Origin of the sequence: Pseudomonas sp. EpS/L25, from assembly GCF_001512295.1 — a bacterium.
In the GTDB taxonomy this organism is placed as follows: Bacteria; Pseudomonadota; Gammaproteobacteria; order Pseudomonadales; family Pseudomonadaceae; genus Chryseomonas.
Map to the genome: position 1 here is coordinate 1 of NZ_LNUP01000001.1, position 53550 is coordinate 53550.

At 65.7% G+C, this 53550-nt stretch carries 52 protein-coding genes, 1 tRNA gene and 6 pseudogenes; 11 read left to right on the forward strand and 48 right to left on the reverse strand.

Annotated features, from left to right (window positions below):
- A pseudogene (locus AR540_RS26240) lies at nt 1–120 on the forward strand (IS30 family transposase); the annotation flags it as partial.
- Nucleotides 121–179: 59 nt separating this feature from the next.
- Here the strand turns inward: AR540_RS26240 and AR540_RS00005 are convergent.
- The 4 genes from AR540_RS00005 to AR540_RS00020 form a co-directional block, all read right to left on the reverse strand.
- Nucleotides 180–1538 carry a DUF4041 domain-containing protein gene (locus tag AR540_RS00005; RefSeq protein ID WP_059225815.1) on the reverse strand — a complete coding sequence of 453 codons (1359 nt, stop codon included), beginning with the start codon at nt 1536–1538 and terminating at the stop codon, nt 180–182.
- Nucleotides 1539–1778: 240 nt separating this feature from the next.
- Nucleotides 1779–3725, reverse strand: a complete 1947-nt coding sequence (locus AR540_RS00010; protein ID WP_059225816.1) for a putative bifunctional diguanylate cyclase/phosphodiesterase — start codon at nt 3723–3725, stop codon at nt 1779–1781.
- 885 nt (nt 3726–4610) lie between these two features.
- Nucleotides 4611–4814 (reverse strand): nuclear transport factor 2 family protein, encoded by a 204-nt coding sequence (locus AR540_RS25830; RefSeq protein WP_059225817.1) that lies wholly within the window; start codon nt 4812–4814, stop codon nt 4611–4613.
- A gap of 85 nt (nt 4815–4899) precedes the next feature.
- Complete coding sequence (locus AR540_RS00020; protein ID WP_059225818.1) at nt 4900–5532, reverse strand: DsbA family protein; 633 nt, start codon at nt 5530–5532, stop codon at nt 4900–4902.
- 111 nt (nt 5533–5643) lie between these two features.
- On the opposite strand from AR540_RS00020, the gene AR540_RS00025 reads away from it, so the two are divergent.
- Nucleotides 5644–6543, forward strand: a complete 900-nt coding sequence (locus AR540_RS00025; protein WP_059225819.1) for a LysR family transcriptional regulator — start codon at nt 5644–5646, stop codon at nt 6541–6543.
- Nucleotides 6544–6588: 45 nt separating this feature from the next.
- On the opposite strand, the gene AR540_RS00030 is transcribed toward AR540_RS00025, so the two are convergent.
- From AR540_RS00030 to AR540_RS00060, 7 genes are all read right to left on the reverse strand, one after another.
- Nucleotides 6589–7266, reverse strand: coding sequence for a type 1 glutamine amidotransferase domain-containing protein (locus tag AR540_RS00030; RefSeq protein ID WP_059225820.1), 678 nt, complete (start codon nt 7264–7266; stop codon nt 6589–6591).
- Between the two features lie 162 nt (nt 7267–7428).
- Complete coding sequence (locus AR540_RS00035; RefSeq protein WP_059225821.1) at nt 7429–8697, reverse strand: hypothetical protein; 1269 nt, start codon at nt 8695–8697, stop codon at nt 7429–7431.
- A gap of 173 nt (nt 8698–8870) precedes the next feature.
- Entirely contained in the window at nt 8871–10070 is a 1200-nt protein-coding gene (chrA, locus tag AR540_RS00040) for a chromate efflux transporter (protein WP_059225822.1), read from the reverse strand.
- Between the two features lie 11 nt (nt 10071–10081).
- Entirely contained in the window at nt 10082–10507 is a 426-nt protein-coding gene (arsC, locus tag AR540_RS00045; RefSeq protein ID WP_059225823.1) for an arsenate reductase (glutaredoxin), read from the reverse strand.
- Nucleotides 10504–11589, reverse strand: a complete 1086-nt coding sequence (gene arsB / locus AR540_RS00050) for an ACR3 family arsenite efflux transporter (protein ID WP_177339172.1) — start codon at nt 11587–11589, stop codon at nt 10504–10506. The genes arsC and arsB overlap by 4 nt, the downstream gene beginning before the upstream one ends.
- Before the next feature lie 43 nt (nt 11590–11632).
- Complete coding sequence (locus tag AR540_RS00055) at nt 11633–11962, reverse strand: ArsR/SmtB family transcription factor (protein ID WP_059225824.1); 330 nt, start codon at nt 11960–11962, stop codon at nt 11633–11635.
- Between the two features lie 69 nt (nt 11963–12031).
- The gene (locus AR540_RS00060) at nt 12032–12919 is read right to left on the reverse strand and encodes a LysR family transcriptional regulator (RefSeq protein ID WP_059225825.1); all 888 of its coding nucleotides are present in this window, start codon (nt 12917–12919) and stop codon (nt 12032–12034) included.
- Between the two features lie 102 nt (nt 12920–13021).
- On the opposite strand from AR540_RS00060, the gene AR540_RS00065 reads away from it, so the two are divergent.
- Together AR540_RS00065 and AR540_RS00070 are read left to right on the forward strand one after the other, a co-directional pair.
- Nucleotides 13022–13555, forward strand: a complete 534-nt coding sequence (locus AR540_RS00065; protein ID WP_059225826.1) for a GNAT family N-acetyltransferase — start codon at nt 13022–13024, stop codon at nt 13553–13555.
- A complete protein-coding gene (locus AR540_RS00070; RefSeq protein ID WP_059225827.1) occupies nt 13555–14715 on the forward strand; it encodes an MFS transporter in 1161 nt (386 codons plus the stop codon). Before AR540_RS00065 ends, AR540_RS00070 begins: the two co-directional genes overlap by 1 nt.
- On the opposite strand, the gene AR540_RS00075 is transcribed toward AR540_RS00070, so the two are convergent.
- The 7 genes from AR540_RS00075 to mntR form a co-directional block, all read right to left on the reverse strand.
- Nucleotides 14712–15464 (reverse strand): class II aldolase/adducin family protein, encoded by a 753-nt coding sequence (locus tag AR540_RS00075; protein ID WP_059225828.1) that lies wholly within the window; start codon nt 15462–15464, stop codon nt 14712–14714. The two genes, AR540_RS00070 and AR540_RS00075, sit on opposite strands and share 4 nt — an antisense overlap.
- Nucleotides 15461–17011, reverse strand: coding sequence for an amino acid ABC transporter permease/ATP-binding protein (locus tag AR540_RS00080; protein ID WP_059225829.1), 1551 nt, complete (start codon nt 17009–17011; stop codon nt 15461–15463). Before AR540_RS00080 ends, AR540_RS00075 begins: the two co-directional genes overlap by 4 nt.
- A 55-nt stretch (nt 17012–17066) precedes the next feature.
- On the reverse strand, nt 17067–17861 hold the full coding sequence (locus AR540_RS00085) for an ABC transporter substrate-binding protein (RefSeq protein WP_059225830.1): 795 nt from the start codon (nt 17859–17861) through the stop codon (nt 17067–17069).
- Between the two features lie 27 nt (nt 17862–17888).
- On the reverse strand, nt 17889–18923 hold the full coding sequence (locus AR540_RS00090) for an isopenicillin N synthase family dioxygenase (RefSeq protein ID WP_059225831.1): 1035 nt from the start codon (nt 18921–18923) through the stop codon (nt 17889–17891).
- Nucleotides 18924–18933: 10 nt separating this feature from the next.
- Nucleotides 18934–19779: a sugar phosphate isomerase/epimerase family protein gene (locus AR540_RS00095; protein ID WP_059225832.1), complete on the reverse strand. Its 846-nt coding sequence runs from the start codon at nt 19777–19779 to the stop codon at nt 18934–18936.
- Nucleotides 19780–20030: 251 nt separating this feature from the next.
- Complete coding sequence (locus tag AR540_RS00100; RefSeq protein WP_059225833.1) at nt 20031–21344, reverse strand: methyl-accepting chemotaxis protein; 1314 nt, start codon at nt 21342–21344, stop codon at nt 20031–20033.
- Nucleotides 21345–21447: 103 nt separating this feature from the next.
- The gene (gene mntR / locus AR540_RS00105) at nt 21448–21897 is read right to left on the reverse strand and encodes a manganese-binding transcriptional regulator MntR (RefSeq protein ID WP_059225834.1); all 450 of its coding nucleotides are present in this window, start codon (nt 21895–21897) and stop codon (nt 21448–21450) included.
- A gap of 214 nt (nt 21898–22111) precedes the next feature.
- On the opposite strand from mntR, the gene AR540_RS00110 reads away from it, so the two are divergent.
- The 3 genes and pseudogenes from AR540_RS00110 to AR540_RS24425 form a co-directional block, all read left to right on the forward strand.
- On the forward strand, nt 22112–23461 hold the full coding sequence (locus tag AR540_RS00110) for an Nramp family divalent metal transporter (RefSeq protein ID WP_059225835.1): 1350 nt from the start codon (nt 22112–22114) through the stop codon (nt 23459–23461).
- Between the two features lie 229 nt (nt 23462–23690).
- Nucleotides 23691–24695, forward strand: a complete 1005-nt coding sequence (locus AR540_RS00115) for a YrzE family protein (protein ID WP_059225836.1) — start codon at nt 23691–23693, stop codon at nt 24693–24695.
- Between the two features lie 131 nt (nt 24696–24826).
- Nucleotides 24827–25081: pseudogene (locus AR540_RS24425) on the forward strand (transposase); the annotation flags it as partial.
- On the opposite strand, the pseudogene AR540_RS24430 reads toward AR540_RS24425, so the two are convergent.
- Nucleotides 25066–25320, reverse strand: a pseudogene (locus AR540_RS24430) (transposase); the annotation flags it as partial. The pseudogenes AR540_RS24425 and AR540_RS24430 sit on opposite strands and share 16 nt — an antisense overlap.
- Nucleotides 25321–25390: 70 nt before the next feature.
- Here AR540_RS24430 and AR540_RS00120 point away from each other — a divergent pair.
- Together AR540_RS00120 and AR540_RS00125 are read left to right on the forward strand one after the other, a co-directional pair.
- Nucleotides 25391–26143 (forward strand): hypothetical protein, encoded by a 753-nt coding sequence (locus AR540_RS00120; RefSeq protein WP_153014133.1) that lies wholly within the window; start codon nt 25391–25393, stop codon nt 26141–26143.
- Nucleotides 26143–27921 (forward strand): UvrD-helicase domain-containing protein, encoded by a 1779-nt coding sequence (locus AR540_RS00125; RefSeq protein ID WP_059225838.1) that lies wholly within the window; start codon nt 26143–26145, stop codon nt 27919–27921. Before AR540_RS00120 ends, AR540_RS00125 begins: the two co-directional genes overlap by 1 nt.
- A gap of 270 nt (nt 27922–28191) precedes the next feature.
- On the opposite strand, the gene AR540_RS00130 is transcribed toward AR540_RS00125, so the two are convergent.
- From AR540_RS00130 to AR540_RS00210, 18 genes and pseudogenes are all read right to left on the reverse strand, one after another.
- A tRNA-Ile gene (locus AR540_RS00130) sits at nt 28192–28268 on the reverse strand.
- A 111-nt stretch (nt 28269–28379) separates the two neighbouring features.
- Nucleotides 28380–28955: a PIN domain-containing protein gene (locus tag AR540_RS00135; protein WP_059225839.1), complete on the reverse strand. Its 576-nt coding sequence runs from the start codon at nt 28953–28955 to the stop codon at nt 28380–28382.
- Entirely contained in the window at nt 28952–29419 is a 468-nt protein-coding gene (locus tag AR540_RS00140; RefSeq protein WP_059225840.1) for a helix-turn-helix domain-containing protein, read from the reverse strand. The genes AR540_RS00135 and AR540_RS00140 overlap by 4 nt, the downstream gene beginning before the upstream one ends.
- A 96-nt stretch (nt 29420–29515) precedes the next feature.
- On the reverse strand, nt 29516–29734 hold the full coding sequence (locus AR540_RS00145) for a DUF2274 domain-containing protein (RefSeq protein WP_059225841.1): 219 nt from the start codon (nt 29732–29734) through the stop codon (nt 29516–29518).
- Nucleotides 29731–31005, reverse strand: coding sequence for a TrbI/VirB10 family protein (locus tag AR540_RS00150; protein ID WP_059225842.1), 1275 nt, complete (start codon nt 31003–31005; stop codon nt 29731–29733). The genes AR540_RS00145 and AR540_RS00150 overlap by 4 nt, the downstream gene beginning before the upstream one ends.
- A gap of 2 nt (nt 31006–31007) precedes the next feature.
- The gene (gene trbG, locus AR540_RS00155; RefSeq protein ID WP_059225843.1) at nt 31008–32000 is read right to left on the reverse strand and encodes a P-type conjugative transfer protein TrbG; all 993 of its coding nucleotides are present in this window, start codon (nt 31998–32000) and stop codon (nt 31008–31010) included.
- Nucleotides 31997–32698, reverse strand: a complete 702-nt coding sequence (gene trbF / locus AR540_RS00160) for a conjugal transfer protein TrbF (RefSeq protein WP_059225844.1) — start codon at nt 32696–32698, stop codon at nt 31997–31999. Before trbF ends, trbG begins: the two co-directional genes overlap by 4 nt.
- Nucleotides 32699–32722: 24 nt before the next feature.
- The gene (trbL, locus tag AR540_RS00165) at nt 32723–34084 is read right to left on the reverse strand and encodes a P-type conjugative transfer protein TrbL (RefSeq protein WP_059225845.1); all 1362 of its coding nucleotides are present in this window, start codon (nt 34082–34084) and stop codon (nt 32723–32725) included.
- Nucleotides 34081–34382, reverse strand: a pseudogene (locus AR540_RS25895) (hypothetical protein). The gene trbL and the pseudogene AR540_RS25895 overlap by 4 nt, the downstream one beginning before the upstream one ends.
- A 10-nt stretch (nt 34383–34392) precedes the next feature.
- A complete protein-coding gene (gene trbJ, locus AR540_RS00170) occupies nt 34393–35130 on the reverse strand; it encodes a P-type conjugative transfer protein TrbJ (RefSeq protein WP_059225846.1) in 738 nt (245 codons plus the stop codon).
- Nucleotides 35127–37577 (reverse strand): conjugal transfer protein TrbE, encoded by a 2451-nt coding sequence (trbE, locus tag AR540_RS00175; protein WP_059225847.1) that lies wholly within the window; start codon nt 37575–37577, stop codon nt 35127–35129. The genes trbJ and trbE overlap by 4 nt, the downstream gene beginning before the upstream one ends.
- A gap of 12 nt (nt 37578–37589) precedes the next feature.
- Nucleotides 37590–37874, reverse strand: a complete 285-nt coding sequence (locus AR540_RS00180; RefSeq protein WP_059225848.1) for a VirB3 family type IV secretion system protein — start codon at nt 37872–37874, stop codon at nt 37590–37592.
- Complete coding sequence (locus tag AR540_RS00185) at nt 37871–38254, reverse strand: TrbC/VirB2 family protein (RefSeq protein ID WP_059225849.1); 384 nt, start codon at nt 38252–38254, stop codon at nt 37871–37873. The genes AR540_RS00180 and AR540_RS00185 overlap by 4 nt, the downstream gene beginning before the upstream one ends.
- Entirely contained in the window at nt 38251–39321 is a 1071-nt protein-coding gene (trbB, locus tag AR540_RS00190; protein ID WP_059225850.1) for a P-type conjugative transfer ATPase TrbB, read from the reverse strand. The genes AR540_RS00185 and trbB overlap by 4 nt, the downstream gene beginning before the upstream one ends.
- The gene (locus AR540_RS00195) at nt 39318–39794 is read right to left on the reverse strand and encodes a ribbon-helix-helix protein, CopG family (protein WP_059225851.1); all 477 of its coding nucleotides are present in this window, start codon (nt 39792–39794) and stop codon (nt 39318–39320) included. Before AR540_RS00195 ends, trbB begins: the two co-directional genes overlap by 4 nt.
- Nucleotides 39791–41791 (reverse strand): conjugal transfer protein TraG, encoded by a 2001-nt coding sequence (locus AR540_RS00200; protein ID WP_059225852.1) that lies wholly within the window; start codon nt 41789–41791, stop codon nt 39791–39793. Before AR540_RS00200 ends, AR540_RS00195 begins: the two co-directional genes overlap by 4 nt.
- 227 nt (nt 41792–42018) lie before the next feature.
- Entirely contained in the window at nt 42019–42255 is a 237-nt protein-coding gene (locus AR540_RS00205) for an EexN family lipoprotein (protein ID WP_059225853.1), read from the reverse strand.
- The gene (locus AR540_RS00210; RefSeq protein ID WP_059225854.1) at nt 42252–43193 is read right to left on the reverse strand and encodes a LysR family transcriptional regulator; all 942 of its coding nucleotides are present in this window, start codon (nt 43191–43193) and stop codon (nt 42252–42254) included. Before AR540_RS00210 ends, AR540_RS00205 begins: the two co-directional genes overlap by 4 nt.
- A gap of 672 nt (nt 43194–43865) precedes the next feature.
- Here AR540_RS00210 and AR540_RS25100 point away from each other — a divergent pair.
- Complete coding sequence (locus tag AR540_RS25100) at nt 43866–44102, forward strand: hypothetical protein (RefSeq protein ID WP_153014134.1); 237 nt, start codon at nt 43866–43868, stop codon at nt 44100–44102.
- Nucleotides 44103–44122: 20 nt separating this feature from the next.
- Here AR540_RS25100 and AR540_RS00215 read toward each other — a convergent pair whose 3' ends face one another.
- The 9 genes and pseudogenes from AR540_RS00215 to AR540_RS00255 form a co-directional block, all read right to left on the reverse strand.
- A complete protein-coding gene (locus AR540_RS00215; protein WP_059225855.1) occupies nt 44123–46108 on the reverse strand; it encodes a relaxase/mobilization nuclease and DUF3363 domain-containing protein in 1986 nt (661 codons plus the stop codon).
- A gap of 448 nt (nt 46109–46556) precedes the next feature.
- A complete protein-coding gene (locus AR540_RS00220) occupies nt 46557–47150 on the reverse strand; it encodes a S26 family signal peptidase (RefSeq protein WP_059225856.1) in 594 nt (197 codons plus the stop codon).
- Complete coding sequence (locus AR540_RS00225; protein WP_059225857.1) at nt 47140–47691, reverse strand: DUF2840 domain-containing protein; 552 nt, start codon at nt 47689–47691, stop codon at nt 47140–47142. The genes AR540_RS00220 and AR540_RS00225 overlap by 11 nt, the downstream gene beginning before the upstream one ends.
- Nucleotides 47688–47975: a hypothetical protein gene (locus AR540_RS00230; RefSeq protein ID WP_059226046.1), complete on the reverse strand. Its 288-nt coding sequence runs from the start codon at nt 47973–47975 to the stop codon at nt 47688–47690. Before AR540_RS00230 ends, AR540_RS00225 begins: the two co-directional genes overlap by 4 nt.
- On the reverse strand, nt 47972–48610 hold the full coding sequence (parA, locus tag AR540_RS00235) for a ParA family partition ATPase (protein WP_059225858.1): 639 nt from the start codon (nt 48608–48610) through the stop codon (nt 47972–47974). The genes AR540_RS00230 and parA overlap by 4 nt, the downstream gene beginning before the upstream one ends.
- A 241-nt stretch (nt 48611–48851) precedes the next feature.
- On the reverse strand, nt 48852–49685 hold the full coding sequence (locus AR540_RS00240; RefSeq protein ID WP_059226047.1) for a replication initiator protein A: 834 nt from the start codon (nt 49683–49685) through the stop codon (nt 48852–48854).
- A 26-nt stretch (nt 49686–49711) separates the two neighbouring features.
- Nucleotides 49712–49999: pseudogene (locus AR540_RS00245) on the reverse strand (helix-turn-helix transcriptional regulator).
- A 51-nt stretch (nt 50000–50050) separates the two neighbouring features.
- Nucleotides 50051–50890, reverse strand: a complete 840-nt coding sequence (locus AR540_RS00250) for a DUF2285 domain-containing protein (RefSeq protein WP_059225859.1) — start codon at nt 50888–50890, stop codon at nt 50051–50053.
- A 293-nt stretch (nt 50891–51183) separates the two neighbouring features.
- On the reverse strand, nt 51184–51534 hold the full coding sequence (locus tag AR540_RS00255; protein ID WP_059225860.1) for a DUF2958 domain-containing protein: 351 nt from the start codon (nt 51532–51534) through the stop codon (nt 51184–51186).
- A 210-nt stretch (nt 51535–51744) separates the two neighbouring features.
- Between AR540_RS00255 and AR540_RS00260 the strand changes: the two genes are divergently transcribed.
- Nucleotides 51745–52101 carry a helix-turn-helix domain-containing protein gene (locus AR540_RS00260; protein ID WP_442963752.1) on the forward strand — a complete coding sequence of 119 codons (357 nt, stop codon included), beginning with the start codon at nt 51745–51747 and terminating at the stop codon, nt 52099–52101.
- 7 nt (nt 52102–52108) lie between these two features.
- Here the strand turns inward: AR540_RS00260 and AR540_RS00265 are convergent, their stop codons facing one another.
- Both AR540_RS00265 and AR540_RS25110 read right to left on the reverse strand, forming a co-directional pair.
- Nucleotides 52109–52423, reverse strand: a complete 315-nt coding sequence (locus AR540_RS00265) for a DUF736 domain-containing protein (protein WP_059225861.1) — start codon at nt 52421–52423, stop codon at nt 52109–52111.
- 994 nt (nt 52424–53417) lie between these two features.
- A pseudogene (locus AR540_RS25110) lies at nt 53418–53550 on the reverse strand (IS5/IS1182 family transposase); the annotation flags it as partial.

Here is a 53550-nt window from a genome sequence, read left to right on the forward strand (position 1 = left end):
CTCTATTCGCAGGACGAACTGGATGAAGTGGCTCGGCAGTTAAACGAGCGTCCCAGAAAGACCCTGGGGTACTCGACTCCCGCCGAGTGTTTTAACCACGCTGTTGCGTCGACCGGTTGAATCCACAGTCGGAGACTGCCGTTTGTGAAGTACCCCTACCGACCCATAGCGGGCGCACCTTATGCTCGTGCGGCTATTCGCTCTGCTTGCTGAATAGCCGGCTTAGGAAGAGCCATGCGAAGACTTTCACGGTACTGCTCTGCCGCCGCCTCGTGGGTGACTTCCACAACAGCATCATAATTTTCCCGAATGATTCTCTCGATCTCAGCAATGTCAGCCCGGAAAAATTCTTTACGCCCATTGACCTTGTTGAGCCGGCCTGATGCAAAGTGGTCGTGCAGCTTTGCTTCTAACGCGGGTGCATTATTCGAGAAAACCATGGCATGCACATCGAACCAGAATGGCACAGAGGCGTCACCTAGCTCGTCTACTCGGTCCATAGGTTCCAAACGGCGTGTCATGCCTATCTTGTAAACACCTTCACCGAATGCCCCAAGGTTAGAGATCACATACACATATCCGGCTTTGGCATTCTGCTCGCGATAATCAATGAGCTTTTCCTCGCTCTCTAGCTCGGCTCGACCAGCTTCAATTTCGGCTAGCTTCACTAGTAGCGCTGAACGCTCTTCATCCGATTGTGCTTGCTCAAGACGAGCCTGAAGGTCGCGCATAGCAACCGTAAAGTGCTTCTTCTCCTTAGCAATTTTCTCCCGCGCCGAGCGAATTTCTTGCTCCAGCTTCTGTTGCTCTCGAAGCTCTTCGCGGGCACGTTTTGCCTCTTCCTTTTCTTCTTGTTTCTTAATCTGAAACTCATGGGCAAGATAAAGCTCGTCGAGCTTGAGGTCGAGGTAAATACCAGATATCTCTACACTCATGATCTTGCCGAGCCGATTGCAGGCTTCGAACGATTTGAGGATTCGCTTCTCCCCAAGCTCAACGTTGTCGAATTTTACGTTGGCTACACAAGCATCCGCTTCGTTGTTGAAAGAGCGAATCACCAGCTTGATCATGTCGTTCACAAGTTTTCGGCCTTGCGCCTGGCTATTGTTCACGGTCCATTGCATGTTGCCGGTTGCGGCCTGTGCATTCTTGATCATAACCTTCTGTCGATCGCGGACGCTATCCAGGCGAGCCTTGTACTCTTGGCTAGTGGTTAGCTTAAACCTTGGCTCGTAGAGCGCAAAACTCTCTAGGAGGACTGTCTCCTCCCAGATAAGTATCTGCTCTTGCAGATCAGTGGAGCGCTGGGCAAGCGCTGCCAGCTCCCGTTCTGATCGCTGAGTTTGTTCGCGAACAGCCGCCAGCCTCACCTTCTCTTGCTCAACAAGGTTCTGGACATTTACCACGTCCATGGCACCTATTTGCGTAATGAGCGTCTGCAAGTGCGAATATTTGGCGTGTAGCTCCGCGAGCTGGGCTTCCAGAGCCTCCGCACGCTGCCGGTGTGCTGGGCCTTTCCAATAGTCAATAAAAGGCATGGTGTCCTTCCTCGCTGTTAGTCGGATCGCATATATCAGAAAGCACGAGAGGCGTGTTGTAACACTCTTTAAAGCATCTCGGTGCGAAGCTCAAAAAGAACAAGTTATCGCTCCTCCTCCTTGGTGCGAACAGGTGTAACCAGACTGAAAATATTGCGGGATTACAGCTGAACGGACGTGGCTGAGCCAGAGGTCGCTGCTTGGATATGACCTCGCGTCGCACCTGATACCCCCCACGAGTCAAACCGCCAGCACCTCGCCCAAATGCTCCCCCTCCAACCAACCCCTAATGTCACTCGCCCGCATCGGCTTGGCGAACAGATAACCCTGCGCCCTGGTACAGCCAAGGTTCTTCAGCGCACCCAGCTCTTCCGCGGTTTCCACCCCTTCCACGATGCATTCCAGCTCCATGTCCTGGCACAGGGCGATCAGGGATCTGACGATCTTCAGGCTGGCGGGGTCGAGGTGGAGGTTGGTGACGAAGGTGCGGTCCACCTTGAGTTTGGTCAGGGGTAGGGCGTGGATCTGGCTCAGGCTGGAGTAGCCGGTGCCGAAGTCGTCGAGGGAGATGCCGCAGCCCAGTTCGCGAAAGCGGCTGATGGCGCGCTGGGTCTGGGGCAGGTCCTGGATGGCGGCGGTTTCGGTGATTTCGAGATCCAGGCAGGCTGGGTCGAAGCCGCTGTGCTTGATCAGTTCGACGATCTGCTGGGCGGCGTCTTCCGAGCCACAGTCGTGGGCGGACAGGTTGAAGGCCAGGCGGATACCCGCAGGCCAGCGCGCGGCGGCGTGCAGGGCCTTGTTCAGCAAGGGTAGGGTGAGGCGATTGACCATGCCGACGCGCTCGGCGATGGGGATGAAATCACCGGGTGGCACGTGGCCCAGCTCGGGGCTTTCCCAGCGGGCCAGGGCTTCGAAGGCCACGGTCTGCCTGCTGTGAAGGTCCACGATGGGCTGGAACACCATGTAGAACTCTCGCTCCAGATCGGCACGGCGCAGAGCCTGTTCGGTCAGGCCTGCGCGGTGGAGCTGCTGGCGATGGGCGGCGCTGAACAGGCAGACGGTACCGCGGCGGTGGCGCTTGCTCTGGTAGAGGGCGTAGTCGGCGTATTCGTAGACGTCCGTGGCGGAGGCCGCCTGGTCTGGGAAGGTCGCGATGCCCAGGGAGCCACTGATCTGGATGGGGATGTCCACCAGCAGGAAGGGCTCGCGCAGGCTGGCGCAGAGGGTCTCGCCGAAGGCGCGCAGCTCGTCGTCGCTCAGGGCCTTGGTGATGATCAGGCTGAATTCGTCGCCGCCCAGGCGGGCCAGGTGCACCTCGTCGTCGAGCAGTCCGCTCAGGCGCTGGCCCACCTGATGGAGCAGCCGGTCACCCACGCTATGGCCATAGAGATCGTTGACCGGCTTGAAGCCATCCAGGTCGATCAGCCCCACGGCCAGGCGTGTCTCCTGCTTGCGGGCGCGGGACAGCAGGGTGTCGAGACGGGAAAAGAACTGCCGTCGATTGGCCAGGCCGGTCAGGCTGTCCTGGTTGGCCAGTTTGAGATTTTCCTCGCCGAGTTTGGCGGTGTGCGCCTGCATGTTCACCAGGCGGGTGAAGTCGGTGTATTGCGCCTTGAGAATGATCAGCATGGCGATGGACACCAGCAGGACGTCGATCGCCGTGGCCACGAAGGTGACGATGGTGGTGGAGGCGAAGAACACCACGAAGGCCGTGTTGACCACGGCGGTGGTGGCCAGGGCCGCGGGCAACAGGTGCATCATGCAGAAGATGCAGCCGATGACGGTGATCGCCATATAGAAGGCGACATGCGCCTGGGTGTAGCTGTCGCCATAGGGAAACAGCGCCAGTGACCAGGCAGTGAAGGCCGTGGCTACGATCGGCGCGAGTCCATTGGTGCGCTTCAAGGCCGTCAGCATCTGCGCCGGGCTGCGCGGCCGATGGCGCGTGCGTAGCCATTCCGTCGCACGGATCACGCCGAACACCGTCATGATCAACGGGCAGTAGACCACCAGCCAGCGTGGCGCGACGGCATAGTGGGTACCGGCCAGCATCAGGGTGTTGGTCAGCAGGATGAAGTACATCATGGGCAATTGGCGCGAGAGCGCGAGGTATTGCGCCCTGACCAGGCCAGGGTTGTCCTGGGGCACGGACAGCAGGGCTCGCACGCCGAGCAATAGTTTCTTCATCAGGCGACGCTCTGAAAAAACGACCAGGTAAACAACCGAACGAATCTTCCTTTCCGGCCTGGGCGGAGCAGGGCTAGGCGCTGCGCTTATGGGAGGGTGTCGGCCGATCCGCAGATTTCTGCAGTCTTTGCGACTGGTGGCACTTTGATTTCGTCAGGTCAGTCGGTCGTTGTGGCTACAAGCGGTCGAGCCGCCGCTCAGGCAAAGGCTGATGGGGGGAATCTGGGGCAGTTGGTACTGTGCCGCGGCAGATCCTTGAGTCCGATACCAGGTGCGGGTATGGACCTCCAGGGGCGATCAGCGGCAACTGGGCTCTGGGTGGACTGCTCTTCGGCTTCGTCCGCGTTGGCCGTCCTGGTCGCGATCCATCGCTGGACGCTAACCGACGAGTCGCTGGAGAAGGTCTCCGGCCGCGTCACCGACGACCACGCGGACGGCGAGGATTGGTAGGAGTGATCCTGGGGCTGGTAGAGACAGGCTCTGAAAAGTGCTTGCGTTGGAAATCGGCAGGATCGCCCGCCCGGCCGGGCGGCCAGCGGAATCTGACCCTTCCCAGGCTCTGTACGAAAAGTCGCCGAGCGACGGTCAGGCAAGACGGAAATCGGCGAGGAAGCGGAGTGTACGAGTGGTGAACGAGCGTTCCGACTGAGCTGGCATTCCAGCTGATGTTTGACGCCGCATCACCGAGCGCAGGCATTTTCGTCTAGAGCCTTCGTCCGCGAGCCCGCTGCGCTTCCTCGCTGATTCTCGCCCTGCCTGACCTTCTCCTTGCGACTTTTCAGACAAGCCCTGAGCAGGGACAAACTCGAGCGATGTTGGGCAAAGGCCCAGCAGGGACGTCAGCGCCGCCCCCGAGTGCTACCGCTCACCCTTACCGTGCCCGACTCAGTCGAGTGCCCGCTGCACCAGTGCGGAGTCGACGTACTGCTGCATGCGGATGATCCGCCCGTTGCGCAGCTGGTAGAGATGGGCGAAGTGGGCGGTCAGGGTCTTGCCGGTGGCCTTGATGGCGTCCGCCAAGGCCTGGCCGTCGGGGTAGGTGAAGCCGCCATCGATCAGCAGGGCCTCGCTCGGGCCGGTCAGCAGCACCGGGGCGCGGAAGAAACCGTTCTCCCCGGCGGGGAAGTGGGTCCAGGTCAGGCGGGTGGTCTGGGGGCAGTGGTCATGGGGCGTTTCAGTCGGCGCTCAGCTGGGCGGCCAGGGCTGCCGGTTCGCCGAACAGCACGCTGCTCGGCAGGAGGCGACTGCCCTTGGCGTCTTCTATGACGAGGGTCGGCACGCCCTGGGCGCCGAAGCGCGCCATCTCGCGCCGGGCCGCCGCGAGGCGCGCCTCATAGGCGTCGAGCAATTCGGCATCGGGCGCCAGCACACGGCGGGCGGCTTCGGGGAAGCCGGCGGTGGACAGGACCTCGGCCACCACGGCGAGCAGGGCGTTATCCAGGCCGTCGACGTAGCGGGCCTGTTGCAGGGCTCGCAGGGCCTCGCGTTCGCGCTCCGGCTCGGTCAGGCCCACGGCGACGATGCCAAGGGTCGCCGGCGTCGAGTCGAAGCGGGCGGTGGTCGCCTGGAGCACCTGCCGTTGATAGGCCGTGGAAAACGCCTGCCCGGTGAGACGCTCGATGCGCTGGTCGTTCTGCCAGGCATAGGCGGCGAAGCTCGCATCCATGGGGCGGGCATTCTCGCCGGCGAACAGGCCGGTGGGGGCAAGTTGCAGGGTGACGTCGCTGCGGCGAGCGAGGCGCTCCAAGGCCGGGTTCGCTCCGTAACACCAGCCGCAGAGGGGGTCGAAGAGGTAGGTGATGCGCATGGTGGGTGGCTCCTGAAGAGGTGCAGCCACCTTAGCGAACCGGTACTGTTGGATAAATCCTGTGCAATGCTACAGTCTGTAAGTCATTGGCTTACAATCGAGTGGAGTCGCATGGACGCCGTCAATCTCAACCGACTCGCCTACTTCGCCGCCGTGGTGGACACGGGGTCCTTCACCCGGGCGGCCGAACGGCTCGGCATCACCAAGACCGTCGTCAGCCAGCAGGTGGCCAAGCTCGAAGCGGAGTTGCAGACGGCGCTGCTGATGCGCACGACCCGCCGGGTCGAGCCCACCGAAGCCGGACGGCTGCTGCACGGGCGCAGTGTGAGCATCCTGCGCCAGGCCGAGGACGCCATCGGCGAGGTCACCCGTGCCAGCCTTGAGCCGAGCGGGGTGCTGCGGGTGGCGGCCTCCAACGACTACGGCGCCTTCAGGATCGCACCGCTGGCGGCGGCCTTTGCCCGGCGTTATCCGGCGTGCCAGGTCGAGCTGATCCTGTCTGACACCCGGATCGACTTGGTCGCCAACCAGATCGACCTGTCCATCCGTGTCGGTTGGCTCGAAGACTCCAGCCTGCATGCCCGGCGCCTGGGCGATTTCCGCCAGCTGCTGGTCGCTACCCCGGAGTTGGCCAGGAGCCTGGCCCTCGGCGATCCGGATGAACTGGCGACCGCCCCCTTCATCGCCAACGGCGCCCTCAAGGACCCCCTGACCTGGCGCTTCGCCCGGGGCGCTGCCGAACAGCGCACGCTACGGCTGCGTCCGGTGCTCTCGATCAACGCCACGCCAGCCGTGCTGGCGGCGACGCTGGCGGGTGGCGGGCTGTCGATCCTGCCGGATTTCCTCGTGGCCGACAGGCTCGCGACCGGAGAGCTGGTCACGCTGCTCCCGGCGTGGTCGCTGCCCACGGGAGGCATCCACGCCGTCTATCCCACGGCGCGCTTCCGTCCCTCCAAGGTCACCACCTTCGTCGAGATGCTGGTGGCGGAAGGGCGTATGTCACTGCCGTGACGGCCTTCCGCCGCGCGGAGGTTCAGATGGCGCTGCGGAGGACGCTTAACCCAGCTTGGTCAGGAGAGCATCCGCCGCGGCTTCCGAACTGGCCGGATTCTGGCCGGTGACCAGGTTGCCGTCCTCGAGGACGAATTCGCCCCAGTCCGGGCCCTTCCTGTAGTCGGCGCCGAGGCGCTTGAGCTCGTCCTCCACCAGGAAGGGCACCACGTCGGTGAGCTGCACGCCGGCTTCTTCGCTGTTGCTGAAGCCGGTGACGGTACGGCCCTTGACCAGCGGGGTGCCATCGGCGGCCTTGACGTGGCGCAGCACGCCGGGGGCGTGGCAGACCAGGGCGAAGGGCTTGCCCGCCTGGGCGAAGGCTTCGAGCAGGGCGATGGAGGCGCGGGATTCCGCAAGGTCCCAGAGGGGGCCGTGGCCGCCGGGGTAGAAGAGGCCGTCATAGTCGTCGGCCTGCACCTCGGCCAGCTTGACGGTACTGGCCAGGGCCTTCTGCGCCTCGGGGTCGTTCTTGAAGCGTTCGGTGGACTCGGTCTGGGCGTCGGGAGCGTCGCTCTTGGGGTCCAGGGGCGGTTGGCCACCGGCGGGGGAGGCCAGGGTGATCTGGGCACCGGCGTCCTGGAAGACGTAGTAGGGGGCAGTAAATTCTTCCAGCCAGAAACCGGTTTTCTTGCCGGTGTCGCCGAGCTGGTCGTGGGAGGTCAGGACCATCAGGATCTTCATCGCGCGTTCCTCGAAGTCGAAGGAGTATCTCTAGAGAGACCCCGGGTCCTCGCCGCGAGTGCCCGGCTTCTTCGGCACGCCACAGGAGTAGCGCACAGAAGCAGCCGCCCGACCCGTCGTCCGGGACGACGGGTCGGGCGGCCCAGGCGGTGTCAGCGCGGATCAACCCCAGCCGAGCGTTCCGCCCGGTTCATAGCGCTCGCGGGCCGAGACGGTACCGGCCACGTCGTCGAGGTTGTGGATGCCCACCAGCTGGATCAGGGAGTCCTGGGTGTCGACCTGGCCTTCGGTGCCGGCGTCGCGGAAGACATAGGTGTCCTGGCCGTAGTGGAAGACGGCGGCGTTGACCAGGCCGGTGGTGGACTGGCTCACGGTGTTGAGCGCGGCGAACAGGCTGGTCGCCTTGGTCAGGGTGGCGTCCTGGATGGTGACCACGGCTTTCTCGTCGTATACCGCGAAGCCGAAGGTGATGCTGTCATCGCTGGCCTTGAAGTCGGTGACCGTCACATGATTGGCCGCCAGGGAGCGATTGGCGGCGGCGCTGCTGCTGCCATCGAAGTTGACCAGGTTGGGGTCGACGACGGTGAGGTGATCGCGACCCTCGCCCAGGGTGATGGTGGCCCCGTGACCGAAGCTACCGCTCAGGTTGGCGTTGTGGGCGGCCACGCCTTTGGTGAACAGCAAGTCGACGAAGTCGTTGCCGGAGCCGGCATTGATGGTAACGTCGGCCTGCTGGATGTGGGCGGCGACCTGGTCGTTGTTGGCGCCGCTGTCGACGGTGATGGCCTTGACCCGGGAGTTGGCGAGCGAGGCGACGCTGTCCAGCTCCGGGGCGGCGATGGTGCTGACGCTCACCAGATCCTTGCCGCTGCCGGTGGTCACGCTCTTGAGGAAGGCACTCTGGCTGGCATAGCTGACGTCGTGGGTGTAGTCGTTGATGAAGTCGATGGACAGGCCGACGGTGGACTTGGAGCCGTCGAAGGTCTGCAGGCCATCGAAGTTGTCCAGGGTGATGAGGTCACCTTCGTGGAATTGGTTGTCCGCGGTGTCGGTAAGGCTGACGGTGAGCTTGCTGATGCTCGAGTCGAGGGTCTGGTCGCTGGCGGTGGCGCCGCGGGTATGGCCGTCGAGGCGGGTGAGCTGGTGCTCGAAGTGGCCGGTCAGGTTGAGTTCGGTCAGGGTCGAGCCGGCGGTGTAGTGCGGACCCTGGGCATCGAAGGTCTTGGCGAAGCCGACGTATTCGGGGGTGGCATTGATGTCGAGGGTAAGACTGGGCTTGCTCTGGAAGGCGTAGTAGGTGACGCCATCGAAGGTGCCGGCAGGCTGGGCGGGCGTGGCGGCCAGGGGAGCCCTGGCGAACGTCGGGGCGGCAGCGAGGGTTTGGGCGAAGAGGGGGTGATCGGAGTCCAGCGCGTATTTCTTGTAGGTCATGACAGTCATCCTTAATGCATGCAGGCCGAGCGCTCGCTGGACGGGCTCGCACACCGCGAGGCGTCTTGGCAGCCGAACGTCGCGCTGACATTGCCTACCTTTGCACAGGCCCACCGCGAACCATTCCGCAATTTCATCGGGCCACTAGTGGCACGCCGCCCAACGGTCGTTTGCTAAAAGTTCAGCAGGGCGCTGGCGAATACGACGAAGAGCGCGACCACCAGGGGCGACCCCTTCGTGCTCAGCAGCAGCGCCAGGGCGATCATGGCCAGCAGCGGATCGGCGAGACCGTGGATGGCACCGGTCCAGACCGGATCGTAGAGAGCGGCGAGCAGCAGGCCGACGACGCCGGCGTTGAGTCCGGCGAGGGCGCGCTGCCAGCCTTGGTGCCGGCGCAGGGTCTGCCAGAACGGCAGGGCGGCCAGCAGGACGAGGGCGCCGGGCAGGAAGATCAGTGCCGTCCAGACCAGGCCGTTCAGCCAGGAGGGCAGCGCGCTGGGGGTCAGGGCGCCGAGGTAGGCGGCGAAGGTGAACAGCGGGCCGGGCACCGCCTGGGCGAGGCCGTAGCCGGCCAGCACCTGGGCATCGCTGACCAGGCCATTGGGCACCACCACTGCCTGCAGCAGCGGCAGCACCACGTGGCCGCCACCGAACACCAGGGCGCCGGCGCGGTAGACGCCTTCTGCCAGGGAGAGCCCAGGCGTGTCGGTGAGCGCCGTCCACAGCGGCAGAAGCGCCAGCGGCAGCGCGAAGAGCACCAGAGCCAGGCCACCATGGCGGCGGGACAGGCCAGGGTCCTGGCCCAGGCCCGGCGGGGTGGTCGGCGCCGCCAGCAGGAAGCGCCCGACCAGGGCGGCCAGGGCCAGCCCCAGCAGCTGTCCTGCCACCCCGGGCAGCCCGAGCATCAGGCCGGCGACCATCAGCGCCAGGGTGCGGCGCCGGGCATCCGGGCACAGCGACCGCCCCATACTCCATACCGCCTGGGCCACCACCGCCACGGCGAACACCTTGAGGCCGTGGACGACGCCCGAGTCGGCCAGCTGTGGATACCGCGCCAGCCCCAGGGCGCAGCCGATCAGCAGCAGCGCGGAGGGCAGGGTGAAGCCGAGCCAGGCTGCCAGCACTCCCCAGCCCCCGGCGCGGCCCAGGCCCAGGGCCATGCCGACCTGGCTGCTGGTGGGGCCGGGCAACAGCTGGCAGAGGGCGACCAGCTCGGCGTAGGCCGTCTCGTCCAGCCAGCGGCGGCGGACGACGAAGGCTTGGCGGAAGTAGCCGAGGTGGGCGATGGGGCCACCGAAGCTGGTGCAGCCCAGGCGCAGGAAGATCAGGAAGACCTGCCAGGGACTGTCGTGGTCGCGAGGGGCCTGCTGCATGGCGGCCCGGCTCAGCTATGCGGCGTCACGGGAGGTACCACCCCTTCGCCGTCTTCCTTGACGAAGGGGCCGCGCTGCGGATCGGGCAGGATCTCCAGCACCCGCTCCGAAGGACGGCAGAGTCGGGTGCCCAAGGGCGTCACCACGATGGGTCTATTGATCAGGATGGGATGGCGCAGCATGGCGGCGATCAGCTCGGCATCGCTCAGGTGCGGATCGTCCAGCCCCAGCTCGGCATAGGGCGTGCCCTTCTGCCGCAGCAGGTCGCGCAGCGGAATGCCCAGGGCGTCGATCAGCCGTTCCAGTTGTGCCTGGTCGGGCGGGGTCTCCAGGTAGTGGATGACCTCCGGCTCGACGCCGCTGTTGCGGATCAGGCCCAGCACGTTGCGCGAGGTGCCGCAGGCGGGGTTGTGGTAGATCGTGATGGCGCTGGTCATGACCGGTCTCGACGAGAGGAGGGGGCTCCGCCTTCGTACCAGGCGCGCGAGCCGTTCACCAGACGCACGACCAGCAGCATCAGCGGTACCTCGATGAGGACGCCCACCACGGTAGCCAGGGCGGCGCCGGAGTGGAAGCCGAACAGGCTGATGGCGGCGGCCACGGCCAGTTCGAAGAAGTTGCTGGCGCCGATCAGCGCCGAGGGGCAGGCGACGCTGTGCGCCTCGCCCACCAGCCGATTCAGCCAGTAGGCCAGCGCCGAATTGAACAGCACCTGGATCAGGATGGGCACCGCCAGCAGGGCGATGACCAGCGGCTGGGCCAGGATGGCCTCGCCCTGGAAGGCGAACAGCAGCACCAGGGTGGCCAGCAGCGCCGCCATGGAAAGCGGGCCCAGGCGCGCCAGGGTGCGCTCGAAGGTGGCCTGGCCCCGGCGCAGCAGGGCGCGGCGCCAGAGCTGGGCGAGGATCACCGGCAGCACCAGGTAGAGGACCACCGAGAGCAGCAGGGTGGCCCAGGGTACCGCGATCGACGACAGCCCCAGCAGCAGGCCGACGATGGGGGCGAAGGCGAACACCATGAGGGTGTCGTTCAGGGCGACCTGGGACAGGGTGAACAGCGGGTCGCCCTGGGTGAGCCGGCTCCAGACGAAGACCATGGCGGTGCAGGGCGCCGCCGCCAGCAGGATGAGGCCGGCGATGTAGCTGTCCAGTTGGTCCGCCGGCAGCCAGGCGGCGAAGAGCTGGCGCACGAACAGCCAGGCCAGCAGCGCCATGGAGAAGGGCTTGACCGCCCAGTTGACGAAGAGGGTGACGCCGATCCCGCGCCAGTGCCGGCGGACCTGGCCCAAGGCGCCGAAGTCCACCTTGAGCAGCATGGGCACGATCATGATCCAGATCAGCAGCCCGACCGGCAGGTTGACCTGGGCCACTTCGAGCCGACCGACGGTGCGGAAGAGGCCTGGCGCCAACTGCCCGAGGGCGATGCCGGCCAGGATGCAGAGCGCGACCCAGAGGCTGAGGTAGCGCTCGAAGGTATTCAGGTGGGGAGCTGCCGGTGGGCAGGCGGACGGACTGTTCATGATGGGCCTGGCGGTGGAATGGGTCGGCAGCGGTCGAAGGGGATCAGCAGCAACGCGCGGCGTCGCTGACCGCGCAGTTGGCGCCGGCGCAGCAATGTTCGGTGAGATAGCCGAGCAGCGCGTTCATCTGGTCATAGGCCGCGCGATAGATCAGGTTGCGCCCCTGTTGCTCCACGCTGACGAGACCGGCCGTGGCCAGCTCCTTGAGGTGGAAGGACAGGTTGCTGCGGGCGACCCCGAGCTGGTCGGCCAACTGGCTGGGTGTGAGGCCATCCGCTCCGGCGACCACCAGGGCGCGAAAGACCCGCAGGCGCTGGGTGTGGGCGAGGGCGGCGAGGGCGGCGAGGGCGGATACGGCGAGGGCTTCGTGCATGATTCGATAATACAAGGATCGTTGAATCATAGAAAGATACCGCACCGTTGCTTCCCGGTCGAGCCCCGCTCAGCTGCGCAGCTGCCGCAACGCCTCCAGCACCTGCTGCAGGGCACGGCTCAGGGGTTTGTCGCGGCGCAGTACCAGGGCGAGGGTGCGGGTCAGCGGCGGTGCCACGGGCTGGACGCGCAGGCCGTGGCGATGATGCTCGGTGGCCACGGCGATGCCCGGCACCAGGCTGTAGCCGAGGCCGGCGGCCACCAGTTCCTTGAGCGCCTCGATGCTGCCCAGCTCCATCACCGGGCGGCTGGCCTGGCCGGCGCGGCGGAACCAGTCATCGATCAATAAGCGGGTGCTGCTGCCGGTCTCGAAGGCCAGCAGCGGCGTCTCGGCCAGGTCCTGCGGGGCGAGGGGGCGCTGCGGCAGGGGGCTGGCCGGTGGCAGCAGGGCGACGAAGACGTCGTCCAGCAGCGACTCCACCTGGAGGTTGCGGCCGCTGGCGGGCAGGGTGACCAGGCCCAGGTCGAGGCGGTTGTCCTCCACCGCGCGCAGCACGTCCAGGGTATTGCCGGTGCTGACGCGCACGTCCAGCTGGGGAAAGCGCTGGCGCAACTGGCCCAGCAGTGGCGGCAATAGATGGATGCAGGCGGTGGCCCCGGTGCCGATGGCGACCCGTCCGGTGATGGTCTCGCCGTGGCTGGCCAGGGCCTGCAGCGCCTGGTCCACGGTGCCCTGGATGCGCTCGGCATGGTCCAGCAGGATGGTACCGGCGGCGGTGGGCTTGAGGCTGCGGCCGAGACGCTCCAGCAGCTTGAGGCCAAGCCGTCGTTCCAGCTGGCGGATCTGCAGGCTCACCGCCGGCTGGCTCAGCCCCAGGCGATCGGCCGCGGCGGAAAAGCTGCCGGTGGCGACCACCTGGACGAAGGTTTGCAACTGAGTGAGATTGAGCTCGGCCATGCCAAGGTTTTCACTTATACGAGGGATAACGGAGCATAGCTTTATCTTTGGCTGCTCGTCCCGGCATGATCGCCTCTTCGACTCCCTGGATGGACAACCTTCGTGAACACCGCTCTGCAACTGCGCGACGCCACCCCCGCCGATCTCCCCGCCATCCAGGCCATCTACGCCCCCCACGTGCTGCACGGCTCGGCGAGCTTCGAGGTGGAGCCGCCCGACGCGGCGGAACTGGGCCGGCGCCTGGCCACCGTGCGCGCGGCCGGGTTGCCCTACCGGGTGGCGGTGCTGGACGGCGAGGTGGTGGGCTATGCCTATGCCACGCTCTATCGACCGCGCCCGGCCTATCGCCACACGGCGGAAGATTCGGTGTACGTGCGTGACGGCCTGGGTGGGCAGGGCATCGGCCAGAGATTGCTGGCGCAGGTGATCGAAGGCTGCACGGCAGCGGGCTTTCGGCAGTTGGTGGCGGTGATCGGCGACAGCGCCAACCAGGCGTCCATCGCCTTGCACCGCCGCCTCGGCTTTCGCGCGGTGGGCACCTTCGAGGCGGTGGGCTTCAAGCACGGCCGCTGGCTCGATTCGGTGCTGATGCAGCTCAGCCTGGGCGAGGGTGATCGCACGCCGGGCCGCCGCTGATGACGCCGATGCCGAGCGACCGCGCCATCTGGCAGCTGGGCCTGATGCAGCTGCTGGCCTGGGGGCTGGCCTTCTACCTGCCAGGCGTGTACGGACCGGCGATGGTGGCGGGGCTGGGTTGGGACGCGCGCTGGGTCTACGGTGGCTTCTCCCTGGCGATGCTGACCATGGGCTTGGTCTCGCCTTTCAGTGGTGCACTGATCGAGCGGTTGGGGGGGTGCCGGACCCTGCAGCTCGGCCTGGTGCTGGATGCCCTGGGCTGCCTGGGGCTGGCCGCCGCGCACTCGGCGCCGCTCTTCTATCTGGCCTGGGTGGTCCTGGGCGTGGGCATGCGGCTGTCGCTCTACGACGCCGCCTTCGCCACCCTGGCGCGGTTGGCCGGTGAGCGCTCACGGGCAGTGATGGTACGCATCACCCTGCTCGGTGGCCTGGCCTCGGCGGTGTTCTGGCCACTGAGGCACTGGCTGCTGGAGACCCTGGGTTGGCGTCTGGGGCTGGTGGTCTACGCCGGTATCGCCCTGGCTGGTTTGGTGCTCCTGCTGCCGCTGCCCAATGTGCGCGGGCGACTGCCCAGTGCCGCGCTGCCCGCGTTGACGGGCGACGCCTCGCCACGCTTGGCGGGGGTGCTGTTCGCCACGGGTATGGCGCTGATCGGTTTCCTGTCGGCGGGCTTGTCGGCCCATCTGCCGGCGCTGCTGGCCGAGCGCGGCGTGCCGGTGGGGGTGGCGGCGCTCTGGGGCATCGGCCAGGTCTGCGCGCGGCTGGCGGAGCTGGCCTCCGGGCAGCGGCTGGCGGCGCGTCAACTCAATCTGCTGCTGGGCCTGGGATTGCCGCTCAGCTTCGCCCTGGCCCTGGCGAGCGAAGGCCATCTCGGCCTCACTGCCGGTTTCGTCTTTCTCTACGGCGCCCTCAATGGCCTGGTGGCGGTGCTGCGCGCCAGCTTGCCGCTGGAGTTGTTCGACCGGGCCCTCTATGCCCGGCTGACCGGCAAGCTCCTGGCGCCGAGCTTCCTGCTCTCGGCGGCGGCGCCCTGGTGCTACGCCCTGGCCCGGGAACACTGGGGCGCCCCCGGCCTGCTCGCCTTGTGCCTGCTGGTCAGCCTGGGGGTGACCCTGGCGGCCGTGGGACTGCTGGGACGACGGCACGCGGTGGTGGGCTAGCGACACCAGTCGGGGCGCTGGTCCTCGATCAGCGACAGCGCCGCCTGCCAGGCCAGGTCGATCAGGCCCTCGGCGCCATCGGCCTGGAATTGCGCGGCGGTGTGCCGGCAGACGGCTTCGCTGGGATGGTGCAGCGGCACCCCGCCGGCCAGGGCCTGGACCTGGGCCTGGCAGGCGCGCTCCAGGAAATAGATCTCGTGGAAGGCTTCCGCCGGGGTGGCGCCGCCCACCAGCAGGCCGTGATTGCGCAGGATCATCGCCTTGTGCGGGCCCAGATCGGCGACCAGTCGGGCGCGTTCGTCCAGCGACAGGGCGATGCCCTCGTAGGTGTGGTAGGCCAGGTGGCCATAGAACTTCAGGGCATGCTGGGTGAGCGGCAGCAGGCCGTCGCGCTGGGCGGCCACCGCCATGCCGGCCGCGGTGTGGGTGTGGATCACGCAGTGCAGGTCCGGGCGGGCGGCGTGGATCGCCGAGTGGATGACGAAGCCGGCGACGTTGACCAACTGGTCGCCGAAGGGCCCGGGCTGCGCCTGGCCATCCAGGTCGATCAGCACCAGGTCGCTGGCGGTCATGCGTTCGAAGGGCACCCCGTATCTGTTGATCAGGAAGAGGTCGCTCGTCCCCGGCAGGCGCAGGGTGATGTGGGTGTCGATCAGGTCGGTCATGCGGTAGTGGGCGATCAGCCGGTACAGCGCGGCCAGTTCGCAGCGCGCCTGCCATTCGCCAGGATGCAGGTCGGCAGTGCTCATGTCGTGATTTCCTCGGCGACGGGGGTGGCGGCGGGGGCGGTCAGGCCCATGAACTGGCGGATGCGCGGATCGCAGTGGCCCTGACGGATCGCCTCGGGCGTGGCGTCGGTGTGGATCACGCCGTTTTCCATGAAGATCACCCGGTCGGCGATGGACAGGGCGAAGTCCATCTCGTGGGTGACGATCAGTAGGGTCATGCCTTCGTCGGCCAGGGTGCGGATCACCTTGAGCACCTCGCCCACCAGCTCCGGGTCCAGGGCCGAGGTGGGTTCGTCGAACAGCATGATGTCCGGCGCCATGGCCAGGGCGCGGGCGATGGCGACCCGCTGCTGCTGGCCGCCGGAGAGCTGGTGCGGATACTTGTGGGCATGGGCCAGCAGGCCGACCTTGTCCAGCAGCGCCAGGGCGCGCTGGCGTAGTTCGCCCGCCTGGGCGTCGCGCTGCTGGCGTGGCGCCAGGGTGACGTTGCCCAGCAGGGTCAGGTGTGGAAAGAGGTTGAAGCCCTGGAACACCATGCCCAGGTGCCGCAGCCCTTCGCGCAGCCGCCGCCGGGGCGTGCGCTCGCCGGCGCGGATGAAGCCTTCGCCGAACAGCAGGATCTCGCCGTCATCCAGGCTTTCCAGGCCGTTGAGGGTGCGGATCAGCGAGGTCTTGCCCGAGCCCGAGGGGCCGATCAGTGCCAGCACCTCGCCCCGGCCGACCTTGAGGTCGATGCCCTTGAGCACCTCCTGGGCACCGTAGCGCTTGCGCACGCCGCGCAGCTCCAGCACCGGCGGATCGCCCGGGCGGGGGGCGGGGAAGCGTGGGCCGGCATCCTTGGGCAGGCCGGCCCTCAGGGCGGCTTCGGCGGGGCCGTCGAGGGTACCCGGGCGGCGCCGGCCGAGGTCCAGGTAGCGTTCCAGCGCCTGCAGCAGCCAGCCGAACAGGGTGACGATGAGCACGTAGTAGACGGCCACCGCGGCCAGGGTCTCCAGCACCAGGAAGTTGGCGGCATAGAGTTGCTGGCCGACCTTGAGGATCTCGGTCAGGGAGATCACCGAGATCAGCGAGGTCAGCTTGACCACGGTGATGTATTCGTTGATCAGGGTGGGCAGGGCGATGCGCAGGGCCTGGGGGATGACGATCAACCGCTGGATGTTCAGCGTCCCCAGGGTCAGGGCGCGCCCGGCTTCACGTTGGCCCTTGGCCACCGCCAGCAGGCCGCCGCGATGGATCTCGGCCATGTAGGCGGTTTCGGTGAGCACCAGCGCCAGCAGCCCGGAAATGAAGGGATTCGACAGCAGCGGGCCGCTCATGGGCAGCAGCTGTGGCAGGTTGTAGACGAACACCACCAGCACCAGCAGGGGCACGCTGCGGAAGAACCAGATGTAGCCGCCCAGGGGCCAGCGTAGCCAGGCCGGTCCGTGCAGCCGCGCCGAGGCTACCAGGAAGCCCAGCGCCAGCCCGATCAGCCAGGCCAGGCCGCTGAGCTGGACCACGGTGACGCAGGCCTTCCAGAAGGCCGGCAGGGAGAACAGCGAGAAGAAGTAGGGCCAATCGAATTGCATGGGGATCACCAGGCGTCGTCGCCACGGCGGAGGCCGTGGCGGCTCGGCTCCTCGCTCAGTTCGCCGGGGCGTCTTCCAGGTTGTACTTCTTCAGCAGCGCCGCGTAGTCGCCGGAGGCCCGGACCTTGGCGAAGGCGTCCTCGAGGGCCTGCTTCAGGGCCTCGTTGTCCTTGCGCAGGTAGATGCCGAGGGTCTCCTTGTACACCAGTTCCGGCGAGGTGATGCGCACCCGGCCGCGGGAGCGCTCGACGATCTGGCTGGCGGCGCCGCCGATCTCCATCTGGGCGTCCACGTTGCCGGCCAGCATGGCCTGGGTGGCTTCCGGCGCCGAGGGGAACTCGCTCACGGCGATGGCGCCCTTGCCCTGGGGCACGCAGGTGTCGGCGGAAAGCTTCTGCAGCTTGGCGACCCAGGTGGTGCCACGCTGCAGGCCTACCTTCAGGCCGCAGAGATCTTCCGGCACCTTGGGCGCCTGGGCGCCACCAGCCTTGGTCATGATGGCCGCGCCGGTCCGCGCATAGGGGATGGCGAGGGCCTGGGCGGTGCGCTCCGGGGTGATGTACATGCCGGAGATCACGGTGTCGAAGTGGTTGGACTTCAGGCCCAGGATCAGCCCGGCGAACTCGGTGTTGACGAAGTCGGCCTTGAGTCCCAGCTGCTTGGCCAGGTCGGTGGCGAAGTCCGGATCGGAGCCCACCACCTTGTCGCCGTCGAAGGATTCGAAGGGTGGGTAGGTGATGTCCATGCCGACCTTCAGCACGCCGGGGGTGACGGTCTTGACCTCGGCCTGGGCCGCGCAGGCCAGGCTGCCCAACAGGATGACGCTCAGGGATTTGCGCAGGATGTTCATGGGATGCTCCGGGGGTTGTCGTTATGGTCAGGCGTGGTTTTTCAAATGGCCGAAACTGGACGTCTTGCGCGCGTGCTCCGGCAGGGCCAGCTCGCCGGCGGCGACCTTGGCGCGCAGGTAGCGGTAGGTCTGCAGCGCCTGGCTCCACATGTGCTCGCCGATGGCCAGGGCCTCGTAGCCCTCGGCCCCCGCGGCGAACCGGGGTAGCGGCGCGATGCGGGTGTGGTAGTCGCAGGCATAGAACAGCGGGAAGGAGTAGCGCTCGGCCTTGACCTTGCGCACCCGGTGCGCGGTGGCGACGAAGGCGCCGGCGGTCATCACCTCCAGCATGTCGCCGATGTTCACCACCAGGGCGCCGTCCAGCGGCGGGGCGTCGATCCACTGGCCGGCTTCGTTCATCACCTCCAGGCCCGGCTGGTCGGCCAGCAGGATGGTGAAGCACTCGTAGTCGGTGTGGGCGCCGATGCCGGGGGCATCCTCGGCGCTGGCGTCGAAGGGGTAGTGGATCAGCCGCAGCTTGGACGGTGGCCGGCTGACCAGGGGGTCGAAGGTATCTTCCGGCAGGTCCAGCGCCAGGGCGAAGCCGCGGAACAGCTGGCGGCCGAGGGCGAAGGCCGCCGCGTAGTAGGCCTGGACCCGCTGGCGGAAGCCCGGCAGGGTCGGCCAGGCGTTGGGGCCCAGCAGCGGGGTGCCGGCCAGTACCAGGGGATCGTCCGCCGCCACCTCGAAGCCGACGTCGAAGGCTTCCTTGTGATCGGGCTTGCCGGTGCCATAGATCTCCTCGCCTTCGGGCACGAAGCCTTTGTGCGAGGCCGAACTGCCGATGTAGTGGTCCATCTTGGCCGCCAGCGGCTGGGCGAAGTAGTCCCGCGCCGCCTGGCGCAGGCCGTGGATCAGCGCCGGGTCGAGGCCGTGGTTGCGGATGTAGAGAAAGCCCACCTCGCGGGCGGCCTGGCCCAGTTCGGCGGCGACGGCCTGACGCTCGGCCAGGTCAGGGCTGAACAGGCCGGCGATGTCCACCACGGGGATGGTCTGGAAGGCGGCGTCTTGGACGTCTGGCATGGCGGGCTCCTTAGGCGTGGTGGAGAAAGCGCTGGAAGAGGTCGCGCTGGGTGTCGGCCATCCAGCGGTTGAGGTCCCAGAGATCGGCGATGGGCATGCCGGTGAAGGGCAGGCGGAAGGTGTAGCCGTCTGGACCGAATTCGGGGGTGAGGGTGGTGAGCGGATAGCCGCGCTCGCGCTGGCTCCGCCAGACCGCTTCCCAGTGGCGCTGGTGGAAGGCCAGCTCGCGGGCGTATTCCGGCGCGGCGGGGTGGGGTACCTGGGGACCCTGGTCGTAGCCGACCCGGGCCTGGATGTGATGGACGCGGCTGACGAAGTCGCCCAGGTCGTCGGCGGGATCGTCCAACAGCCGTTCGCAGCCCACCACCCAGTGGCTGATGTCGGTGGTGAACAGCAGCTCCGGCAGTTGGCGCGCGATCTCCAGGGTGATCCAGGGGGTGGCCAGGCAACGCGCGCGGTGGGTCTCGAAGCTGCACAGGTGGCCATCGCGCCGGGCGATTTCCTGGGCCTGGCCGAGGAAGTCCAGTTGCTGCGCGGTGGACCAGCGATCGTTGCCGGCCAGCACGTTGACGAAGCGCGGTTCCAGTTCGGCGGAGGCGTCCAGCTGGCGCTCCAGGTCGCGCAGGTGCTCGGCCGGGGTCAGTGCCTGGTCGGGCAGCACGGCGCCGCCGGTGAAGAGGATGGCGATGTAGTCCAGGCCCTCGCCGGCGAGCAGTGCCCCCAGCTCACGGCGTTCGGTGGCGGTCTGCGGCAACCGCGCCTCGATGCCGGTGAAGCCGGCGCCGCGGGCTTCGCGGCAGGCGCGCTCACGCTGCTCGGCGTGGCCCCAGAGGCTGCGGAAGAGGTCGAGTTTCATGCGGGCAACGGCCTCCCAGGGTCGGGATCGGATGAGGGCAGTTGCAAGGAGATGAAGTGGCCGCAGCTCTACCGGCTAGGTGCCAGGTGCGGTGTGCGGACGTTGACTGCAGGCGAACGTCTGAACACCACGCTGGCGATTCTGCGGGGGGCGGGATCGCCTTTGAATAGGCGGCGGCAAAAACTTACTTCAGAGATTTCGTAACTGAAGACGGTGGCGAGCGGAACCGCCGCCACCGCTGGGCGCCGGACTCAGCTCAGCCGCCGGGCGAACTGGCCCACGGCGCCGACCACGCGCTGGGCACCGTCCTGGATCTCGGTGATACGGCTGCCGGCGGCATTGGCCAGTTGCAGGCCCTGTTCCGCCTGGTGCTTGCTCGCCGCCATGTTGGCCACGGCGGTCTGCGCCAGCTGCTGGTTCTGCTGCACCACGCCGACGATCTCCTCGGTGGCCTTGCTGGTGCGGCCAGCCAGTTGGCGTACCTCGTCGGCCACCACGGCGAAGCCACGACCCTGCTCGCCGGCCCGGGCGGCCTCGATGGCGGCGTTGAGCGCCAGCAGGTTGGTCTGTTCGGCGATGCCGCTGATGGTCTTGACGATGGTGCTGATCACCAGCGACTGCTCGCCCAGGGCTTCGATGCCGTTGGAGGCCACCTGCAGCTCTTCGGCGATCTTGCGCATCACCGCCACGGTGTCCTGCACCACCTCGGCGCCCTGGCGGGCGCTCTCGTCGGTCTGCTGGGAGATGTCGAAGGCCACCTTGGCGGCCTCGGCCACGGCCTGCTCCTGCTCGACCTGCTCGGTGATGACGGTGGCGAACTTGACCACCTTGTACAGCTCGCCGCGGGTATTGAGCACCGGGTTGTAGGAGGCTTCCAGCCAGACCGTGCGGCCATGGCTGTCGAGGCGTTTGAAGCGGCTGGCGATGAATTCACCCCGGTTCAGCCGCGCCCAGAACGCCTGGTACTCGGCGGAATGGGCTTCCTCGCTGGTGCAGAACATCCGGTGGTGCTTACCCTGGATCTGCGCCAGGGAATAGCCCATGCCTTGCAGGAAGCGGTCGTTGGCGGTGAGCACCTCGCCGGCCAGGTTGAATTCGATGACCGCGGTGGAGCGTAGCAGGGCGTTGATTAAGCCCTCATGTTCGGTGGCGGTTTCCACCTGTTCGGTGCGGTCGTGGGCGTAGCAGATGGTCTTGTGGATACGGCCCTGGGCATCGCGCAGCGGCTGCCAGGTCGCATAGAGCCAGGCCTCTTCGCCGTTGGCCCGCAGCAGGCGGTACATGCCGCTGGTCTGGGTGCCGTGGTTGAGGGCGTTCTTGAGGTCGCGGTAGCAGGGCAACTGCTTCACGTAAGCGGGGATGAAGTCATCCAGCGGCCGTCCGGTGAGGGCTTCGGGGCGATAGCCCAGTTCCCGGCAGAAGCGTTCGTTGACGCGTTCGACGTTGCCCTGACCATCCAGGGTGAGGCTGAGCGCCTGGCTTTCGAAGCCGGCGTGCAACTGATGCAATTCGGCGACCTCGGCGCGCAGTTGGGCGAGCTCGGTCTTGAGGTGGCGATTGAACATGGCAGGGCACCGACAGAAGGAAAGGTAAGACTTCCACTACTTCGACGGCGCCGGGATTTTCTTAAGGGGGAGTGGAGCGACTTCCGACCGTGGTCTTGGCGGTTCAGCCCTGCTGGCTGGCGATGAAGCGGCGGAAGGCGGCCAGGGTGGCTTCGCTGACGTGGTGTTCCATGCCCTCGGCATCGCGCCGGGCGGTATCGGCGTCGACGCCGAGGCTCAGCAGGAAGGTCTCCACCACGTGGTGGCGCGCCCGGCTGGCTTCGGCCAGGGCCTCGCCTTCGGGGGTGAGGAAGACGCCACGATAGGGCCGCTGCACGATCAGGCCGGCGGTGGCCAGGCGCTTGAGCATCTTGGCCACGGTCGGTTGGGCCACGCCGATGCGCGCGGCGATGTCGACCTGGCGCGCTTCGCCACCGTCACGGATGAGGTCCGAGATGAGCTCGACGTAGTCTTCGATCAGCTCCTGGCGATGCGCCTCGCGGACCTGTTGAAAACCTTCCATGTGAATGGATGGATCGACCAACCGATTCAGCAGTTCGTCGTCCTTAGTCATGTTGCCCACCTGAATGACCTTCTCCGCAAGAGCAGTGCGACCCGACGGGCCGTTCGGGCGCCATTTTGACCGAGTTGCGGGCGAATACCAAAGTTTCCTTTACCAATGGGCGTTATGGAGAGACGAGATAGAGATTTTTTATTGCTGGATGTGTGAATTTTAGCCTAGGCTAAATTCTCCAAAGGGTAGTTACCTGTTGCCGCACGAGCCAGACATGAAAGAATCCGCCCGCTACGTCGAGCCCGCCTGGCAGGAGCCTTCCGCTCCCACCCGACCCAGTCTGGGGCGGATGAATGCCAGCGTGCCGGTGCCCAAGGATGGCTCCTGGTTCCGCCGGCTGCTGGCCTTCCTCGGGCCGGGCTACATGATTTCGGTGGGCTACATGGACCCGGGCAACTGGGCCACGGACCTGGCCGGCGGCGCGCAATTCGGCTACCTGCTGCTGTCGGTGATCCTGCTCTCCAACCTGATGGCCATCCTGCTGCAGGCCCTGGCCGCGCGCCTGGGCATCGCCACCGGGCTGGACCTGGCCCAGGCCTGCCGCGCGCGCTATTCGCGGGCGGTGAGCCTGCTGCTATGGATCGCCTGCGAGATCGCCATCATCGCCTGCGATCTGGCCGAGGTGATCGGCACCGCCATCGCCCTCAATCTGCTGTTCGGCATCCCGCTGATATGGGGTGCCATCCTCACCGCGCTGGACGTCTTCCTCATCCTGCTGCTGATGAATCGCGGCTTCCGCTGGCTGGAAGCCTTCGTCATCGCCCTGCTGACGCTGATCTTCGTCTGCTTCGGGGTGCAGATGGCGCTGGCCCAGCCGCCCATCGCCGCGGTGCTCGACGGCTTCCTGCCCAAGGCGGAGATCATCACCAACCCGGCCGCGCTGTACCTGGCCATCGGCATCATCGGTGCCACGGTGATGCCCCACAACCTCTACCTGCATTCCTCCATCGTGCAGACCCGCGCCTATCCGCGTACCGAGGAGGGGCGGCGCATGGGCCTGCGCTGGGCGGTGGCCGACAGCACCCTGGCGCTGATGCTGGCGCTGTTCGTCAACGCCGCCATCCTCATCACCGCGGCGGCGGTGTTCCACAGTGCCGGGCGCACCGACGTGGCCGAGATCCAGGACGCCTACCACCTGTTGTCGCCGATGCTGGGCGTCGGCATCGCCTCGCTGCTGTTCGCCGTGGCGCTGTTGGCCTCGGGGATCAACTCCACCGTCACTGCGACCCTGGCCGGCCAGATCGTCATGGAGGGCTTTCTCTCGCTACGCATTCCCGATTGGGCGCGGCGGCTGATCACCCGCGGCATCGCCGTCATCCCGGTGGTGGTGGTGACCGGTCTCTATGGCGAAAGCGGCACCGCCAGGCTGCTGGTGCTGAGCCAGGTGGTGCTGTCCATGCAACTGCCCTTCGCGGTGATTCCCCTGGTGCGCTTCGTCTCGGATCGCCAACTGATGGGCTCCTTCGTCATCGGCCGGATCACGGCGCTTTTGGCCTGGGCAGTGGCCGGTCTGATCGTGGTGCTCAACGTCAAACTGCTGCTGGATATGGTGTTCGGCAACTAGTGTGGTGTTTCAGACGTTCGCACAAGAATTGGCGGATGATTTTTTTGTTCGGGCCAGGCCTGGCAAAAAAGCGTCGTCAAAATTGTGCAGTTGACTTCTGAAACACCACACTGGGTCGAGCCGGGGCGAGGGCTCTGGAGCACGGGTTTAGGAACTTGTCGCAGCGAAGCGGAATCCATTCGTTACGACGATAAGAAGTCCTTTCCCTGAACCATCCGGAGCACTCGCCATGTCTCTCGACACCCGTCACACCGCTGCCTACGCGGCCACCGCCACTGCACCGCTGCTCAAGCGCATCTCCTGGAGTTCGATCATCGCTGGCGTGGTCATCGCCCTGACCGTTTCACTGCTGCTCAGCCTGCTGGGTACCGCCATCGGCTCGGCGTCCATCGACCCGCAGCAGGAAGCCAATCCGCTGGCCGGCCTGGGCAAGGGCACCGGTATCTGGGTCGGCATCAGCGCTGCCATCTCGGTGTTCGTCGGTGCCTGGATCGCCGGCCGCCTGGCCCAGCGTGAAGGCGCGCTGCACGGTATCCTGGTCTGGGCCAGCGTGACCCTGGTCAGCGTCTACCTGGTGTCCAGCGCCGTAAGCGGCGTGGTGCGCACCGGCCTGAACGTGGCGGGCAGCGGCCTGTCGATGATCGGCAGCGGTATCTCCCAGGCGGCACCGGCCCTGACCAACCAGGTTCAGGACCAACTGCGTCAGCAGGGCATCCAGCTCGACCTGGGTGATCTGCAGAACGAGTTGGAAACCGCCCTGCGCCAGACCGGCAAGACCGAGCTGCAGCCGGAGAACCTCAAGCAGCAGGCCCAGGGGGCCGAGCAGGATGCCAAGAACACTGCCGAGAACAGTGCCAATGACCCGCAGCAGACCGATGACCAACTGACCGCCCTGCTGGATCGCCTCAAGCAGCGTGGCGACCAGGCCTGGAACGCCGCCGACCGTCAGGCCCTGGTGAACCTGATCAAGGCCCGTACCGGCAAGAGCGACGCCGAGGCCAACGCCATCGTCGACAAGGCCCAGCAGACCTACCAGCAGGCCTACGCCAAGTATCAGGAACTCAAGGCCCAGGCCGAGCAGAAGGCCCGTGAAGCGGCCGACGTGGCTGCCCGCAAGGTCTCCCAGGCCAGCTGGGTGCTGCTGATCAGCCTGGTGATCGGTGGCGTCGTCGGTGCCATCGGCGGTGCCCTGGGTCGCCGCACCCAGCCGGCCAACAAGGTGGTCGCCGTCTAACCGAGCGTTTCAGCCGCGCTGAACGATCGAGGCGATGCCCGAACCGGAAGGCTCGGGCATCGTCGTTTCTTAGGCTCTGTACGAAAAATCCGAGCGAGTAGAATTGGCACCATGAGGGGCTGGAGGGCCGCATGGCAAAGCGTTACGAACTCCCGGATGAAGCGTGGGAGCTGATTGCAGATGTTGTTTCGCCTGAGCAGAAGAGGGGGCGGCCACGCAGTGATGACCGGCTGATGCTCAATGGCATCTTCTGGATCCTGTGTTCAGGTGCTGCCTGGCGCGACCTGCCAGAGCGGTTCGGCCCCTGGTCGACGGTGTATCAGCGGTTTCGTGACTGGCGAGATGACGGCACCTTTGATCGAGTTCTCGAGCGCCTACGTAGGCGCTCGAGAACTCGATCAAAGGTGCCGTCATCTCGCCAGTCACGAAACCGCTGATACACCGTCGACCAGGGGCCGAACCGCTCTGGCAGGTCGCGCCAGGCAGCACCTGAACACAGGATCCAGAAGATGCCATTGAGCATCAGCCGGTCATCACTGCGTGGCCGCCCCCTCTTCTGCTCAGGCGAAACAACATCTGCAATCAGCTCCCACGCTTCATCCGGGAGTTCGTAACGCTTTGCCATGCGGCCCTCCAGCCCCTCATGGTGCCAATTCTACTCGCTCGGATTTTTCGTACAGAGCCTAGGTCTGAGCGTGGACGAGTTGGGGCTCAGTGTCATCAACATCCGTAGCACCGGGTTCAAAAACGTCGCGGTTCTGTTCCACGACATCCGGATCAGAAAGAGGTGCGCGATCGTCACAGACATGGACACAGTGTTCTTCGACACCACGCCGAATCTGGCGGACAGCGACGCCTGGGCTGCCAGAAAGCGCAAGGCGATCGGATCACAAACGGCCGGAGCGCATCGAAAGATCGATCTGGACGCATTTGGAGCTGGCAACGTTTGGGTGCGTAGCTTCTACGCAACGCATACATTCGAGGTGGATTTTGTTGGGGCGGGCAACCATGAAGTGATCGTGCGTACCGTCGATAAAGTCTACAAGGCGCCAGCGACGATCACGCAGGCAACGACCGAGCTTCGCTCTGGCCTCCTTCATCAGAGTGGCTTTCGCACCCTGACGATGGCCGAGCAGGAAGGCAAGGGATGGTTCGCGGTCTTAGTCGCCCAAACTCTGGATCACCAGCTCGTGGTGCCGCCATACATCCGAGAAGCGGTGCTGTTCGCGCACGGCTCGTTTTCGCGCCCGCTGATTATTCGAATTCTCCAATACCGGATCAGTTGCCTGTGGCGCATAGATGTCGCTTCGCATGCGCGTCTGAGCGCGTTTGCTTTGGAGCTGGAGCGGTTCCGTGAGCAGGAGATCGATTTGCCCGCGCTGCGAGCGGCAACTGTAGCAGCGTTGCCAGGTGATGTGGTCCATGCGTTCCTGGCCGGTATGAACTGATGTTCGTCTGGGATGCCACCGAGCTTAACCCCGAACAAGCGGCTGCCGTCGAGGAACCGTCGAGCGTTTTTCTTGTCGCCTGTCCGGGCAGCGGGAAGACACGCACGCTGACCTACAAAATTGCTTATGAGCTGTCCCGACGTACGGACAAGCGCATCGTCGCAGCCATCACGTATACGCACCGGGCCGCTGACGAGATTCAGGAGCGCATCGAGGCCCTTGGTGTTGACACCACTGCCCTGTGGATCGGGACGATCCATGCGTTCTGTCTCGAATGGATCATCAAGCCTTACGGAATCTACGTCCCGGAACTGGCACGCGGGTACACGGTGTTGGATCGGCACGACCGAGAGAAGATGCTTGAGCGGCTTTGCGAACCGTACCGCGGCGTGACCTTGTATGACTGCGACTATTACTTCGAAGAAGACAGTTACCGGCTGGGGTGTGCCGACACGTGGAAGCACGACACGATCCACAAGGTGCTGGCGGCCTACTTTCGAGAACTGGCGGACGCGAGACGAATCGATTTCGAGTTGATCCTCTGGTACTCCCAGGTGCTGATCCGAAATCGGCCGGATATCGCGGTGCTACTCTCCCAAGTCTTCTCCTATGTCCTCGTCGATGAGTACCAGGATACGAAGCGGATCCAATACAACTTGGTGGGGGCTATCCTGCGGGCAGGTGCCGGCCGCACCAAGGCGTTCATCGTGGGAGATCCCAACCAAGCGATCTACGGCTCGCTTGGCGGTTATGCCATTTCGGTGTCGGATTTTCGCGCGCTCACGGGCATCCCCATTCAGGAGATGGCGTTGCGTTTGAACTACCGCTCAAGCGCAAGAATCATCGGGCACTTCTCCAACTTCAATGTGCACGCCACGGATATTGAGGGCGCCGGGAAGATGATCGGCTTTCCGAGCCAAGTCTCTTACAACCGACTCATTGCGCACGAAGACCTTCACGATGAACTGGTCAGGCTCATTCAAAAGAACTTGGCGGAAGGACATGCGCCCGAAGAGATTTGCGTGCTGGCGCCGTGGTGGATCTTGCTGGCATCGACCACCCGCAAACTTGTGGCGATGCTCCCTGAGCAGCAGTTCGACGGTCCGGGATTGGTGCCGTTCAGTAATGATACCGACAACTTTTGGTTCAAGCTCTCCAAGATATTGCTGACGGAGTCGTCGCCCCAGATGCTGGTGCGACGCATGCGATGGGCCAGGGACGTCATTGCCGACCTGCGAGATTTTGGCGTCGACACGGCGAGGATTACGCAGAGATCGCTGCTGCGGGAGTCCAACTCCCTCGCCATTACCGAAACAGACGGCTTGGCTTATCTGGACCAGGCGTTCGTCGCGTTGCTCACTCGCCTGGGAATCGAGCTGCGTGCTTTCCCCGCTCTGGTAGAGCATCGTGAGGCATTCTTTGCGAGTTCCCTGGCGCGGCTGGAGAAGCTGCAGAAATCCGGCGCCGGCTACATCACCGATCTGTCGTTCTTCAAGAAGGTGTTCCGTGAACGGACTGGGATTACCGTGTCGACGATTCACGGGGTCAAGGGCGCGGAGTTTGACGTGGTCATCGCATTTGGTCTTCTCCAGGGCATGGTGCCCCACTTCAGCGAATCCGACGGTGATGTCTCAGCCAGCAAGCTGCTGTATGTCTTGGCCTCGCGCGCTCGAAAGCACTTGCATCTCATCTCGGAGGCCGGTCGCTCACGCGGAAGACATCGGAGCTACGAGCCCACCGAGGTTCTGGTTCGCTGTAAATTCGATTACAACGGGTAGTGAGGGCGGCGCAGCTATCGCAAGAGCGGTTTAGTCCCTACGGTACCAGACCTCGCGCCAGCGAGGTGATTGGCTCAAAAGTCAGCCAACGGCATGCTATTGGGGAGGTGCCTTAGAGGTACGAACGGCAGCATCGGGGCGTTTTCAGTCTCGCGGCCGACGTCAGCGTGCGACCGTAATGAGCTGCCAAGCAGCCTTGAGACAGACCCGACAGATTCACCGCGCCGTGCAAGTCGTCTGGCAGGCGCGATCAAGATGGGAGTGGAGAAGTGGTGGGCCCTCCCGGGCTCGAACCGGGGACCGAGCGATTATGAGTCGCGCGCTCTAACCAACTGAGCTAAGGGCCCACACCTGACCATTGTCGCACACCGCTAACGCCTCAACAAACCGCTAAGGTCTTCATTCGGATCAAAAAAAGCCGTTGCCACAGCGGTACGCTGACGGCCCGCGTTGGGCACTCAGAGAATGGAGCCGTAAGCAGCAAGCACCTTGACCGTCTGGACCAGACCTTGGCGCAACAAGATGTCCAGGTAGGCGTCCACCTCGATCGCAGGGCTCTTCAACTGGGCCCGCTGACGCTGCGCCGCAGACACGACAGCCGCGGTATCCAGATCCAGCAGGTTGTCTACGAACTCATCGGGATGCTGCGATTCGATGCCGTAGGGAGCCAGCAACTCGGCGGGAAAATCCCGTTCGTTGAAGGTCACGATCACGCTGGCGCCGCAGCGAATCGCCGCGGCCAGGACATGGCAGTCGTCCGGGTCAGGCAGGTTCAGACCCGGTATGAGCGACTCGAACCCCTCCACCAGGCCGTCCGGGATGGCACGGTCCATCAGCTCGGACGTGCGGTCAACCTGCGCCTGGGTCAGGTCGGGCCGGTTGGCCAGCAGGTTCCGTTTCCATTCGTCGTGGATGGTCTGGCTCCATCGGGCGCGGAATCGACCGGACAGTCCCAGCCACATGAGGAAATCCCGCAATGGCGCAGGATAGAGAACGCATGCGTCGTAGACGGCGGTGAAGGGGGAATGCCTCATTCGTACCCCATCTGCAACTCCTGCGACTGCCGGGCAAGTTCAGCCATGGCCTCCTCGCTGGCACGTTCGCGCGCTTCCTTGTACCGCATCAGATCGGCAAAACGTACTCTGCGGTGCTTGCCGGTCCGCTGGAAAGGCAGCGCCCCCTCTTCGAGCAGCTTGACGAAATGAGGCCGAGAGACGTTGAGTAGATCGGCCCCCTCTTGGGTCGTCAGTTCCGCATGGACAGGCACCACCTTGACGGCATTGCCATCGGCCAGTTCGGCCAGGATATCCACCAGCAAGCGTAGCGCCGAGGTGGGCAACTCCACCTGGTGCGCCTGCTGCTGGTCATCGAAGATCTGAATGTGCTGCGTCTCGAATTGGGTCGCCAAGTAGGCCGCCAGGGCCCGCTGCCCCTGCACGGCGGCCTTCACCTCGCCTTCGGCGGGCAAGCTCATCTTGAATTGGGCGGCGGCGGTCATGGTCGGCTCCTGGGCAATAACGTCGCAGCCAGTCTAATCGGAATAAACGAAAAACGAAACAATCGAAACGCGCCCTGACCAATGCCCCTGGCTCCATCATCTTGCAGCCCGTCTAAAGCTACGGTCTCCCGCCATGAAGGCTTCCAGCATGTGCGGGATCAGCGTCACGGCATCGACTGCTTCGCCGTAGGTCTCGGCGTGCAACGCTGCGTAGCGGTCGAGGTCGGCCTTCAGGCCGGCTGGACACATGAATGTCAGCTTGACGCTTTCGGTCTTGGGCAGTGGCCCCAGCCGCAGCTTCTTGGTCGTGCTCATCGCGAAGTCCCCCGGTTGAAGAAGAGTGGTTGATACGGACGCAGCACCAGGTCCCGATTGACGATGATACGAACCGGCAGGCCGGGCCGCTCCGTCAGGGTGGGCTGGATGTTCATGTTGCGGCGGGTCATCTCTTGCCCGACCTGGTTCACGCTGTCCTGCAAGCCGTCGCGCCCGGCGATGACGATGCGATCGCCGCCTTGCCGGTTCTCCGGCGCGGCCAGCTCAGCGCCGACGCCCAGCAGTGTCGTCAGCGCCGCGCCAGCGAAGACGCGGCCCCAGTGGTAGTCCACGTCGTCCTCCAGGCCCGCATAGCCGCCCGGGTCGGTGCCGGCGAGGTTGTCGAGCGTGAGCGAGGAGGTGTCGGGCAGGATGATCCGGTTCCACACCACCTGCACACGACTCTGGCCATAGGCGATCTGGCTGTTGTACTTGCCCAGGATGCGCGAACCCTGCGGGATCAGCAGGAAGTGGCCGGTGGCGGTGTCGTAGACCGGTTCCGTCACCGTCGCGATCACGTCGCCCGGAAGATCGGACTTGATGCCGGTCACCAGCGCACCGGCAATCACCGTGCCGGCCATTACCTGATAGGGCGACGTTGGTAGCGCTAGATCGCCGGAATTGCGGGTCTCCGTAGAGCCGGCTTTCTGGAACGCCTCTTTCTGGTCTTGCCGGTTCTGTAAGGCGGTCGGATCGGCAGGCTGAGCCGCTGTCGACGCCGGGCCCGCGGCCATCGGGTCGAATCCCGCCTGGGCAGCGAGGCCAGGCGCGGGCGCGATCTGCGACTGTGGCACGGACGCGGCCTTCTGCGAACCTGAGCGGAAGAACACCGGTGAGGCCGCCGCCGATTCGGCTTCTTTGCGTAGCTCGTCGTTGGGGTCATGGCCGGGGGGCTCGTAGGTGGCCGTCGCCGCCGGCTGCTGCGACTTCACGATGGCCGGGCCAAGATCGCCCGGCAATGGCGGCCCCAACTCCGGCACTGTGGGCGGCAGCTTGGTGTAGTCCGACGGCAGCGCATTAAGCCCTTCGGACTTCGACACGCGATCCACGTTGTATAGCTCGGTCTGTTCGCCAGCACCGTGCCGTTGCGGTTGCAGGGACCACATCAGCGCGCCGAGCACGCCGACCGACAGGCCGCCAGTGAGGATAGCCAGCGTGCGCCGGTTTAGGCGCGTGACCGGGCGCGGCTGGGCGCGGAGCGCCACCGCCTCGGGCGCCAGCTTGTCCGTCGCCTGCGGCGCCGTGCGGTCGCGAGTATCGTCCTGGCCCATGGTCAGTTCCTCCGTGCCACGCCATCGGTGCGCTCGATCCGTACCACGTCGCCCTTATCACCTCCCAGGCGCAGTTCGGCGGCGCCGAACAGCCGATCCACGACGTAGTACGGCGAGCGGAAGCGGTAATTCACCAGTTGCCCGTCGCCTTCTGGCCCGATCACAAACAGGGGCGGCAGCTCGCCTTGGGCGATGCCGCCGGGGAACTGGATATAGACCTTCTGGCCGTCGTCGAAGACGCGCAGTGGTTTCCACGGCGGATTGCTGCCGCTGATCGCATAGCGGAAGCGCAGATTCTCCAACGCCAGCCCGGTATCGACCGGCGCGGCGGCATTGGCCGCCTGCGCCTGGCGCTGCAAGGCCAGCATTCGGTCGCGCGGGTATTCCCAGGACACCGATGCCATCCACGTCTTGTCTGTGGAAGTCAGCTCCAGCAGGTACGTCCTGCGACTGGTGGTGATGACGAGATTGGTCTTGAGGCCCGAGCGAATCGGCTTGACCAGCACGTTCACGCGCAGGTCGGCGCCGCTGCCGCTGGACGTGTCGCCCACGATCCAGCGCACGGTATCGCCGGCGGCCACCGTCACCAGTTCCTCGCCCGGCTGCAGGGAAATCAGGGTCACGCGGCCAACGGCCGCATAGACCTGATACAGCGCGCCATCGCTGAAAGGCCACACCTGAATCGCGTTGACGTAGCCTTCGCGCGTGGGCGCGACGCGTGCCTCGGCATTGGCGCGCGAGACACGCACTGTCTCATCGAGCGGCTCCGGTGCTGACTTGGTGTCCTCCGGCTCCGGCAGTGGCTTCATCGGCGCCGGCATCGGCAGCACCTTGGGTACCTCCACCACCTCGACCGGCTTGGGCGGTTCGGGCAGCGGCTGCGCCTGCACCGGCTCATCGAGCGAGATGGACGGTGGCGACTTGCCCTGTGAGGCGCAGCCTGCAAGGGTCAGCAGGATCAACGACAAAGCGCAACAACGGATAGGTAGGTTCACGGCTTGGCTCCTTCGACAGCATCCAGTTCGCGGCTCCACGACAGGCCATTGATGTAGATACCCAGCGGGTTCTTGCGCAGGCGCTGTTCTGTACGTGGGGGCTGCAGGACGGTGGTAAGCACGGCGGTCCAGCGCTCGGTGCCAGCGGAGGCGCCATTGACGAACCGTTGTTCCGTCCAGCGCACGTTGAAAGACGTGTCGCTGGCACGGGTCACGCTGGTGATCTGCACCGTCACCGACTCTTTGCCAATGCGCGAAAACGGGTCGTGGGCACGGGCATACTCATTGAGCAGCGCTGCGCCTTTGTCGGTCGTGTAGTCGTAGGCATCGAGCCAGTTCTGGCGCACGACAACGGGATCGACGGACAGTGAGCGCACCAGCGTGACGAAGCGCGCGAGGTGATAGGCGATCTGCGCATCGGTGGGTTTGTATGGGGTGATGGCTTCGCCCACGGCGCGCACCTTCTCCCTGTCCACTTCGACGACATAGGGCGTGACGATCGATTGCCCGGAGCGCCAGACGTAGGCACCGCTCATCAGCAGGGTCAGCAGCAGACAGCCGAACGCCATCAACCGCCAATGCTTCGCTTGCACGCGTGAGGAGCCGATACGGTCGTCCCACACCTGGCTGGCCGCTTGGTAAGGGGTGGCAGGCTGTGGTGTGTCGGCATAGCGCACCCGCGGTCTTTTGAATCGCATGGTTAGTTCTCCTTGTGAATCGCTTCAGTCGTCAGAGCCACGCAGGCTCGGGCCTTGCCCCGAGCCGCCACCGTCGCCACCGCGCAGCGTGTGCGCGGCGGTGGTGGCGGCATGGGTGAGTTGCTGGCGGCGATGCAGCCGCTTTGCCCAGGCGGGTTGGCCTGGCTGCTGTGCGGCGTCTCCGTGGGGGGCGTGGCCCGTTGAGGCGCTCGCGTCGTCCGCCGAGCCGTTCCAGCCAGCAAGGAACGGAGCGGCCATCCGTTGTCCGGCAGCGGACGCACGGGATGCGGCGGCGCGTCCGGCGGACTGCACGCCGGTCTTGGCGACGTTGCCCACGCCTGCCATCGCGCCCTTTGCACCGCCGCCAGCCGCGCTGGAACCGGCCTGAAACGCCGACTTCGCACTGCTGGCCGCCGCGGTGGCGGTACGCGCACCAGAGCCGGCCAGCCTGGCGGCGGCCGGGGCCAGGCGCGCCCCGGCCATGACGGCACTGCCCACGCCGGTTGCGGCAGCGCCGATGACAACGCCCGTGCCGACGGCGCCTACCGCAGCACCCGCCATCGCGCCTGCGCCAAGTTGCGGCGCGCCGGACACCAGGCCGGTCGCGATGCCTGGCCCGTAGATGCCGAGCGCCAGCAAGGCGAGTGAGGCCAGCATCAGGACCAGCGCATGGTCGATGGAGGGCTCGTCGGGATGTACCTGGAACTCGGCGAACAGGCCCGAGCCGATGCCGACGATCACGGCGAGCACCAGCACCTTGACGCCCGTCGACACCACGTTGCCCAGGACCTTCTCCGCCAAGAACGCGGTCTTGTTCCAGAGCGCGAACGGCACCAATACGAATCCGGCGAGCGTGGTCAGCTTGAACTCGATCAACGTGATGAACAGTTGGATCGCCAGTACGAAGAAGCTCAGCACCACGACCAACCAAGCCAGCAGCATCACCACCACCGGCGTGATGTTGATGAACACCTCCGGGAATCCCACCAACTCTTTGAGCTGGTCCAAGATCGGCGCGGCCGCGTCTACACCGACCTTGGCCAGGCGACCAGGCTGCAGGAAGTTCTCCATCGTCAGGGTCGAACCGCTGGCTTGAAGCCCCAGGCCGGCGAAAGAGCGGAACACGATCCCGGCCAGCCAGTTGAAGTTGTTGAGGATGTAGGCGAAGGCACCGACGTAGAGGGTTTTGCGCAGCAGCTTGGCGAGCACTTCCTCACCTTGGCCAGTGGCATGGCTCATCGCCCAATACAGGCCGACGAGGGTCATGTCGATCACCACCAGTGTGGCGGTCAGGTACGCCACCTCACCCCGCAGCAGGCCAAAGCCGGAGTCGATGTAACGCGCGAAGGTGTCGAGGAAGCGATCGATGATGGTCAAGTCGTTCATCGCGCATCCTCTGCCGTCGGCTCATCAAAGCTCGCCGGGATTGGCGTAGATCGGCCAGGGATCGGTACTCGTCCGGCCCGGTCTGTCCGGCGAAGAAGCGTTGTTGGAATGCCTCGGCCGCCGCGCGGCAGGCGTACTCGCCGGTTGCTTGCCAATCGGTGGCGCATCGCGCCCGCAGCGCTTGGAGCCGCGCTGGATCGGCCGCTAGGGCAGCGGCAAGAGGCTCGTTCTGCTGCGGCTCGAATGACAGGCTGCAGGCGGCTAGCAGCAGGGGCCACAGGAGGAATGCAGAGCGCATGGTCGCCTCCTCAGTAGCTGTAGAAGTCCACCGGATACGGCGTATAGGCTGTACCGCTACCCAGGAAGCGCCGCTGCACCTCGCGGCCGCGCTCGACTGCCGCTGCCTGCCGTGCCAGTTCCAACGAGGCCGCCCGGTCCTGGGTGAGTTGGAGTTGCTGCGCCTGGATGGACTGCTTGGCCTGCAAGGCGAGAAGCTGGTTCGTCGCCTGCATGGCCTGTAAGGCCCCCGTGGCCGACTGGCTCTGGCTCACGAGGTCGGCCAGTGCACTTTCGTCTTGGGTGAGGTTCTGCGAGACCTGGGCCTGCATGCGCATGGCGGTGTGCAGGCCGTCCAGCGTGTTCTGCCAGTGCTCGCGTGCATCGCGATACATCTGGTTGCCGCTAACCGTAGCGGCGTACTGCTCCGGGTACAGTCGCGCGAACTCCTGGTCCATGGACTGCACGTCGTAGGCAAGCCCGCGCGCCTCAGCGATAAGGCGGTCGGTGGTGGCGAGCGTCGAGCGCAGCCGGTTGACGACGTTGAAATCCAGCTTTTCCAGGTTGCGCGCCTGGTTCGTCAACATCTGCGCTTCGTTCTGCAACTGGCGGATCTGGTTGTTGATCTGCTCCAGTGTGCGAATGGCGGTCAGCGTGTTCTGCACCAAGTTGGCGGGGTCGATGACGGTGAAGGCCAATGCGGGCTGCGGGACGGCCCAAGACACCGACAGCACGGCGACGAGCGTTGCGGAAAGCACGCGAATCTTCATGGCGAAACCTCCAGCGGTTGAGTAGCGAGGAAAGCAGCCGCCGCCGGGGAGGACGGCAGCAGATCGGCGGCCCAATCGAGGCCGCGCTGGCGCAGCCAGGCGCCGGCGAAACCGGGCGTGCCGGTTTCCAACAGCACGCGGTCTATGTCGCGTTGGTCTCGCGGCGTGGAAGCACCTGCGAAGGCCAGCGCCACCGGACCCAGGTCGAGATCGAACAGGCGATTGCCGAGGCGGGATTGGTAGTAGTAGTCGCGCTTGGGCTGCGCGGTGGCGACGATTTCGATTTGCCGGCTGTTGAGCCCGAAGCCCTCGTAGATCGTGCGAATCTGCGGTTCGGTCGCCTGTGGATTGGGCAGAAAGATGCGGCTGGCGCAGCTTTCGATGATCGCGGGCGCGATGCTCGATTCCTTGATGTCCGCGAGCGACTGCGTGGCGAAGATCACCGACACGTTTTTCTTGCGCAGCGTCTTGAGCCACTGCCGGATGCGCGCGGCAAATACCGGGTCATCCAAGAACAGCCAGGCTTCATCGAGAATCAGCAGCGTGGGCGCCCCGTCGAAGCGCTCGTCGAAACGGGCAAAGAGGTAATGCAGTACGGCCAGGACGGCGGCCTTGCTGTGCATCAGCTCTTCCATCTCGAAGCACTGCACGTCGGCCATGCCCAGCCGGTCATGGTCGGCGTCCAGCAGCTTGCCGTGGGCACCACCCAGCACATAGGGCGACAGGGCTTGGCGCAGGGCGTTCGATTGCAGCAGCACCGACAAGCCGGTCATGGTGCGCTGCTCCACCGGCGCTCCGGCGAGGCTACCCAGCGCTGACCAGATGGCGGCCTTCTCGTCCGGGCCGACGGTGACGCCCTCGTGCAGCAGCCGGCCTTCCACCCATTCGGCCGCCCAGGGGCGGTTGCCTTCGCGGTCGATACGCGCGAGCGGCTGGAAGGCGATGCCGCCCTCGGCGCCGAGGTCGTAGTGTTCGCCGCCCAGGCCGAGGATAGTGGCGCGCATCGAACGCCCCATATCGAAGGCGAAGATGCGCGAGCCGGCATAGCGGCGGAACTGCATCGCCAAGGTGGCGAGCAAGACCGACTTGCCCATGCCGGTAGGCCCCGCGACCAGCGTGTGGCCCACGTCGCCGATGTGCGTCACCAGCCGGAACGGCGTCGCGCCATCGGTGCGCGTGACGATCAGCGGCGGGCCGTCGAGGTGGGCATTGCGCTCGGGGCCAGCCCATACCGCCGACACCGGGATAAGGTGCGCCAGGTTCAGTGTCGAGATGATGGGCTGACGCACATTGGCGTAGGCATTGCCCGGAATCGACGACAGCCAGGCTTCCACGGCGTTGAGCGTTTCGGGGATGGTGACAAACCCCCGACCCTGGATGACTCGTTCCACCCTGCGCAGCTTCTCGTCGGCGGCGCCGGCGTCCGCGTCCATGACGGTGACCGTTGCCGTCATGAAGCCGAAGGCGACTTGATCGCTGCCCAGCTCCTGCAAGGCGGCATCGGCATCAGCGGCCTTGTTGTGGGCGTCACTATCGACCAGTGGGCTTTCTTGCTGGAAGATGGTTTCGCGCAGCAGGGCGATCACGTTTTTACGCTTGGCGAACCACTGGCGACGCAAGCGCCTTAGCTCCCGCTCCGCCTCGGTTTTGTCGAGGCACAGGAAACGCGTACTCCAACGGTAGGCAAAGCCGAGGCGGTTGAGGTCGTCCAGAATTCCCGGCCACGTCGAGGTCGGGAAACCGCGCACCGTCGCCACGCGCAGGTGCTGGTCGCCCAGCATGGGCGCCAGGCCACCGACCAGCGGCGAGTCGGCCAGCAGTGCGTCGAGGTAGAACGGTACTTCGGGCACACCCACGCGATAGCGCCGTGTCGAGATGGTGGCGTGCAGGTAGGTCAGCGTCTGAGCGTCATCCAGCCAAGCAAGCTCCGGCATCACGCCGTCGAGCAAGTCGAAGAGGCGATCCGTCTCTGCGACGAAGGCGTGCAGTCGCTCGCGCCAGTCCACGCCATGTTTAGGCGTGTGCTCGTAGAGCATCTTGGCGGCACGGGCACGGGATTCTTCCGGTGGCAGATACACCAGCGTCAGGTGGTAGCTGCTCTCGAAGTGGTTGCCCGATTCCTCGAAGGCCGCACGGCGCTCCTCATCCACCAGCCACGACAGCGGTTCGGGGAAGTCGGAATGCGGGTAATCCGCTGCCGACTGGCGCTCGGCGTCGACGAAGAACGCCCAGCCCGAGCCCATCCGGCGTAGCGCATTGTTCAACCGCGCCGTCGTAGCGATCAGCTCGCCCTGGGTGGCGCTGTCGAGGTCAGGCCCACGAAAGCGTGCGGTTCGTTGGAAACTACCGTCCTTGTTCAAGACGACGCCTAGTGCGACCAGCCCGGCCCAGGGCAGCCAGTCGGCCAGCAACGCAGGGCGCTGGCGGTACTCGGTGAGATTCAGCATCGTGGCCTCCCCTCACACGTCCAGCAGGGGGCGGTACTTGATGTGGCGCGCAAAGACCTGCATGAACTGCGGATCAAGGCGCGCGCCCCATACCGCCAGCGAATGGCCGACAAGCCAGAGCGTCACGCCGGGAATCCAGAGTTGCAGGCCAAGCCCGACGGCCGCAGCCAGCGTGCCGTTGGCAATCGCCACGGTGCGCGGTGCGCCGCCGAGGAGAATCGGCTCGGTCAGCGAGCGATGCAGTGGCACCTCGAAGCCGGGCGCGAAACCCGGCATACCTTCATCGACGGCACTCATACGACGGCCCCGCCGGAGAACGAAAAGAAGGACAGGAAGAACGAGGAGGCGGCGAAGGCGATGGACAGACCGAACACGATCTGGATCAGCTTGCGAAAGCCGCCCGAGGTGTCACCGAAGGCGAGCGCGAGCCCGGTGGAAATGATGATGATGACCGCGACGATGCGAGCGACTGGTCCCTGAATCGACTCCAGGATCGACTGCAGGGGGCCTTCCCAAGGCATCGAGGAACCCGCAGCCTGGGCGGTGCCGGTCAGGATTAGCAACAGCGCCGCCAGCAGTAGCCCTTGCGCCGCAGGCCAAGCCAGGCCACGTCTCCGCCCAGCGTGCAAAGCCGGGATTGCAGAAAAGCAGGATGCAGGAAAGATCGTCTGCGTCATGGCAGTTCTCCAGGTGAGGGGATAGACGAGGAGATCGCCGCAGTGGGGGCGGCATCGGGAATTGGCGGCAGCTCAGGAAATGGCGTCTCCAGCGCATCCGCCAGGTGATAGCCCGTACCGTCGAAGCCGACGACACGGGCGATGCTCTCGATGCGGCGTTTGCGCCCGCGCCCGGCGATGTGGATCACCACGTTGACCGCCTCGGCGATCAACGCGCGGGGTGGGTTCACCGCGACTTCGAGGATGAGTTGTTCCAGCCGTAACAAGGCGCCCAGGGCAGAGCCGGCATGGATGGTGGCGATGCCGCCCGGGTGTCCGGTACCCCAGACCTTGATGAGGTCCAGGGCCTCGGCGCCACGCACTTCGCCAACGACCACACGGTCCGGCCGTAGGCGCATGGACGAGCGCACCAGCTCGGTCATCGACACCACGCCTTGCCGCGTGCGCAGCGGCACATGGTCCCGGGCGACGCATTGCAGCTCTACCGTATCTTCGAGCACCAGCACGCGGTCGCCGGTAGCGGCGATCTCGGCCAGTAGCGCGTTGGCCAGCGTGGTCTTGCCCGTGCTGGTGCCGCCGGCGATCAGGATGTTCTGGCGATCGCGCACGGCGCGCACCAGCAGGTCCGCCTGGGCGGCGGTCATCATGCCGTCGGCGATGTAACGCGACAGGGGAATCACCCCTACGGCGCGCTTGCGCAGGGCAAAGGCCGGCCCGGGTGCAGCAGGGGGCAAGATGCCTTCGAAGCGTTCCCCTGTCTCCGGTAGCTCCGCCGTTAGCAGGGGTCGCCCTCGATGCACCTCCGCGCCCACGTGGGCCGCGACCAGCCGGATGATGCGTTCGCCATCCGACTCGGCCAGCTCCACGCCCATGGGCGACCGGCCAGAAGACAGGCGATCCACCCAGAGGGTGCGGTCGGGGTTGAGCATGATTTCCACCACGTCCGGGTCGGCCAGCGCGGCGGCGATGACGGGCCCCATTGCCGTGCGCAGCATCTGGATGCGGCGATCCAACGAAGTCGAGGCCGGCGAACGCGGTGTGGACGGGAACGAGGGCACGGCGCTCATGGGGCACGCTCCGCAGCACGTTCCTGGGCTTGGGCCAGCGCCGCCGCATCATCCATTCGCATAGGGTCGGGGTGCAGTTCCTCCACCACGTCGCGCACCAGGCTGCGTCCGCGCAGTAGGTGGCGACCCAACTGTTCAACGAACTGCTCGAAGCGGGCTTTGCCCTGCGCGCGGGCCGCCTCTTGATGGGCCTCTGGAACCGGCGTGGTGACAGTGAGGAAGTAGCGAATGAACAGCGCCAGCGTTTCGATCTGGATGTTCTGGTCGCGCGCCAGGCGTTCGGTCTGGCGCGCCAGGTGGTCAAGGCGCCTGGCAATGGCGGCCTCGCGTTGATCGCCTGCGTCCGGCGACAGCCAGGACGTCAGGGCGGCGGCCACGATGCTGGATTTCGAGACGCCTTTCTTGGCGGCTAGCTCGTCCAGCCGCTTGGCGTGTTCGGGTTGGATAAAAAGATTCAGGCGGTATTGGCTCATAGCTCGATGCCGTCGTTGGGGTCGAGGGAAGCCAGCCGGGCCGTGCTTTGCATGGCTGGATCGAACTGGCGCGGAAGGAGGAGCGGCACGTCATCGTCGTCATCGAGCAACCCGAGGTCGGCCGCAGGTGTGGCCAGCGCGGGGTCGTAGGCGACGGTTTCAGCAAGCTCGGGCTGACGGCGCGGACCGCCGTCATCGGTGGTGCCTGCGCCGTCACTGGCCAGCCCCCCCGGGGCCACTGGCACGGCTGGAATCGCCAGGCCGCTCCAGTCATCCGGGCGCGAGGGCGGCGCGTCGGCATACGGCCCCGCCGCGAGCGCGGGTGGCGGCAAGACGCGGCTCTTGAAGTTGGCGTCGGCGTAATAGCGCAGCTTCTTCGCCTTGATCGGTGCCACGCTGGACACCATCACCACGGCTTCGTCGGTCGGCAGCTGCATGACTTCGCCCGGCGTCAGCAGCGGGCGGGCCGTCTCCTGGCGCGACACCATGAGGTGCCCGAGCCAGGGCGCGAGGCGATGGCCCGCGTAGTTGCGCTGGGCGCGCAGTTCGGTGGCGGTGCCCAGCGTTTCGGAGATCCGTTTGGCGGTACGTTCGTCGTTGGTGGCAAACGTCACGCGGACGTGGCAGTTGTCGAGGATGGAATGGTTCTGTCCATACGCCTTGTCGATCTGGTTGAGCGACTGCGCAATGAGGAAGCTGCGGATGCCGTAGCCCGCCATGAAGGCAAGGGCTGACTCGAAGAAATCCAGGCGCCCCAGCGCGGGGAACTCATCGAGCATCAGCAACAGCTTGTGGCGGCGCTCGATGCCATCGGCGCCATCGAGCGATTCCGTCAGGCGCCGGCCGATCTGGTTGAGGATCAGGCGAATGAGCGGTTTGGTCCGCGAAATGTCCGACGGCGGCACCACCAGGTACAGCGATACGGGGTGTTCGGTGGAAATGAGGTCGGCGATGCGCCAGTCGCAACGCGACGTGACGTCGGCTACCGTCGGATCGCGGTAAAGGCCGAGAAACGACATGGCGGTGCTCAACACACCGGAACGCTCGTTGTCCGACTTGTTCAGTACCTCGCGGGCAGCGGACGCGACCACCGGGTGCGGTGCGTCGCCCAGGTGCTTCGTGGTCATCATCCGATGCAGGGTCAGCTCGAACGGGCTGGCCGGATCGGACAGGAATTTGGCGACGCCGCGCAGCGTCTTGTCCTCACCCGCGTAGAGCACGTGGAGGATGGCGCCGACCAGCAGTGCGTGCGACGTTTTCTCCCAATGGTTCCTGCGTTCGAGCGCGCCTTCGGGATCGACCAGGATGTCCGCGATGTTCTGCACGTCGCGCACCTCGTGCGCCCCACGCCGCACCTCCAGCAGCGGGTTGTAAGCCGCGGACTTGGCATCGGTCGGGTTGAACAGCAGGCAGTGGCTGAAGCGGCTGCGCCAGCCTGCGGTGATCTGCCAGTTCTCGCCCTTGATGTCGTGGACGACGACGGATGCTGGCCAGCTCAACAGGGTGGGAACGACCAAGCCGACGCCCTTGCCCGAGCGGGTGGGCGCGAACGTCAGGACGTGTTCCGGGCCTTCGTGCCGCAGGTACTGGCCGTCATGCTGGCCGAGGAAGACACCGGCCGGCCGGGTCAGCCCGGCCTTGCGGATGTCGCGGGCATCGGCCCAGCGCGCCGAGCCGTAGGTCGTGACCCGCTTGGCCTGCCGCGAGCGCCAGATCGACATGGCAATAGCGACCACCACGGCCACCAAACCGCTGCCGCCCGCGATGGCGCCCCCGGTGTCGAAGACACGCGGCGCATAGGCATCGTAGAAGAACCACCACTCGAACAGCCGCCAGGGGTGATAGACCGGCGTGCCGAAACAATTGAACCAAGGCGAGCCCAGGCGTAGTTGGTAGCCCAGAGCGGCGGCTGTCCATTGTGTGGCACCCCACACCCCGGCGATCACGATGCCGAAGACGGTGGCAATCTGCCCGAACAACACGCCCTGAGCTTGCATGGCCGGCTCCCGATGTCTGTACTATTCCTCGCTGGAAACGGCACACAGGCGTGCCGCGTCGGCGAGGATCGAAGCCATCGCGGAAGACGGTCAAAGGCCGTTATGGCCCGGATTAAGGCCGAAAAAGTCAGACTTCCATTGGGGCGAAGACAAAGAAAACGCCGCAGGCGCGAGCGCGCTGCGGCGTGTCGGGATGATCGGGAAAAAGCGTTTGGCGCAGATGATGGCTACTGGCTGTGTTGCTCCGGTCGGTCACCGAGGAAGCGGCGATTGGTGGCCTCGGCAGCGCGGCTGCACAGCGCGTCGGAGACCTTTTCGCGCTCCTCGCGGCATAGCCGGCGCACCTCCTTGAGGCGCGCGGGATCGGCGGTGAGCGAGGCCACCGTATCGTCCGGCTGCGCGGGCCCGCAGGCGGACAGTGAGGCGGCCAACACGGCCAAGGCAAATCGGCGAACTGCAGTCATGGCTCATCCTCCATTTCCAGAGTAAGACGATCATCGGCCGCACTGTACTCGTCCTCTAGGGCGAGGGAGGCCACGCGGTCGATGAACCGGGTCAGGGCATCCGAGGCATCCGCCTCCCGGCGCAGTAGATAGGTGGTGAGCGTCGGCGCCCGACCTGCCAGCGGCCGGCCGACGATGCCGGGTTCGCGGGTAGCGGCCAACTGCGAGGCACCTACCAGCGCCAGGGCAAAGCCTGCCGATACCAACGCCATCATCAGGTCGAAGGACAGCACGCGGTCGGATACCAGCGGCTCCACATCCCCGGCGCGCAACAGCCGCTCGATCTGGCTGTTGTAGCCCTCGTAAACGCTGGCGTCGCCCATCACCAGTGGATAGTGGCGCAACTCTTCCAGCGGAATCCGCGCATAGGCGAGCAAGGGATGGCGCGCGGGGATCGCGACCCATAGCGGGTCGTGCCAGGCTGGCTCGGCCAGGATGCCATCCCCCACCTCGGCGGACTGTGCGAAGCCCACGTCGTACAGGTCTTCGTGCAGCCCCTTGATCTGCTGAGCCAGTGGCACCTCCTCGAAGCGGATCGCCACCTCGGGGTCTTCCTGTCGGCACAGCGCCATCAGCGCCGATAAACGTGCAGGCGTGATGCCATCGGAGAGCGCTACCCGCAACTGCTCTTGGTAGCCAGCCGCCGCCGCGCGCACGCTCGCACGGGCCTGCTCCAGGGCTGCAAAGATGCGCGGCACGTGCTCCAGGAACAGCTTGCCCGCCCGGGTCAGCCGCGTGCTGCGTGTGGTGCGTACAAATAACGGCGCGCCCAGGTCCTCTTCTAATTCCTTGATCGTGCGCGACAACGGCGACTGATCGATGTGCAGGCGTTCGGCGGCGCGGGCGAAATGCAACTCTTCGGCAACGGCGAGAAAACAACGCAGGTGACGAAGTTCCATTTCTCAATCTCATCTTTCCCGAATTTAGACCTTGACATCTAGTTAGCTCGCTCAAACCGATGCTCGGTTTCGGCCATTATGCTGCGCGGCCCATATCGAATCGACAGAGGACTTAAGCCTTACTATGAATTCGGCAACTAAACCAGATACCTATTTCTCAAAGTAGTCGCCCAATCCGTAGTTTGCCAAGTAGGATTGCGTATGCACCTGGGTAGTTTCACCTATTATCGCAGGGGAATAAACTTCCTTGATTTCTATAGGACTGGACGTCAATCGGCTCTCAGCAAGATGGAGAACAAGTTGGCGCGAGGATCTTCTGACGGCGTCAGTCCTATGGCCGAGTGATATCATAGATAACTCCAGTCGGAGAGAAACAAAGGTTAAAGGTGGGGTCATCGCACAACCAACAAAGCTGTAGCCTAGAGCCATTCGGCTGTCAAGCTTGCGCCTGCGATAACTTGACAACGATCCGACTTGAAACTCTGAGACTGAAAACGGCGCGATCGGCAATCCGCACAACATGGCCCTGGGACAGTGCTCGTTATTATGCCAAGTTGCCGTGCATCGCTAAGCTAACTAGTACCGATGTACTACTGTTTGTCTCAGGTCAATGGCGTAATCTATGCTCTCGCCCGTCCTGTATGGATTCCATCATGCAAGAAGTTTACTGACATGCAGAACGACTCTTCCAGCGAACGCGAAGAACGCCTCAGTAAGGCCGCCTGCCATGCGCATGCACTCGTGACACTGCTCATCTCCTGGTATGCCATTCCAGAAGAACAGCGCGGCAGTGTGTTGGGTGAGCAACATTTGCTCAACCTGCTGGAGGTACTACAGCAATCGACGCACCAGCTAGTGTCCGAGACTACACACCTAGGGAAAGAAGTAGCGGCAAAAGACCATCCTTGATGGTCAAACGGTAAGCGAATCTAACCCACCGACGGCCCGCGCTGCCTTCCAACCTCCCACGACACGCCTCCACCGCGCACGGTCGCGGCGAGCTGCTGCCCCAGCCGCTGTTCTATCACTGGTCGCCATGGCACCAGGCTGAATCCCACACCGTCATCGAGCATGGCGTAGCGCCCGCTGGCGAGCATGACGCTGCGCCGATAGATACCCGCCACACGCTGCCCGTCCATCGGCGGGCGATGCGGCAAGCCGGTTTCGGTGGTGATGTCCTCTGCAGCCTGAGCTATATCCCGGTCGCGCAGCGTCCCAAGCAGGTTGCGTGCGAGGATCACGCGCTGCCCGTGCCGCTCGGCCAATCCCTGCTCCGCGAGGAAGTCGGCGCGTTGCTGCATGGCCTGCTTGGCGTCTCCACCAAAGCCCTGGTCGCTCAGTTCCTTGCCGCCGCCAATCAACTGCTGATCCAGCCAGGTAGCCCCGATCACCCGCGTCTGCCGTTCGATGGGCAGGTGCGATTTCAGCTCCACCGCCACACCTCCCAGCCGCTGCGCGTCGTACTGGCGGCCACGCTCGGCCAGGTCGTCCGGCACCTTCCATAAGCCATCGGCCACGCGCTCCACGATGCCGGCCCGGCGCAGGGCTTCCAGCCGCCGGACATGGGCGGCGACAACCTCCTGCGGATCGCGATCAGGCTTGGCTCGGCCTTGCTCGATAGCCAGGTGGTGATCGGTGCGATACAGGCCATCGTTCGCCAGTTCAGCGATGTTCCTGTCGGCCGCGCGCACGTCGGCGGAACCCCGCACCTCCACCACCGCGCCGGTGGGATAGTTCGCCAACTCGTCGCGGGCGTTCAAGGTGACGTAGTGGGCCTTGCCGTCCACCCCGTCGATGACCAGATAGCCGCGGTCGTGCAGCTCGTCGGCCAACCCCTTGGCAGCCACGCGGCCAATGACGGTGCGGCCGTCGTCGCCGGGCTCGAATACCGCCAGCTCGCGTGGCTGGCCGCTCCTGGCTCGCTGCATGGTGCGGATGATGTCGCCGCGTTCGCCCATTGCCCGCAAGGTGGTTTCGGCCTCGGCATGAATGATCCACTCGCCGGTTTGCCGCTCGCTGGCCAGCCCCATGCGCTGCAAGTGCTGCAGGCGACCGATCAGCAGCAGACGCTGGCGTTTCAGGCGGGGGATGGCGTCCAGCCGTTCGGTGCGCAGTACCCGGCCATTGGTGGCCTCACGCTGCAAGGTCCGATCCAGGCTGGTCCAGCGCTCCTGCTCCACCTCCCGGACCAGTGCCTCCTGGATCTCCAATTCGGTGTGTGGCCCCAGCCATTCCGTCGCCAGTTCAGCGGCCCGATGGCGAAAGCCATGGGCGATGTAGTCGCCCGCAATGATGAGGTCTTTGCCGGTGTCGTCGCGCCCACGCACGATCAGGTGCGTGTGGGGGTTGTCCGTGTTCCAGTGATCGACCGCCACCCAGTCCAGCCGCGTCCCCAGGTCGGCTTCCATCCGGTTCATCAGATGCCGGGTGTAGGTGCGCAGGTCGTCCAGCTCGGCGCCGTCCTCGGGCGAGACGATGAAGCGAAAGTGGTGCCGGTCGTCCGCGGCCCGCTCCTTGAACGCATCCAGGTCGGCTGCATCGGTTTGCGACCCGTAGGCTCGGCCTGGCTCGCCGTCACGGCCTACGCCCTCGCGTTCGATGTAGCGCAGGTGCTTGGCGAGAGATTGCGGGCTAGCCCGCTGGTGATTGACCAGCAGCGTCTTGATGGTCACGCGCCGCGCCATGGGCGTTAGCTTCGCCCCGGCGAAGCGAGCCGCCGTATGGCCGCGCCCCAGGCGCGAGCCGGGGCGCTGGCTGGTGCCGGACGCCCCAGGACGACGCACTGCCGCCTTGCCGCTGCTGGCTTTGCCGGCGTGCTTGAGCACCTTGGCAACGAAGCTCTGCCCCTGGCCCTTGCCCCGGTTCTTCGGGGCGCTGGGGCGCACCCGGAAATCGTCGTCGCGACGGTTGGTCATCGCGGTTCTCCCTGCAAGCTCTGGCGTGTCCTGGCGTGGGAAGCACGCGGACATGCCTGCATTGGCGCGATTCTCGCGCCGGACGCGGCACGGCGGCGAAGCCGCGCCGTGCCGCGTCTCCCCCACGTGCAGACTGGCTTTGCGGGTGGCCGAGTGCCGCCCCCTTTTGTCTTGCCTTCCGCCTTTGCCCCTCGCTCCCGCTCCGGGCATCGGCGGCCCGGCGGCGCTGCTGCACCAGCAGTCAGGCCGCCAGCGAACGCGCCAATGGCCGCAGGCCAGGCGCGTTCGAGGCAAGACGCCTGCACGTTGGACGGCGACGCCGAAGGCAGCGCGACGTGCGGTGCGAATGCACCCGCACTGCACGCGCGACGACACGGGAGCAGCAGCCGGAACGGCATGTCCGATGGCACGATCAAAGGCACGGCAACGTGCAGCGGATGGGCGGCCATCATGGGCGAGACTCCAGCCAAACCGGATGCGCGACGCCGATCACGGCGGAGGCGCTGACCGGGCCGAAATAGCGGCTGTCGAACGACGCCGGATTGGTCACGCTCAACAGAAACAGCTCGCCCGGGCCGAGGCGGCGGCAAAGCGGCCAGGACGGCAGCGGTCGGCCTAGCCGGTCGGCAGGCAGCGCGGCGGCCACCGGCACGCCGTCGATGCGCACCTGACCGGCGACGATGCAGACGTGCTGCGGGGCGACCGCGCCCACACGTTTGAGCAGCGGCACACCCGCCGGCAGGTAGCCGCGCTGCGCAGCCAACGCGGCGGCATCTGGCGGTAGCGTGCTAAGGACGATGCTGCCCACGGACAGCGGACGTGGCCGCGAGCCGGGTCGGTGCTGGAGCGGATCGACGCGATACCAGCCGACCGCCACGCTATCGGACGGGTTGTAGATCAGGCGCGGCGGTGGCTGCACGAACGCCGCCCAGGCCAGCGCAGCGAGGCCGCAGGCGGCACAGCCCGCCAGCACGAGGCGAGCGCGTAAGCGCGAACGAGGCTGCGGCGCGGGCGTGCATGCGGGGGTGGCATTAGCGATCATGGTAGCGCCCCCCTGCCAGCCAGGCGGCGTGCCGCTCGGCGGTGTATTCGGGCAGCGGCAGGCGGGCCGCCAGACGGTTGCCCAGCGTGCGCCAGTACGCGGGCGATACGTCGATGACGGCGATGCCTTGCGCCTCAATGCCATCGATGCACTCCAGCACCGCGCGCACCTGGTTCTCGCCTTCGGCGTGCAGCAGCAAGCGCGCCCCCGGTTGCACGCCGGGGATGCGCTGCGCCGCATCGAGCGGCGTGCAAGCCTGCATCACCATGAGTTGCCAGCGGATCGTGCCGTAGTCGTTGGCTTGCCAGCGAATACGGCAGAACATCGCGCCCGGCAGGAACACGGCGCAACGCCGCCAGCGGTCGAGCCGCAGCGTGCGCACCGGTTCGCCGAAGCGCAGATAGAGCTTGAAGCGCGGCTCGATGTAGGCGAGCGATACGCGAGTCAGCGGCACGTTGCCGGCTTGGCCGGCGAGTGCTGGAAGCGCCTGCGGCGGCGCAACCGTGGTCGCGTTCGCGGCGGTCGAGAGGAATGCGATCATGGCGTGTCCTCCAGGCTGTTCTCAGGAAACTCCCGCTCCAGCAGGCTGCGCAGCAGTTCGGCCACAGTCACGCCTCGGGTGAAGGCCGTCACCTTGATGCGCGCCCGCATGGCGGGCGTGATGTCGAGTGTCAGGCGCGCGCTGTAGAGATCGCCCTTCTGCAAGGCGTCGGCGTCGCCCTGGCGAATCCACGCCTCGGCGTGCGGATTCGCGGGTGGACGCGCGCCGATGCCAACGCGCTTGCTGCTGCGGGCGCCGTGACGTGTGCTGTTGCCGCTGCTCATGTTGGCCACCGCAGCAGTTCGTCCACCAGCACGGTGATTTCGCGCGCCGCGGCGCTGTCGGGCGCGGTTTCGCGGGCGAGCCGGCCCGCGGCCACGCTGTCGGCGAAGACGATGCGCTGGTGGATCTCCGAGCGCAGCGCGGGCAGCGGCTGTTCGGCCAGCGACTGCCGCGCCTCGCGCCCGATGATGGTGGTACTGACGCGCCGATTGATGACGAAGGCCGCCGCTAGCTGCGGCCGAAATACTTGCGCTTCGCGGATCAGCGCGACCATCTCGGCGGAAGCCCATACGTCGTAGGCGCTAGGCTGCACGGGAATCAGCACGCGCTCGGCCGCCAGCAGCGCGGAGCGCGCCAGGGCGGCGATGCGCGGCGGGCCGTCGATGATGACGTGATCGGCACGGAGGGCCAGCTCCGGCGCCTCTTGATGCAGCGTCTCGCGGGCCAAGCCCACGGCGCTGAACAGCCGGGGCAAGCCCTGCTGGCTTCTGCGCTGCGTCCAGTCGAGAGAGGACCCCTGCGGGTCCGCGTCCAGCAGCACGACATGCTGGCCGCGCAGCGCCAGTTCGCCGGCGATGTGTGTTGCGAGGGTGGTCTTGCCGACGCCGCCTTTCTGATTGAGGAGCGCGAAGATCATGGCGTGGCCCTCCTTGCTGGAGGGTTGGCCTCGCCGTGCCGTTGGGTGGTTGTCCACCGAAACGGCGTGCTTCTACTAAAAGTTATGTATTTCTTGTTAGGTAAGTTAAAGGAGGCGCAACGCCGCGCCATTGTTGCCTTTCCGGTGTTTTCATACGCCTGATAGCACGAGGGGCTTACTCCGGATAGCACGATACCCGCTGCGCCTGATAGCACGAGACCGTCCACACCTTGTCCCTCAGTTATCCCCGTGCCGTGGCCCGCACGCGACGGAAGGCCAACAGCTCGGTTCCCTCTTCCGGTATCCGCACGATGCTCAGGGTGTAGCCGGGCAACGACTGCCGCGCGACCAGCACGCGCAGGTCGTAGGCGAAGTCCGAGAAGCGCGCCGTGCTGCCCGACTTGCGGTGCAGGTGCCGGAAGTCGAATTGCCAGCCGTCCGGCTGCTTGCCGCCGTGCTTGCGCACCAGGCGGTACAGCCAGCGCTCGATACCGCCTTTCAGCCGGAAATACGCGGGGTCGATGGTCAGCACCAGAGCGGCGTCGAGCACGCCCGCATAGAACCAGTCCGGCAGGATCAGCTCGATGCCCTGTGGCACGCCCTTGGCGTCGGCCAACTCGCGCCATTCGTTGATCCAGGAGAAGCGGTGCAGGCGCCGCCCGGTTGTCTCGCGAATCGACGTGGCCACCGTGGTCGATTGCAGCCGGTCGAGCGCAGCTTTCAGGCGCACGTAGTCGCGTAGCGACGTGCCGCGTCCGATGAAGCGCAGGATCTCGTAGGGGGTGGCGCGTATCCAGCGCGACGGGCGCAAGCCCGCGTCGCGCGCCTCCACGATCTGCGAAGCGGCCCATATCAACACATCGGCATCCCAAATCGTGGCGATGCCATGTTCCTGCGTGCCCTCCACGCGAATGGTGACATTGCCGCTGCGGAAGTCGATCGGCGCCGTGCGCCGTGACTTCGCCAGCGAGAAGAACGGATAGGCCATCAGGTCCTGGGCGTCGCGCGGCGCCATGTCGCCCGGCAACGCGCGGAACAGGTCGAGCTGTTCCCGCTCCTGCAATGGGCTGGACATGGCGATGGCCACCGGCGAGCTGCCGATCAACGCGCACGGCTATCCGCCGAGTGGTGCTCGGCGTACTCGACATCGGACGTGCTCTCGAAGCTGCGCTCGGCGGCCTAGGCATCAAGGTCGGTGAGGGCGTACATGACGCGGCGACCGAACTTGCGAAAGCGCGGGCCACCACCCATCACGCGCTGCTTTTCCAGCGTCCGTGGACTCAGGCGCAGGTACGCGGCGGCTTCGTCGTTGGTGAGGTAGCGGGGTGGCTGGGCGTTGTGCGGCGTGGCGGCGGGCGCCTCCTGGGGCCGCAGCGGTGCGTATCGCATGAGGTGATCCTCCATCAAGTCCGGCGCACGATGCGACCGGTGGAGGCAGTCTCAGAAAACGCCAGCCGCCTGCTCAGGGCCGTTTTGGCTATGGGCAAAACGGCCCTGTTCAAGAGGGTCGTTCTGCAGCAGGCGGCGGTAGCCGCCGCGCATCAGCGCCTCGCCGCGCCGCACCAGGCGGCGCGTGCGGGCCCGCAAGCCACTATCAGTGTGCCAGCCCGCCGCCACGGCGTCGGCGCCGAACAGGCCGGTCGCCACCTCGCGCAGAGACGCGCCTGCCAGGTAGCCGTCGAGTGCTTGCAGGCTGTGCAGTTCCTGAAGGGCCGTTGGCGATGGGCGTTCCCGTGCCTGGGCAAAGGCTTGCGGGCTGTGGCCCTCCAGCGAGGCCACGCCGAGCGCCAGGGCGCGATGGCTGGCCCGCGCAGCCTCTGCCGTGAAGCTAGTCGCGGCTCGGGTACCGAAAGCGCAGGCCATGCCATCGCGCAGACCGGGAGCCAATGCGAGGCGCAGATGCCGCCCCGGCAGGTCCACGGCCAGCCGCAGGCGCCGGCCATCAGAGTGCAAGCGCTTATGGCCCGGCAGCGCCCAAAGGTCGAACCGCCAGCCCTCTTCGGGAGCATCCAGGTCGGGATGCAGTTGCGCCGAGGCGGCCGGATCGGGTCCCCAGTCCGGGTGCGCATCGCGCGCATCCAAGGCGGGATCTTCGAGCGAGCGCAGTCCCCAGCGCTGCGCCGCATCGGGCCTGTGCCGGCGGCGCTGCCAGTCGCTCTGATAGTCGGGATGGCGGCGTAGATACTCCCAGGCCAGTCCGGGGCCATCGAGATGCAGCACGTAAAGATAGGCGGCGCTGGGATGCCAAGGATGCCCGTGGCGGATGTCGGTCGCTTCCATGAGCACGCTCTGTGAAGTGGAAGAAACGTCGCCATCGGCGGGGGGTTACACTGTGGAAATAAGACCGATGGGGACCGCTGCGTTGCGCAACGGGTCCGAATGCGACGGCTGCGCAGTGGGTAACCCGCGCGCGGCAGCGCCGACGGTGCTGCAAGATGCGTCCCGCATCATGGCCGTTTGCGCCTGAGATGCGCGGATTGGCGCAAGAATCCGGATTCAGGCCGTGCAGGTCTTGCGCGAGACCGAAACGGCCTCAATGCGCGCGGGTTGCGGTCCATCGAAGTCGGCATCGCTCAGTCGGTGATCGAGCCATTTTCCTCGGCCAGCCGCACGTACTCCGAGAGTGGCCGTACCGCCTGGAAGTATCGATCCCGTCGTACTGGAAGCTTACGCGGTCCAACGATGCCGGCCAGGTCGGACAGCTTGACCGTGCCCAGGGCTGGCATGCCGATGCCGAGGTCAATGAGCCCCCAGGCCGTATCGCCATCGGCCGGATCGAGCGAGGCCAGCAGCCAGCTCGCATGCGCGTCCGGGGTGAACAAGCGAACTACAGGCAGTGGATCGACGAGTTGGCCAAGGGCGCGCGTCCTGCCGTTGGCCAGGAGCCGAACGCGTTCGTCAGTCGTGGTCAGTGGCAGGTTCATGGTAGGCGCTCCACAAAAGCGGGAACGTGCTTTCGTGCGTAAGCACGGGTATGCAAGCCATCAAATCCATCAAAGCACGAAAGCACACAGGCGTCTTTCTCGGAATCCGTAAAGCTACGAAAGCGACGTTCCGGATCGGATGAAATCCGCCGATGTGGTTTTCTGTAAAGGCACGGATCGCGTAATGAGTTAAAGATAACGTGGTTTTAGTTGTACGGCAAAACCACGCTGCTGCTCATGCAGAAGCGAACCGTTCAACGTGGCCGCCCGATTGGCGCCACCACCTACGATGCCCGTCTGGCGCGCGCCTTCGGCGCGGCGGTGCGTGCGCTGCGCAGTGAAAAAGGGCTCGGACAGGAGTTGCTGGCGCATCGGGCCGGCGTCGAGCGGTCGCATATGGGCAAGGTGGAGCGTGGCGAACACCTGCCCACGCTGGCGATCGTCTTCAAGATCGCCCAGGCGCTTAAGTGCAGTACGGCTGTACTGATGGCCGAAACGGAGCGGCAGCTTGCTGCCGTGCCGGAGGCTGCCGATGAAAGCGCCCCGCCTGGAGGCGGGGCGCGTTGAGCGGCCGTCAGGCCGCCTGGGGCTTGCTGCGCGACCAGAGCAGGTCGTATGTGCCGTCCTCGCTTTCGAGCAGGCGGGCATAGATCGGGGTCGGAAACGAAGGGTCGTCGAGGGTCACGGAGATGTAGTCACGCCCGGCCTCGCTGGTCTTTTTCCAGCCTGCACCGATGTCGTGGCCGGCGGCCTGGACGCGGAAGTCAGGGGCCTTCTCGCTGTCGCTCTTGTCGTTGGGTACCAGCTTGACCTTGATGTTGAGCATCAAGGTGTGCAGCGTGCCGATGTAGCCGTTCTTGTCTGCGGTGAAGGTGCCGATGTTAGCCATGGTGATTTCTCCTTTCGGGTTGACCAAGGTCGCGCCAGTGCGTCCTTGTTGTGATCCGGCCGGTGGAGGATGGGCTGGCCGCACCGCGCAGCGGTCGCAACGCAGTGGAGAGCCTGGAGGCGAAAAGAATTTGTTCCGCGAGGAATGCGCGTAGCGCAGGGGAAATTGTTTTCGCTGGAAGGTTGCGGCCATGAAGCCCAAGGCGCAGCCGTGCCTCCACCAGGATTCACGACAAACAAGGACGTACTGGCGCTGCCTCAATCCGAATGGTGACATGGCCGACTCGGCCTCTCCGCTGGAGGGCTACATTGGCACGCTGCATACCCTGTTCGCGCACGCCGCACCCCAACGGCAAGAGCGACCGCGAGAAAGCTGGCGTCGCCTACGGCGGCGTCCTGCCTCGTCATGGCGGCAAGGCAGAAGACCCGCGAGGCCGGGCACGAACACTGTGCTACTGACCCATCCTTCGTGTCCGGGCTATTGAACCGCCAGCGTGGGGGACAGCACGCACCTGCACAACCTGCCGCAGCAAGCGCCAGCGTGTTTGCCCGCGCCCCGCCTCCAGGCGGGGCGCTGGTCGATCCGATCCGGCGCAGCCGGTTCGGCCGCTGGGAGGGGCGCCAAGCGGCGCGCGGCGGGGATAGCCCGTAGGGCGGTCCCCTGGAGGCAAGCGCAGCGCGCAGCACCGGGCGCGGCCACTGCAGCGCCCGGTTTTGCATTCACCGCGCCCAGGCCGGAACGGCCTGGGCGCGGTGCTGAACGCCTTCCGCGAAGCGCCCCGGCCTCGACCGGGGCGCTTGCCTTCTGCGCGGGTTAAGCGGCCAGCGCCTCGGAGGACTCATCCACCCTTGCCTCGGCGTTCTCTGGGGTGTCCTGGCCGTCTTCCTGCGCGGCCTCCTGCGGACCTGCGATCTTGCAGAAGGCGGGCATCCAGCCCGTACCCTCGGCCAGTCACGTGCAGGCAGCCGGCAATTCTGGAGCCGTCAACTCCATCCTAGGCTCTGTACGAAAAATACTGGCGCAGACAGCGCAGCGTGCAAGCGAGCGTGACCATCGCCGCGAAACTTTTTGCCAGCTTGTCGTAGCGAGTGCCGATCCTGCGACTCTCCTTCAGCCAGCCGAACATC

Coding starts and splice junctions, on each gene's coding strand:
- AR540_RS00095 (WP_059225832.1), bottom strand. CDS start 19,779: ATGAAACTCGACCTCTTCCGCAGCCTCTGGGGCCACGCCGAGCAGCGT.
- AR540_RS00265 (WP_059225861.1), bottom strand. CDS start 52,423: ATGGCTAACATCGGCACCTTCACCGCAGACAAGAACGGCTACATCGGC.
- AR540_RS00085 (WP_059225830.1), bottom strand. CDS start 17,861: ATGAACATCCTGCGCAAATCCCTGAGCGTCATCCTGTTGGGCAGCCTG.
- AR540_RS00010 (WP_059225816.1), bottom strand. CDS start 3,725: ATGAAGAAACTATTGCTCGGCGTGCGAGCCCTGCTGTCCGTGCCCCAG.
- AR540_RS00205 (WP_059225853.1), bottom strand. CDS start 42,255: ATGACTGCAGTTCGCCGATTTGCCTTGGCCGTGTTGGCCGCCTCACTG.
- AR540_RS00075 (WP_059225828.1), bottom strand. CDS start 15,464: ATGAGCACTGCCGACCTGCATCCTGGCGAATGGCAGGCGCGCTGCGAA.
- trbB (WP_059225850.1), bottom strand. CDS start 39,321: ATGAGCGCCGTGCCCTCGTTCCCGTCCACACCGCGTTCGCCGGCCTCG.
- trbE (WP_059225847.1), bottom strand. CDS start 37,577: ATGCTGAATCTCACCGAGTACCGCCAGCGCCCTGCGTTGCTGGCCGAC.
- AR540_RS00135 (WP_059225839.1), bottom strand. CDS start 28,955: ATGAGGCATTCCCCCTTCACCGCCGTCTACGACGCATGCGTTCTCTAT.
- AR540_RS00080 (WP_059225829.1), bottom strand. CDS start 17,011: ATGCAATTCGATTGGCCCTACTTCTTCTCGCTGTTCTCCCTGCCGGCC.
- AR540_RS00230 (WP_059226046.1), bottom strand. CDS start 47,975: ATGAGCAGCGGCAACAGCACACGTCACGGCGCCCGCAGCAGCAAGCGC.
- parA (WP_059225858.1), bottom strand. CDS start 48,610: ATGATCTTCGCGCTCCTCAATCAGAAAGGCGGCGTCGGCAAGACCACC.
- AR540_RS00220 (WP_059225856.1), bottom strand. CDS start 47,150: ATGATCGCTAATGCCACCCCCGCATGCACGCCCGCGCCGCAGCCTCGT.
- arsC (WP_059225823.1), bottom strand. CDS start 10,507: ATGACCAGCGCCATCACGATCTACCACAACCCCGCCTGCGGCACCTCG.
- AR540_RS00145 (WP_059225841.1), bottom strand. CDS start 29,734: ATGAGCACGACCAAGAAGCTGCGGCTGGGGCCACTGCCCAAGACCGAA.
- trbJ (WP_059225846.1), bottom strand. CDS start 35,130: ATGAAGATTCGCGTGCTTTCCGCAACGCTCGTCGCCGTGCTGTCGGTG.
- AR540_RS00100 (WP_059225833.1), bottom strand. CDS start 21,344: ATGTTCAATCGCCACCTCAAGACCGAGCTCGCCCAACTGCGCGCCGAG.
- AR540_RS25100 (WP_153014134.1), top strand. CDS start 43,866: ATGCAGAACGACTCTTCCAGCGAACGCGAAGAACGCCTCAGTAAGGCC.
- AR540_RS00115 (WP_059225836.1), top strand. CDS start 23,691: ATGTCTCTCGACACCCGTCACACCGCTGCCTACGCGGCCACCGCCACT.
- AR540_RS00140 (WP_059225840.1), bottom strand. CDS start 29,419: ATGACCGCCGCCGCCCAATTCAAGATGAGCTTGCCCGCCGAAGGCGAG.
- AR540_RS00255 (WP_059225860.1), bottom strand. CDS start 51,534: ATGAACCTGCCACTGACCACGACTGACGAACGCGTTCGGCTCCTGGCC.
- AR540_RS00035 (WP_059225821.1), bottom strand. CDS start 8,697: ATGACCTACAAGAAATACGCGCTGGACTCCGATCACCCCCTCTTCGCC.
- AR540_RS00055 (WP_059225824.1), bottom strand. CDS start 11,962: ATGCACGAAGCCCTCGCCGTATCCGCCCTCGCCGCCCTCGCCGCCCTC.
- AR540_RS00185 (WP_059225849.1), bottom strand. CDS start 38,254: ATGACGCAGACGATCTTTCCTGCATCCTGCTTTTCTGCAATCCCGGCT.
- AR540_RS00195 (WP_059225851.1), bottom strand. CDS start 39,794: ATGAGCCAATACCGCCTGAATCTTTTTATCCAACCCGAACACGCCAAG.
- mntR (WP_059225834.1), bottom strand. CDS start 21,897: ATGACTAAGGACGACGAACTGCTGAATCGGTTGGTCGATCCATCCATT.
- AR540_RS00200 (WP_059225852.1), bottom strand. CDS start 41,791: ATGCAAGCTCAGGGCGTGTTGTTCGGGCAGATTGCCACCGTCTTCGGC.
- AR540_RS00240 (WP_059226047.1), bottom strand. CDS start 49,685: ATGTCCAGCCCATTGCAGGAGCGGGAACAGCTCGACCTGTTCCGCGCG.
- AR540_RS00090 (WP_059225831.1), bottom strand. CDS start 18,923: ATGCCAGACGTCCAAGACGCCGCCTTCCAGACCATCCCCGTGGTGGAC.
- AR540_RS00215 (WP_059225855.1), bottom strand. CDS start 46,108: ATGACCAACCGTCGCGACGACGATTTCCGGGTGCGCCCCAGCGCCCCG.
- AR540_RS00020 (WP_059225818.1), bottom strand. CDS start 5,532: ATGCGCATCACCTACCTCTTCGACCCCCTCTGCGGCTGGTGTTACGGA.
- AR540_RS00250 (WP_059225859.1), bottom strand. CDS start 50,890: ATGGAAGCGACCGACATCCGCCACGGGCATCCTTGGCATCCCAGCGCC.
- AR540_RS00110 (WP_059225835.1), top strand. CDS start 22,112: ATGAAAGAATCCGCCCGCTACGTCGAGCCCGCCTGGCAGGAGCCTTCC.
- AR540_RS00210 (WP_059225854.1), bottom strand. CDS start 43,193: ATGGAACTTCGTCACCTGCGTTGTTTTCTCGCCGTTGCCGAAGAGTTG.
- AR540_RS00180 (WP_059225848.1), bottom strand. CDS start 37,874: ATGAGTGCCGTCGATGAAGGTATGCCGGGTTTCGCGCCCGGCTTCGAG.
- trbF (WP_059225844.1), bottom strand. CDS start 32,698: ATGCGATTCAAAAGACCGCGGGTGCGCTATGCCGACACACCACAGCCT.
- AR540_RS00025 (WP_059225819.1), top strand. CDS start 5,644: ATGGACGCCGTCAATCTCAACCGACTCGCCTACTTCGCCGCCGTGGTG.
- AR540_RS00060 (WP_059225825.1), bottom strand. CDS start 12,919: ATGGCCGAGCTCAATCTCACTCAGTTGCAAACCTTCGTCCAGGTGGTC.
- chrA (WP_059225822.1), bottom strand. CDS start 10,070: ATGCAGCAGGCCCCTCGCGACCACGACAGTCCCTGGCAGGTCTTCCTG.
- AR540_RS00150 (WP_059225842.1), bottom strand. CDS start 31,005: ATGGGCCAGGACGATACTCGCGACCGCACGGCGCCGCAGGCGACGGAC.
- AR540_RS00030 (WP_059225820.1), bottom strand. CDS start 7,266: ATGAAGATCCTGATGGTCCTGACCTCCCACGACCAGCTCGGCGACACC.
- AR540_RS00125 (WP_059225838.1), top strand. CDS start 26,143: ATGTTCGTCTGGGATGCCACCGAGCTTAACCCCGAACAAGCGGCTGCC.
- AR540_RS00005 (WP_059225815.1), bottom strand. CDS start 1,538: ATGCCTTTTATTGACTATTGGAAAGGCCCAGCACACCGGCAGCGTGCG.
- AR540_RS00225 (WP_059225857.1), bottom strand. CDS start 47,691: ATGATCGCATTCCTCTCGACCGCCGCGAACGCGACCACGGTTGCGCCG.
- trbL (WP_059225845.1), bottom strand. CDS start 34,084: ATGAACGACTTGACCATCATCGATCGCTTCCTCGACACCTTCGCGCGT.
- arsB (WP_177339172.1), bottom strand. CDS start 11,589: ATGAACAGTCCGTCCGCCTGCCCACCGGCAGCTCCCCACCTGAATACC.
- AR540_RS00070 (WP_059225827.1), top strand. CDS start 13,555: ATGACGCCGATGCCGAGCGACCGCGCCATCTGGCAGCTGGGCCTGATG.